This window comes from Yoonia vestfoldensis SKA53 (genome assembly GCF_000152785.1).
GTDB classification, from domain to species: Bacteria; Pseudomonadota; Alphaproteobacteria; order Rhodobacterales; family Rhodobacteraceae; genus Yoonia; species Yoonia vestfoldensis_A.
Window position 1 is genome coordinate 942,607 of sequence record NZ_CH672414.1, and the last position, 56,210, is coordinate 998,816.

Annotated in this window: 54 protein-coding genes (1 of these 54 running past the window's edge); 26 read left to right on the top strand and 28 right to left on the bottom strand. The window is 60.3% G+C overall.

Going from position 1 to position 56,210, the window contains the following annotated elements; genetic code table 11:
* A protein-coding gene (locus SKA53_RS04580) for a patatin-like phospholipase family protein (RefSeq protein ID WP_007204893.1) crosses the window boundary here: on the top strand, positions 1–697 show its 3' portion. Its footprint begins 335 nt before the window's first position; only the last 697 of its 1,032 coding nucleotides appear in the window; its start codon lies beyond the left edge, outside the window; its stop codon occupies positions 695–697.
* Here the strand turns inward: SKA53_RS04580 and SKA53_RS04585 are convergent.
* The 5 genes from SKA53_RS04585 to SKA53_RS04605 all read right to left on the bottom strand — a co-directional run bounded on the left by SKA53_RS04585 (position 690) and on the right by SKA53_RS04605 (position 4,742).
* Positions 690–1,292: a LysE/ArgO family amino acid transporter gene (locus SKA53_RS04585; protein ID WP_007204894.1), complete on the bottom strand. Its 603-nt coding sequence runs from the start codon at positions 1,290–1,292 to the stop codon at positions 690–692. The two genes, SKA53_RS04580 and SKA53_RS04585, sit on opposite strands and share 8 nt — an antisense overlap.
* Positions 1,293–1,296: 4 nt before the next feature.
* On the bottom strand, positions 1,297–2,025 hold the full coding sequence (locus tag SKA53_RS04590) for a DUF502 domain-containing protein (RefSeq protein ID WP_007204895.1): 729 nt from the start codon (positions 2,023–2,025) through the stop codon (positions 1,297–1,299).
* Positions 2,026–2,107: 82 nt separating this feature from the next.
* Positions 2,108–3,016 carry a pseudouridine-5'-phosphate glycosidase gene (locus SKA53_RS04595; protein WP_007204896.1) on the bottom strand — a complete coding sequence of 303 codons (909 nt, stop codon included), beginning with the start codon at positions 3,014–3,016 and terminating at the stop codon, positions 2,108–2,110.
* Entirely contained in the window at positions 3,013–3,903 is an 891-nt protein-coding gene (locus SKA53_RS04600; RefSeq protein WP_007204897.1) for a PfkB family carbohydrate kinase, read from the bottom strand. Before SKA53_RS04600 ends, SKA53_RS04595 begins: the two co-directional genes overlap by 4 nt.
* A gap of 38 nt (positions 3,904–3,941) precedes the next feature.
* Entirely contained in the window at positions 3,942–4,742 is an 801-nt protein-coding gene (locus tag SKA53_RS04605; RefSeq protein ID WP_040483127.1) for a DUF4198 domain-containing protein, read from the bottom strand.
* Here SKA53_RS04605 and SKA53_RS04610 point away from each other — a divergent pair.
* From SKA53_RS04610 to tsf, 3 genes are all read left to right on the top strand, one after another.
* A complete protein-coding gene (locus SKA53_RS04610) occupies positions 4,741–6,081 on the top strand; it encodes a HupE/UreJ family protein (protein ID WP_110549006.1) in 1,341 nt (446 codons plus the stop codon). The two genes, SKA53_RS04605 and SKA53_RS04610, sit on opposite strands and share 2 nt — an antisense overlap.
* Positions 6,082–6,276: 195 nt before the next feature.
* Positions 6,277–7,062 (top strand): 30S ribosomal protein S2, encoded by a 786-nt coding sequence (gene rpsB / locus SKA53_RS04615; RefSeq protein WP_040483128.1) that lies wholly within the window; start codon positions 6,277–6,279, stop codon positions 7,060–7,062.
* A 70-nt stretch (positions 7,063–7,132) separates the two neighbouring features.
* A complete protein-coding gene (gene tsf / locus SKA53_RS04620) occupies positions 7,133–8,005 on the top strand; it encodes a translation elongation factor Ts (protein WP_007204901.1) in 873 nt (290 codons plus the stop codon).
* Positions 8,006–8,098: 93 nt separating this feature from the next.
* Here tsf and aroQ read toward each other — a convergent pair whose 3' ends face one another.
* Positions 8,099–8,545 (bottom strand): type II 3-dehydroquinate dehydratase, encoded by a 447-nt coding sequence (gene aroQ / locus SKA53_RS04625; RefSeq protein WP_007204902.1) that lies wholly within the window; start codon positions 8,543–8,545, stop codon positions 8,099–8,101.
* A 181-nt stretch (positions 8,546–8,726) separates the two neighbouring features.
* Between aroQ and SKA53_RS04630 the strand changes: the two genes are divergently transcribed.
* From SKA53_RS04630 to SKA53_RS15005, 4 genes are all read left to right on the top strand, one after another.
* Complete coding sequence (locus SKA53_RS04630) at positions 8,727–9,785, top strand: glycosyltransferase family 2 protein (RefSeq protein ID WP_007204903.1); 1,059 nt, start codon at positions 8,727–8,729, stop codon at positions 9,783–9,785.
* Positions 9,766–10,614 carry a hypothetical protein gene (locus tag SKA53_RS04635; protein ID WP_007204904.1) on the top strand — a complete coding sequence of 283 codons (849 nt, stop codon included), beginning with the start codon at positions 9,766–9,768 and terminating at the stop codon, positions 10,612–10,614. Before SKA53_RS04630 ends, SKA53_RS04635 begins: the two co-directional genes overlap by 20 nt.
* A gap of 84 nt (positions 10,615–10,698) precedes the next feature.
* Complete coding sequence (locus tag SKA53_RS04640; protein ID WP_007204905.1) at positions 10,699–11,346, top strand: class I SAM-dependent methyltransferase; 648 nt, start codon at positions 10,699–10,701, stop codon at positions 11,344–11,346.
* 36 nt (positions 11,347–11,382) lie between these two features.
* The gene (locus SKA53_RS15005; RefSeq protein ID WP_007204906.1) at positions 11,383–13,269 is read left to right on the top strand and encodes a glycosyltransferase family 2 protein; all 1,887 of its coding nucleotides are present in this window, start codon (positions 11,383–11,385) and stop codon (positions 13,267–13,269) included.
* 62 nt (positions 13,270–13,331) lie between these two features.
* Here the strand turns inward: SKA53_RS15005 and phoU are convergent, their stop codons facing one another.
* Both phoU and SKA53_RS04655 read right to left on the bottom strand, forming a co-directional pair.
* Entirely contained in the window at positions 13,332–14,039 is a 708-nt protein-coding gene (gene phoU / locus SKA53_RS04650) for a phosphate signaling complex protein PhoU (protein WP_007204907.1), read from the bottom strand.
* 74 nt (positions 14,040–14,113) lie between these two features.
* On the bottom strand, positions 14,114–15,163 hold the full coding sequence (locus SKA53_RS04655) for an ATP-binding protein (protein ID WP_007204908.1): 1,050 nt from the start codon (positions 15,161–15,163) through the stop codon (positions 14,114–14,116).
* Positions 15,164–15,326: 163 nt separating this feature from the next.
* On the opposite strand from SKA53_RS04655, the gene SKA53_RS04660 reads away from it, so the two are divergent.
* Positions 15,327–15,698 carry a hypothetical protein gene (locus SKA53_RS04660; RefSeq protein WP_007204909.1) on the top strand — a complete coding sequence of 124 codons (372 nt, stop codon included), beginning with the start codon at positions 15,327–15,329 and terminating at the stop codon, positions 15,696–15,698.
* Here SKA53_RS04660 and SKA53_RS04665 read toward each other — a convergent pair.
* From SKA53_RS04665 to SKA53_RS15510, 3 genes are read right to left on the bottom strand one after another with little or no spacing between them, the layout of a single operon-like run.
* Positions 15,695–16,216, bottom strand: a complete 522-nt coding sequence (locus tag SKA53_RS04665) for a gamma carbonic anhydrase family protein (RefSeq protein WP_007204910.1) — start codon at positions 16,214–16,216, stop codon at positions 15,695–15,697. The genes SKA53_RS04660 and SKA53_RS04665 overlap by 4 nt on opposite strands.
* Positions 16,213–16,851 carry a guanylate kinase gene (gene gmk / locus SKA53_RS04670; protein ID WP_007204911.1) on the bottom strand — a complete coding sequence of 213 codons (639 nt, stop codon included), beginning with the start codon at positions 16,849–16,851 and terminating at the stop codon, positions 16,213–16,215. The genes SKA53_RS04665 and gmk overlap by 4 nt, the downstream gene beginning before the upstream one ends.
* Before the next feature lie 3 nt (positions 16,852–16,854).
* Positions 16,855–17,001 (bottom strand): hypothetical protein, encoded by a 147-nt coding sequence (locus SKA53_RS15510; RefSeq protein ID WP_007204912.1) that lies wholly within the window; start codon positions 16,999–17,001, stop codon positions 16,855–16,857.
* Between the two features lie 186 nt (positions 17,002–17,187).
* Between SKA53_RS15510 and SKA53_RS04675 the strand changes: the two genes are divergently transcribed.
* Positions 17,188–17,841: a PAS domain-containing protein gene (locus SKA53_RS04675; RefSeq protein WP_007204913.1), complete on the top strand. Its 654-nt coding sequence runs from the start codon at positions 17,188–17,190 to the stop codon at positions 17,839–17,841.
* Here the strand turns inward: SKA53_RS04675 and SKA53_RS04680 are convergent, their stop codons facing one another.
* Entirely contained in the window at positions 17,842–19,212 is a 1,371-nt protein-coding gene (locus SKA53_RS04680) for a class II 3-deoxy-7-phosphoheptulonate synthase (protein ID WP_007204914.1), read from the bottom strand.
* A 161-nt stretch (positions 19,213–19,373) separates the two neighbouring features.
* On the opposite strand from SKA53_RS04680, the gene SKA53_RS04685 reads away from it, so the two are divergent.
* From SKA53_RS04685 to SKA53_RS04720, 8 genes are all read left to right on the top strand, one after another.
* A complete protein-coding gene (locus SKA53_RS04685; RefSeq protein WP_007204915.1) occupies positions 19,374–20,375 on the top strand; it encodes a GlxA family transcriptional regulator in 1,002 nt (333 codons plus the stop codon).
* Positions 20,376–20,389: 14 nt separating this feature from the next.
* Positions 20,390–21,910 carry a DUF1963 domain-containing protein gene (locus tag SKA53_RS04690; RefSeq protein WP_007204916.1) on the top strand — a complete coding sequence of 507 codons (1,521 nt, stop codon included), beginning with the start codon at positions 20,390–20,392 and terminating at the stop codon, positions 21,908–21,910.
* 150 nt (positions 21,911–22,060) lie between these two features.
* The gene (locus SKA53_RS04695) at positions 22,061–23,245 is read left to right on the top strand and encodes an ABC transporter substrate-binding protein (protein ID WP_007204917.1); all 1,185 of its coding nucleotides are present in this window, start codon (positions 22,061–22,063) and stop codon (positions 23,243–23,245) included.
* Between the two features lie 95 nt (positions 23,246–23,340).
* A complete protein-coding gene (locus tag SKA53_RS04700; protein WP_007204918.1) occupies positions 23,341–24,126 on the top strand; it encodes an ABC transporter ATP-binding protein in 786 nt (261 codons plus the stop codon).
* A 37-nt stretch (positions 24,127–24,163) separates the two neighbouring features.
* Positions 24,164–24,877, top strand: a complete 714-nt coding sequence (locus SKA53_RS04705) for an ABC transporter ATP-binding protein (RefSeq protein WP_007204919.1) — start codon at positions 24,164–24,166, stop codon at positions 24,875–24,877.
* Between the two features lie 3 nt (positions 24,878–24,880).
* Positions 24,881–25,891, top strand: coding sequence for a branched-chain amino acid ABC transporter permease (locus tag SKA53_RS04710; protein ID WP_007204920.1), 1,011 nt, complete (start codon positions 24,881–24,883; stop codon positions 25,889–25,891).
* Positions 25,888–27,192, top strand: a complete 1,305-nt coding sequence (locus SKA53_RS04715) for a branched-chain amino acid ABC transporter permease (RefSeq protein WP_007204921.1) — start codon at positions 25,888–25,890, stop codon at positions 27,190–27,192. The genes SKA53_RS04710 and SKA53_RS04715 overlap by 4 nt, the downstream gene beginning before the upstream one ends.
* A gap of 55 nt (positions 27,193–27,247) precedes the next feature.
* The gene (locus SKA53_RS04720) at positions 27,248–29,719 is read left to right on the top strand and encodes a penicillin acylase family protein (protein WP_007204922.1); all 2,472 of its coding nucleotides are present in this window, start codon (positions 27,248–27,250) and stop codon (positions 29,717–29,719) included.
* 67 nt (positions 29,720–29,786) lie between these two features.
* Here SKA53_RS04720 and hflX read toward each other — a convergent pair whose 3' ends face one another.
* The 9 genes from hflX to dusB all read right to left on the bottom strand — a co-directional run bounded on the left by hflX (position 29,787) and on the right by dusB (position 41,527).
* Positions 29,787–31,058: a GTPase HflX gene (gene hflX / locus SKA53_RS04725; protein WP_040483132.1), complete on the bottom strand. Its 1,272-nt coding sequence runs from the start codon at positions 31,056–31,058 to the stop codon at positions 29,787–29,789.
* A 5-nt stretch (positions 31,059–31,063) separates the two neighbouring features.
* A complete protein-coding gene (hfq, locus tag SKA53_RS04730; protein ID WP_007204924.1) occupies positions 31,064–31,297 on the bottom strand; it encodes an RNA chaperone Hfq in 234 nt (77 codons plus the stop codon).
* Between the two features lie 126 nt (positions 31,298–31,423).
* Positions 31,424–32,944: a TrkH family potassium uptake protein gene (locus SKA53_RS04735; RefSeq protein ID WP_007204925.1), complete on the bottom strand. Its 1,521-nt coding sequence runs from the start codon at positions 32,942–32,944 to the stop codon at positions 31,424–31,426.
* Positions 32,944–34,320, bottom strand: coding sequence for a Trk system potassium transporter TrkA (trkA, locus tag SKA53_RS04740; RefSeq protein ID WP_007204926.1), 1,377 nt, complete (start codon positions 34,318–34,320; stop codon positions 32,944–32,946). Before trkA ends, SKA53_RS04735 begins: the two co-directional genes overlap by 1 nt.
* Complete coding sequence (locus SKA53_RS04745) at positions 34,317–35,720, bottom strand: sigma-54-dependent transcriptional regulator (protein WP_007204927.1); 1,404 nt, start codon at positions 35,718–35,720, stop codon at positions 34,317–34,319. Before SKA53_RS04745 ends, trkA begins: the two co-directional genes overlap by 4 nt.
* A 7-nt stretch (positions 35,721–35,727) precedes the next feature.
* On the bottom strand, positions 35,728–37,956 hold the full coding sequence (locus SKA53_RS04750) for a sensor histidine kinase NtrY-like (RefSeq protein ID WP_007204928.1): 2,229 nt from the start codon (positions 37,954–37,956) through the stop codon (positions 35,728–35,730).
* Positions 37,957–38,079: 123 nt separating this feature from the next.
* A complete protein-coding gene (locus tag SKA53_RS04755) occupies positions 38,080–39,453 on the bottom strand; it encodes a sigma-54-dependent Fis family transcriptional regulator (RefSeq protein ID WP_040482796.1) in 1,374 nt (457 codons plus the stop codon).
* A complete protein-coding gene (locus SKA53_RS04760; RefSeq protein WP_007204930.1) occupies positions 39,453–40,529 on the bottom strand; it encodes a two-component system sensor histidine kinase NtrB in 1,077 nt (358 codons plus the stop codon). The genes SKA53_RS04755 and SKA53_RS04760 overlap by 1 nt, the downstream gene beginning before the upstream one ends.
* A complete protein-coding gene (gene dusB / locus SKA53_RS04765; protein ID WP_007204931.1) occupies positions 40,526–41,527 on the bottom strand; it encodes a tRNA dihydrouridine synthase DusB in 1,002 nt (333 codons plus the stop codon). The genes SKA53_RS04760 and dusB overlap by 4 nt, the downstream gene beginning before the upstream one ends.
* Before the next feature lie 184 nt (positions 41,528–41,711).
* Here dusB and SKA53_RS04770 point away from each other — a divergent pair, with 184 nt between their 5' ends.
* Genes SKA53_RS04770 through SKA53_RS04780 form a run of 3 tightly spaced genes read left to right on the top strand, consistent with a single transcriptional unit; the run spans position 41,712 to position 43,794 of the window.
* Positions 41,712–42,845 carry a bifunctional 2-C-methyl-D-erythritol 4-phosphate cytidylyltransferase/2-C-methyl-D-erythritol 2,4-cyclodiphosphate synthase gene (locus tag SKA53_RS04770; RefSeq protein ID WP_007204932.1) on the top strand — a complete coding sequence of 378 codons (1,134 nt, stop codon included), beginning with the start codon at positions 41,712–41,714 and terminating at the stop codon, positions 42,843–42,845.
* Positions 42,842–43,330, top strand: coding sequence for a phosphatidylglycerophosphatase A family protein (locus tag SKA53_RS04775; RefSeq protein WP_007204933.1), 489 nt, complete (start codon positions 42,842–42,844; stop codon positions 43,328–43,330). Before SKA53_RS04770 ends, SKA53_RS04775 begins: the two co-directional genes overlap by 4 nt.
* Positions 43,327–43,794: a CinA family protein gene (locus SKA53_RS04780; RefSeq protein ID WP_007204934.1), complete on the top strand. Its 468-nt coding sequence runs from the start codon at positions 43,327–43,329 to the stop codon at positions 43,792–43,794. Before SKA53_RS04775 ends, SKA53_RS04780 begins: the two co-directional genes overlap by 4 nt.
* On the opposite strand, the gene SKA53_RS04785 is transcribed toward SKA53_RS04780, so the two are convergent.
* Complete coding sequence (locus SKA53_RS04785) at positions 43,755–44,228, bottom strand: type II toxin-antitoxin system RatA family toxin (RefSeq protein ID WP_040483134.1); 474 nt, start codon at positions 44,226–44,228, stop codon at positions 43,755–43,757. The genes SKA53_RS04780 and SKA53_RS04785 overlap by 40 nt on opposite strands.
* Before the next feature lie 135 nt (positions 44,229–44,363).
* On the opposite strand from SKA53_RS04785, the gene hpt reads away from it, so the two are divergent.
* A complete protein-coding gene (gene hpt, locus SKA53_RS04790) occupies positions 44,364–44,909 on the top strand; it encodes a hypoxanthine phosphoribosyltransferase (protein WP_007204937.1) in 546 nt (181 codons plus the stop codon).
* A 105-nt stretch (positions 44,910–45,014) separates the two neighbouring features.
* Here hpt and lipA read toward each other — a convergent pair whose 3' ends face one another.
* Together lipA and SKA53_RS04800 are read right to left on the bottom strand one after the other, a co-directional pair.
* Positions 45,015–45,974: a lipoyl synthase gene (gene lipA / locus SKA53_RS04795; protein WP_007204938.1), complete on the bottom strand. Its 960-nt coding sequence runs from the start codon at positions 45,972–45,974 to the stop codon at positions 45,015–45,017.
* 102 nt (positions 45,975–46,076) lie between these two features.
* The gene (locus SKA53_RS04800; RefSeq protein WP_007204939.1) at positions 46,077–47,213 is read right to left on the bottom strand and encodes a DUF6456 domain-containing protein; all 1,137 of its coding nucleotides are present in this window, start codon (positions 47,211–47,213) and stop codon (positions 46,077–46,079) included.
* A gap of 218 nt (positions 47,214–47,431) precedes the next feature.
* On the opposite strand from SKA53_RS04800, the gene SKA53_RS04805 reads away from it, so the two are divergent.
* The gene (locus SKA53_RS04805) at positions 47,432–47,770 is read left to right on the top strand and encodes a DUF6477 family protein (protein WP_007204940.1); all 339 of its coding nucleotides are present in this window, start codon (positions 47,432–47,434) and stop codon (positions 47,768–47,770) included.
* Here the strand turns inward: SKA53_RS04805 and SKA53_RS04810 are convergent.
* On the bottom strand, positions 47,725–49,275 hold the full coding sequence (locus tag SKA53_RS04810) for a trimethylamine methyltransferase family protein (RefSeq protein ID WP_007204941.1): 1,551 nt from the start codon (positions 49,273–49,275) through the stop codon (positions 47,725–47,727). The genes SKA53_RS04805 and SKA53_RS04810 overlap by 46 nt on opposite strands.
* Positions 49,276–49,425: 150 nt before the next feature.
* On the opposite strand from SKA53_RS04810, the gene guaA reads away from it, so the two are divergent.
* The 3 genes from guaA to SKA53_RS04830 all read left to right on the top strand — a co-directional run bounded on the left by guaA (position 49,426) and on the right by SKA53_RS04830 (position 53,471).
* The gene (gene guaA / locus SKA53_RS04815; RefSeq protein ID WP_007204942.1) at positions 49,426–50,985 is read left to right on the top strand and encodes a glutamine-hydrolyzing GMP synthase; all 1,560 of its coding nucleotides are present in this window, start codon (positions 49,426–49,428) and stop codon (positions 50,983–50,985) included.
* A 1,623-nt stretch (positions 50,986–52,608) separates the two neighbouring features.
* Positions 52,609–52,914 (top strand): hypothetical protein, encoded by a 306-nt coding sequence (locus tag SKA53_RS15650; RefSeq protein ID WP_007204944.1) that lies wholly within the window; start codon positions 52,609–52,611, stop codon positions 52,912–52,914.
* A 20-nt stretch (positions 52,915–52,934) separates the two neighbouring features.
* The gene (locus tag SKA53_RS04830) at positions 52,935–53,471 is read left to right on the top strand and encodes a hypothetical protein (protein ID WP_131494578.1); all 537 of its coding nucleotides are present in this window, start codon (positions 52,935–52,937) and stop codon (positions 53,469–53,471) included.
* Between the two features lie 533 nt (positions 53,472–54,004).
* Here the strand turns inward: SKA53_RS04830 and nusG are convergent.
* The 3 genes from nusG to SKA53_RS04845 form a co-directional block, all read right to left on the bottom strand.
* Positions 54,005–54,520, bottom strand: a complete 516-nt coding sequence (gene nusG / locus SKA53_RS04835; RefSeq protein ID WP_007204946.1) for a transcription termination/antitermination protein NusG — start codon at positions 54,518–54,520, stop codon at positions 54,005–54,007.
* A 233-nt stretch (positions 54,521–54,753) separates the two neighbouring features.
* Positions 54,754–55,293 carry a hypothetical protein gene (locus tag SKA53_RS04840; protein WP_040482797.1) on the bottom strand — a complete coding sequence of 180 codons (540 nt, stop codon included), beginning with the start codon at positions 55,291–55,293 and terminating at the stop codon, positions 54,754–54,756.
* A gap of 86 nt (positions 55,294–55,379) precedes the next feature.
* Positions 55,380–56,060 (bottom strand): hypothetical protein, encoded by a 681-nt coding sequence (locus SKA53_RS04845; protein ID WP_007204948.1) that lies wholly within the window; start codon positions 56,058–56,060, stop codon positions 55,380–55,382.
* Between the last annotated feature and the right edge of the window lie 150 nt (positions 56,061–56,210).

A 56,210-nucleotide genomic window follows, 5' to 3' on the forward strand; every position in this document is an offset into this window, starting at 1 on the left:
GATGATGTCGCCCTATGTCACCGGCCCTTTGATGCGCAATCCGCTGGAAAAGATCGTCAAACAATTCCGCTATGATGCGGTCTGCGGCCAGGTTGGTCCTGCGCTGCATATCTGCACGACCAATGTGCGCAGCGGCAAGATCCGCGTTTTCAGCGGCGACGAAATTTCAAGCGATGTCATCATGGCCTCGGCCTGTTTGCCGACGCTGTTTCAGGCGGTGGAATTTACTGATCCGCGCACCGGCAAGTCAGAGGCGTTCTGGGATGGCGGCTATAGCGGGAATCCTGCGCTATTTCCATTGTTTGCCAAGGACTTGCCAGACGATATTCTGGTGGTCAATATCAACCCGCTTTACCGTGCGGAACTGCCGACAGATGTGCAGGCGATCCAGAACCGGATCAACGAGATCAGTTTCAATTCGTCGCTGTTGCGTGAATTGCGCGCCATTGCCTTTGTCAAACGCCTGTTGGCCGATGGGTCGATGACGCATGGCACGATGAAGGATGTGATCGTGCATATGATCGCCGATGACGCGCTGATGAATGAATTGAACGTGGCAACCAAGACGATCCCGCAGCCTGTCATCCTTGCGCGGCTGAAAGAGGCGGGGCAGGCGGCGGCGGATGCGTTCTTGAAAAACCACAAATCCGATCTGAACGTCAAAAGCACCGTCGATGTGGACATGATGTTCAACTGACCAGCTTGACCGCCAGCGCCCACATGACCAGCCCGATCAGCAGATCAAGCCGCCGCCAGGCCCGGGCCGATTGCATGACAGGGGCCAACAGCCGCGCGCCATAGCCCAGAGTGAAAAAGAACGTATAGGACGCCAGCACAGCGCCTGCGCCAAAAGCAGCCTTCAACGCGGTCTCGGTGAATTGTGTCGATACCGCGCCCACCAGCCCCAGCGTGTCCAGATAGACATGCGGGTTCAGCCATGTGAAGGCCGCCCCCGTCGCCAAAACCCGCCACAGGCTGGCCGATACACCTGCAACCTGCATCGCGTAATCGCCCTGATAGGCCGCAAGCAACCGCAACGCGCCGTAAACGGCAAGAAAGGCCGCACCACCCCAGGCCATGATCTGCGGAAACGCCGGATAAAGCGTGACCAGATAGCCAAAGCCCATCACGCCCGCCGTGATCAGCACAGCATCCGACGTGGCGCATAGCAGGCACAGCCAGAACACATGCTGCCGCGCCAGACCCTGCCGCAGCACAAAGGCATTTTGCGCCCCGATCGCAAGGATCAGCGCGAAACCGGTCGCAAAGCCGGTGACGCCCGCAGCTAGCACGCTGTCATTCCGCAGCGTCGGGCAAATCGGCCACGGCTTTGTTGTTGGGATAGACAAGCCCTGCCGAAATCACCAGCTTGGCTGCATCTTCGACGCTCATCTCCAGTTCGATGATGTCGCGCCGTGGCAGGAACAACAAAAATCCCGATGTCGGGTTCGGCGTTGTCGGCAGGAAGACGGTGACGATCACCTCGCCATGCACCAGCTTGGCGTTGATTTCACCCTTTGCATCGGTCGAGATAAAGGCGATGGCCCAGATCCCCTTGCGCGGGTATTCGACCAGACAGGCCTTGTCGAAAGACGTCTCGCGCTGGGAAAACACGGTTTCGGCGATTTGTTTGGCGGCATTGTAGATCGACCGCACCACGGGCATCCGGTCCACGAACCGTTCGCCGATCCCGATGAATGACCGCCCGATCAGCCCCTTGCCCAGCCAGCCTACGATGATGGTGAAAATCAGGAAGATCACGACACCGACGCCGCGCACATTCACCATAATTTGGTTCTCTACCCCGCGCCCCAGCAGGCGGTTGATCATCGGTTCGGGGTGATAATAGTTTGGCACAAACGGCCAGACCCAACTGTCAACCCAGCCGACAACCGTCCAGATCAGCCAGAGCGTCAGCCCGATTGGAGCGATGATGATCAGCCCCGCCAAAAAGTTCCCACGCAACCGCGCGATCACCCCGCGCGAGGCGCGGCGTTTGGGGTCGAGGTTCAAAGGATCGGCCATGGCATTATCCGGCGCAAGTTATGGCGACATACCTAAGGACAGCAGCGCCAAGCGGCAAGCCACCGCACTGGCCTGCCACGTTTTATTTCAGCAGCGCCAGTGCGATTTCGGCGGCCAGTCGCGCATTATTGCGCACCAGCGCGATATTGGCGGACAGCGACCGGCCATCGGTCAGCGCAAAAATCTGGTCCAGCAGGAAAGGTGTCACTGCCTTGGCGCTGATCTTTTGCGCATCCGCCTGCGCCAATGCCTGCGCGATGATCGGGGCCAATGTGGCAGCGGGGATTTCATCGCCCGCAGGGATCGGGTTGGTCACCAATTGCCCGCCGGCAAGCCCCATCGCGGCGCGCATCTTGTGGCTGGCAGCAATCTGGGCGGCATCATCCATCCGCAATGGTGCGGCCATATCGGATGTGGCCGACCAGAAAGCGGGGATGCTGTCTTGGCCATAGACAATCACCGGCACGCCCAAAGTTTCCAGCACTTCGAATGTCTTGGGCAGATCAAGGATCGCCTTGGCCCCTGCGGCCACCACCGTCACCGGCGTCAGCGCCAGTTCCTGCAGATCGGCGGAAATGTCGAAACTGGTTTCCGCCCCGCGATGCACGCCGCCGATACCGCCCGTGGCGAACACCTGGATACCTGCCAGATGCGCCGCGATCATCGTGGCCGCCACTGTCGTCGCCCCCGTGCCGCCTGTGGCGATACAGGCCGCCAGATCAGCGCGCGACAGTTTGGCGACATGCTGCGCCTGACCGAGCGCGTCGAGCTCCGAAGCCTCCAGCCCGATATGGAGCCGCCCCTCCATCACCGCGATCGTCGCAGGCACGGCGCCTGCGTCGCGCACATCCTGTTCGACCAGCCGCGCTGTTTGCACGTTTTGCGGAAACGGCATGCCATGGGTGATAATCGTGCTTTCAAGGGCAACGATGGCACGGCCATCGGCCAATGCTGCGGCCACTTCGGCGCAATAGGTCATGGGGAAGGTCATGCAATCTCTCCTGAAACATAAGTAGCGGCGGCCTGGCAGGCGCGGTCAAGGGCTGCGTCGCGCGCCATGCCCTGTGCCTCTGACGCGATATGCGCGGCCATGAATGTGTCGCCCGCGCCGGTCACGCGCGTGACCATGACGGCAGGGGGCACGCGGGTGATGATGTCGTTGCCTGTCGCCTCTGACGCGGATTGGCCGCCATCGGTGACCAGCACCCGCCGCGCGCCACGCGCGATCAGCCCTGCCGCTGCATCAGCCGAGGATGCGAATGTGGTCTGGCACAACAACCCCGCCTCTTCGAGATTGACGTATAATGTGGCCGAAGGGTGGCCCAGCAGCGCCAGCAGCCGTTCCGCCTTGCCCGGAGATGCAGGCGCGACCCGCAGATCGGCGTTGCGAAACAGCGGCGAGGTGGCGATGTCGCGCAGCAGATCAACCGTCAGGTTGCCATCCAGCGCCACAGGCCCCGCCCAGGGTGCCGTCACCGACCCCAGCGCGCCATTGGCAAGCGGGCGCAAGATCTTGTCGCCAGCCGCCTCGAGCGAATGGGCATCGGCGATGGCGGCGATCAGCCCGTTCGCGCCTTCGATGGCCATATAGATATCGGTGGGCAGGTCATCAGAGCGGTAGACATGGTCGCAGATCAGCCCCATGCGCTGTGCGGCACCGATCAGGTCGTCGCCTTCGGTATCGCGGCCCACATTGCTCAGCAATGCAGGCACCATGGCGAACCGGCGCAGGGTCATGGCGATATTCATCGCCACACCGCCCGGCAGGCGGGTGATCCGCCCCGGCACGTCCGACCCCAGCCGCATCGGGTTGGGCGCGCGCCCGATCACGTCCCACAGGACCGATCCGATACAAAGAATATCAGGTTGCTGCATCATGCGCGGCTTGTGCCGCGACAGCGTGCAAAGGGCAAGCGTTACTGCGGCACCGCAAAGGTCAGATTGGCCCAAAGCGTTTGCCAAACGGCCCCTGTCGCGTCTTGCAATACAGCGCTTGGTTCGCGGATCAGCACGGCATCCAGCATATATTCATGCGCGGGCAGCACCGCGACACGGGCGATGCCGTCCGCATCGGTGCGGATATAGCTGGTCGTGACCTCGCCTTCGGGGGATCTGGCAAAAACCTCGATCTGGGCATCGGCGCGCGGGTCGTTGCGATAAAATAGCTGGACAGCAATGCCATCGGCCAGATTGGCGGTATAGGGGTTGGTCAGGGCAACAAGCTCGGTTTCCAGCCCGACGCGCCGGTCCGCACCCGCGCCAGACCCTACGCTGACCAAGGATTTGGAAAACCGCATGTAGGTTTCGGTAAATCCCGCATCTGGCAGGCCGCGCGCATCATGCATTGCACGCAGATTACCAAGATCCTTGTGATCGACAAATGCCTGAAACTTTTCCCAATTGGCATATTCAATGCTGGCGGGGGCCGATTGATAGCCCAATATTGCCAGACCATCGCCGATCGGGTCCATTTGCAGAGCGGGCGTATCACCCGGCCTGCCGGTGATTGCCGCTGTCTGGTCGCCCGAAAACTGCAGCGCATTCAAGATGCCACGCGGCAGGAAAGGGATGGTCACGCCAGCAAAGCCTTCGCCATTGACAAGGTTGGCCTGCAACTTACTGTCCGGCGACACCTGATAGTCCAGCGGTGCTATCCAGAATTCATGGGCGGTCGCAGGCACCGCCAATAGACAGAAAATGACAGAAAGTGCGCGCATGATTGGTTCCTTATTCGTTTCCTCTAGGGTGTCGCGCCTGCGCGCATTGTCAAGCGCGCTGCTGGTCACGTTGCTGAGCATGAGTGCCGCCAGCGCGCATGAGGTGATCCCGACCATCGCCGATATGCGGGTGGATGGCGACCGGATCGTGTTCGATCTGCGCGCCAATCTGGAAAGTTTCGTGGCCGGTGTGGACCTGTCGGAAACCACCGATACCGACCTGTCGGCCGAAGCTGCGAGCTATGACAGCCTGCGCGCGCTGGACCCTGACGCGCTGGCCGCGCAATTTGGCGCGTTCTGGCCGCAGATGGCCGCAGCGATCACATTGCGCGCGGGTGATGTGGTGCTGGTGCCGGAACTGGACAGCGTCACGGTACCGCCCATCGGCAACCCCGAACTTTTGCGCACATCCGACATCCGCTTTAGCGCCGCGCTGCCAGCGGGGGCGACATCAATCGAGTTTGGCTGGACGGGGGCGCTGGGGGCCATCGTGCTGCGCCAGATGGATGTGCCTGAACCTTTTGACGGCTATCTCGACAACGGGGCAACATCCGGCCCTGTCGCGCTGACCGGCGGTGACCGGGCGACCGGTTGGCAAACATTCGCCAATTATATTCCCGTGGGTTTCGACCATATCCTGCCCAAGGGGCTGGATCATATCCTGTTCGTGCTGGGGCTGTTCTTTCTGGCAGCACAGGTTGGCCCGCTGGTGTTGCAAATATCGCTGTTCACGCTGGCGCATACGATCACGCTGGCTTTGGCGGCACTTGGCTATGTCAGCATCCCGGGCGAAATCGTCGAGCCGCTGATCGCGGCATCAATCGTCTTTGTCGCGGTCGAGAATATCTATACACGGCAGGTCAGCCGCTGGCGGCCCTATGTGATCTTTGGCTTCGGGTTGCTGCACGGGTTGGGCTTTGCCTCGGTGCTGGGTGAATTCGGCCTGCCGCAGGAGACTTTCGTCGCCGCCCTGATCGGGTTCAACGTGGGCGTCGAGGTCGGCCAGCTTGCGGTGATCGCGGTCATGTTCCTATGTGTCTGGCAGGCCATCCGCATCGACCGTGGCGCCAATGAGGTCGCACAGGGTTTTGCGCTTTATGGCGTGCTGTTTGCGGCCGCCTTGGCGCTGATCGCGCTGAACCCGCCGATGCTGGTGGAATTGATGGAAAACCCTGTCTGGGTCTTTGCCGCACCCTTGGCCGCGATCTTTGCGCTGTCGGGGCTGTCGATTGCGCTGCGCGACCAGATTGATGCCTACCGGCGGATCGTGACGATCCCCGCCTCGGCGGCGATTGCGGCGGTGGGGGCTTTTTGGGTCGTGGAACGGGTGTTTTTGTGAAAAATACCTGCCTGCGGCCAAAAACGCGGGCGCCAAGGGTTGCAGGCTCTTGCACAGGGCAGGGGGTGCCGCTATAGCCGCGGCACTTAATCCCGCAAGCGGGGGCGGGTGTCTTGGGGAGAAATCCCAAGCCATCCACCGGTTGGGCAAATGCCTGATCCCCTGCTGAGGCTGAAACCGGAAAAGGAAACGACCATGGCTCTTCCAGAGTTCTCCATGCGTCAGCTGCTCGAAGCTGGCGTTCACTTTGGCCACCAGACCGCGCGCTGGAACCCCAAGATGGGTCAATACATCTACGGGTCGCGCAACGGCATCCATATCATGGACCTGACACAGACCGTTCCCATGCTGGACCGCGCGCTGCAGGTCATCCGTGACACTGTCGCCAAGGGCGGCCGCGTGCTGTTCGTCGGCACCAAGCGTCAGGCGCAGACACCTGTCATGGAAGCGGCGGAAAAATCCGCGCAATTCTTTATGAACCACCGCTGGCTGGGCGGCACGCTGACCAACTGGCAGACCGTGTCGCAGTCGATCAGCCGCCTCAAGGCGATTGACGAAGCCTCGGCCAACGGTTTCGCCGGCCTGACCAAGAAAGAGCGTCTTGGCATGGAACGCGAGCAGGGCAAATTGCAGGCGTCCTTGGGCGGTATCCGCGAAATGGGCGGCGTACCTGACCTGTTGTTCGTCATCGACGTCAACAAAGAAGCGCTGGCCATCGCCGAAGCCAACAAGCTGGGCATCCCCGTTGTGGCCGTTGTGGACACCAATTGTTCGCCCGCTGGCATTGATTATGTCATCCCAGGCAATGACGACGCGGCGCGTGCCATCGCGCTTTACACCGATCTGGCGGCCCGTGCGGCGCTGGACGGCATGACCGCCCAATTGGGTGCGGCCGGTGTCGATATGGGTGCGATGGAAAACTACGCCGAGGAAACGCTGGCACAAGAAGCGGCAGACGCCGCCGAAGCCGCCAACGCCTGATCGCGTCACAAAACTTTAGGGCAGGGGCGTTATGCCCCGCCCGACACATTCCCTTTCAAGGAGAAGTAACATGGCAATCACCGCTGCAATGGTGAAAGAGCTGCGCGACAGCACAGGCGCAGGCATGATGGACGCCAAGAAGGCGCTGACCGAAACCGATGGCAACATGGAAGCCGCCGTTGACTGGCTGCGCACCAAGGGCCTGGCCAAAGCTGCCAAAAAGGCTGGCCGTACCGCTGCCGAAGGTCTGGTGGCCGTCGCTGTCGAAGGTGGCAAGGGCATCGCCGTCGAAGTGAACTCTGAAACAGATTTCGTCGCCAAAAACAGCGATTTCCAGAAAATGGTCCAGGGCATCGCCGATGTCGCCTTGACCGTGGATGACGTGGACGCGCTGAAAGCGGCTGACATGGGTGGCAAAACAGTCGAACAGACTGTCACAGACACCGTCGCCGTGATTGGCGAAAACATGTCCGTGCGCCGTATGGCGGTGCTGACTGGTGGTCAGGTTGTGACCTATGTCCACAATGCGGCCGCCCCCGGCATGGGCAATATCGGCGTTCTGGTCGCAATGACCGGCGACAACGAAGCGTTTGGCCGTCAGGTCGCAATGCATATCGCCGCGGCCAATCCGTCTGCGCTGTCCGAGGCTGATCTTGACCCCGCGATGGTCGAGAAAGAAAAGCAGGTCCAGATCGACATCGCCCGCGAATCCGGCAAGCCCGATGCGGTGATCGAAAAGATGATCGTTGGCCGTATGCAGAAATACATGGCCGAAGTCACCTTGCTGAGCCAGCAATTCGTGGTGAACCCCGACCTGACCGTCGCTGCTGCCGCCACCGAGGCTGGTGTCACGATCACCGGTTACGTGCGTCTTGAAGTTGGCGATGGCATCGAAGTCGAAAAAGAAGATTTCGCCGCCGAAGTGGCCAAGCTGAACAGCTAAGCCGCTGGTTATAAACGACAAAGGCCCGCAGCGATGCGGGCCTTTTGCGTTTGGGGCAGGGGTCACGCGCTGCGTGGTCCTATTAATCGGACATTACCCATGCGTCCCAAGATAGCCGGTCAAAGCCTCCATCGCCAAAGGATAGCCCGCAGCGCCAAAGCCGCAGATCTGCCCGATGGCGACCGGCGCGATATAGGATTGATGGCGAAACGCCTCGCGGGCATGAATATTCGACAGGTGCAATTCGACCACCGGCAGCATGATCGACGAGACCGCATCCATCAGCGCGATTGACGTATGCGTATAGGCGCCAGCATTCAGGATGATCCCGTCAAACACCCCGCGCGCGGCATGCAGCCGGTCGATCAGCACGCCTTCGTGGTTGGACTGGACGAATTCAACCGTCACGCCCAGCGATATGGCCTTGGCGGCGCAGATCGCTTCGATGTCTTGCAGGGTCGTGGGGCCGTAAACCTCTGGCTGGCGGGTGCCGAGCAGGTTCAGGTTAGGGCCATTCAGGATCAGGATCGCATGTTGCATGACAGGTCTGTAGCATCATTGCGCGACGGGTCAAAAGAGAAATGCAGCCCCCGGCACGACCACCCAATCTAAAGCCGTTAACCAATCTTAAGCATTCGCGCCATACGGGTACTGGATCGCTGCCGCGTGATGGTTTAGACCGCGATGGGCGACCACTTGCTGACAGGAAAGACCCCCGATTGTGACGCATGCGAAAGTCATCATCACCACGATGAAGAACGAGGCGCCCTATATTCTTGAATGGGTCGCGCATCATCTGGTCATCGGCTTTGACCATATCGTGGTGCTGACCAATGATTGCACAGATACCACCAATGCCATTCTGACGCGGCTGGACGCACTGGGATATGTGACGTTCCAGCCCAACAAAAAAGGGCCGGGCGGGGTGCATCGCACGGCGATCCGGCGTGCGCAGCGGCTGGATGTGGTGCGCAAGGCGGAATGGCTCTATGTCACCGATGCCGATGAATTCCTCAATATCCATTGCGGCGACCATTCGGTTGATGCGCTGATCGCGGCCAGCGGCGGCGACGGTGTCGATGTGATTTCAGTGCCATGGCGGATCTTTTCGTACAACAAGCGTGTCATTCTGCGCGACAGCCCCGTAACTGTGCAATTCACCGATGCCGAGCCTGCCTATGCCGATGGCGGGGCGGGACGGCGTTTCGTGAAATCTTTGTTTCGCAACAAGGATGTGTATCACCGGATCGGCCTGCATAATCCGCATGTGCGCGCCGAACATGGCACAGATCTGACATGGGCGCTGCCCGGCGGGCTGCAAGCCTCGCGCCTGCAGGCAGGTAACCACGCCCAGCCCCCCTTTGGCGAAGAATTCGCGCAGATCAACCATTATGCCGTGCGCTCTGCACAGGCCTATCTGCTCAAACGCTATCGTGGGCGGGCCAATCACCAAAGCCATGTGCTCGATACCGGGTATTGGGACCGCTGGAACCGTGGCGGCTGCGAGGATACAACGATCCACCGCTATGCAGCACTGACGCAGGCCCTGCTGGATATGTTCAAGGCCGATCCCGTGCTGGCGCGGATGCATCGCAAGGGGTTTCGCTGGCACAAGGCGAAACTGGCCGAACTGCTGCAGGACGACGCCTATGCCGATCTCTACGCCAAGATTTCGGCGTCCGATCCGGTGTCTGTGGTCAAAAAGGATCGTGACATCCGCGAATCGCGCGACAGCGTTTCTGAACAACAGGATCATATCGATGATACGCCCTGCGCTTAAAGGTATCGGCACGTTGTGGATCGGTGGCCCGCTCAGTTTTCTTGAACAGATGTGCCTGTTGTCCTTTGTGGCCCAAGGCCACAAGGTCACGCTGTTCCATTACGGCGAGATTGCGCATGTCCCCCAGGATATCGAGGTGATCGACGCGCGCGAAATCCATGATCCCGCCATGATCATCTATAACAAACAATTCGGCACACCCGTGGTGCAATCGGATATTTTCCGGCTGCACATGCTGCGTCAGACCAATCTGATCTTGGCTGATTCCGATGTCTTGTGCCTCAGGCCCTTTGATCTGCCTACCGATCATGTGTTCGGCTATTTCCGGCGGCGCGAACTTTGCAATGCGATCATCGGCTTGCCGCAGGACAGTCCGGGGCTGAATGCCTATCTGGATTATGTGCAGGACGAATACCCGATCCCGCCGAACCTGCCCCCCGAAGACCACGACAGAATGCTCGCTCTCAAGGCTGCGGGGCAGATCAAACATGCGTCCGAACAGGCGCATAGTGTCTATGGGCCAGGGGTTTTCACGACTTTCATGGAACAAAGCGGCGAAATCAGCCATGCGACGCCGCCATCGGTGTTTTATCCGCTGCCGTTCCGACAGGCCGGACAGATCAGCGATATCCATGTGCGTGAATTTCGCGCGGCCTATATCAAGGATGACACGCTGGGCGTTCATCTATGGGGGCGGCGGATTCGCTGGTGGGTGCACGGGCGCGGCATCGCGCGCTATAGCTTGATGGACCGCACCCTGCGCCACCTAGGCATCGACCCCAAGGCAGCCCCGATCCAATTGCCATCACGCATCCCGACATCGGCATGATCGCGCAAGGCTGCTTCCCTCTGACCCCGAAAAGATGCTACCAACCCTGTGTAGTGTTGCACCAGTTTCGCAGGATAAGTTGTTATGACCAGTAAAGTGATCGGCGTTTTGCCCGGCATCTCCACCGAAGAACAGCCCAAAAAGGCGCGCCGGATGTCCAAGGATTCCGTCAGGCGCAAATTCCTCGAAAAGCTGCCCAAAGGTGGGATTGCCGTTGAAATCGGCGTCTGGCAGGGCGAATTTTCCCCCACGATCATCGAATTGATCGCCCCCGAAAAACTGGTACTGATCGACCCTTGGGCGCATATCGAGGATGACAGCCATGCCGAGGCTTTCGTCGGCCGCACCGGCAAGACCAAGATGGACCGGATCTTTGACGGCGTGGTCAAGAAATTCGAGACCGAAATCGCGGCGGGGCAGGTGGCGCTGATACGTGATTTTTCGGTGCCAGCGCTGGCGCAATTCACCGATCAGTCAATTTCCTTTGCCTATGTCGATGGCGATCATTCCTATGAAGGCGTCAGCGCCGATCTGGCGTCTTTGTTCCCCAAGATGAAGCGCGGCGGCATCATGGCCTTTGACGACTATCATCGGCGCGGCTGGTGGGGCGACGGCGTGATCCGTGCAATCAACGAATTTCTGGGCGCGCATCCACGCGATCTGCGCATCCGCGCGGTTGTCGGCGCACAGATCGCGATCGAAGTTCTTGATCCGTCCGACCAGACAGCGTGATCTTGCCATCATGAAACCATCCATGACGGGTGCCGCATGCGTCTGATCGTGTCCACCATGAAGGACGAAGGCCCGTTCATCCTTGAATGGATCGCGCATTACCTTGCGCTGGGGTTCGACCATTTCATCATCAACAGCAATGATTGTTCCGATGGCACCGATCTGATCCTGCAACGCCTGCAGGATATGGGGATCGTGACGCATATCGCCAACCAGGGGCCATGGGAGGGCGGGCCACAGCGCGCCGCCTACGACAATGCGATGGCCCATCCCAAATACGCCGAAGCCGAATGGGTGCTTGTCTGCGATGCCGATGAATTTCTCGACATCAAGGTCGGCGACGGGACGCTGGATGCCTTGTTTGCCGCCGCACCTAAGGCGACAGCCTTTACCTTTATCTGGCAATTGTTCGGCCACAACAATATCGTCACATTCCACGACCGCCTGATCACCACACAATTCACCCGTTGTGCTGCACCACAACAGATCCATCCGATGCAATCGCGTGCAATCAAGACATTGTTTTGCAACAACGGCCAGTATCGCCTGATTTCAACCCATCGGCCCAAAGGCATCCTGCCAAGACGCGTGAAACATGCCTATTGGGTCGATGGGAATGGTGACCGGCTGACAGGTTTCGAACATCAGGGCTGGGCCTTTCTGGGCACCGGCCACGGCTATGGTGACCGGCTGGCGCGGATGAACCATTACGCTGTGCGCAGCTTGGAATCCTATATGATGAAACGGCTGCGCGGTGACGTGAACACCACGTCCTTTCACGGCAAAATGGAAGAAAGCGGCGAAACATACTGGCGCTTGCACTGCTGGAATACGGTTGAAAATCAAAGCCTTGCACAGCGAAGCGCCGCTATTTCGGCGGGCATGGACCGGTTGAAATCAGATGCTTTGCTGCACAAGTTGCACCAACAATCTGTCAATTATCACCAAAATCGTATCGCCAGCCTGCGATCAACGCCGCAATTCACCGCTTTTGTTGAAAAATACAGCGATTTTATGGGCGATCGCCCGCATCTGTTAAAAGACAACGTGCTGACCGACCTGAACAAAGCCTATGATACGCAGACATTTGATGTGACCACGCTTTTGTCGGATTTCCAGATCACGCGGTACAAGGAAATGCGCACGCGGCGTGTTGTGCGCAAATGGCCGTGGTTCGCGGGTATGGATGCGCTGGAAACATCAACAGACCCCGAAATATTCAACCGGATTGGCACTAGCGGACCAATGCCGCGCATGACCGCCGGCGCGCTACCCGCCTTGCCAGAGGCCCTGACGCAGGGCATCACCGCCGCCGTTTCTGCCCACCACGCCAAAGCACCGCACCAGCCGGTCACCGCGCGGTTTCTGGCGCAGGCAAGCGCGCTCAAATGCAAAAGCTGGCTTTTGATCGGGGGCAGGGATCGGGCATTGATCGACGATATCCTGACCCGCAATGAGGTTGAATCGTTGATCGTCATCGACCCTTGGGGCCTGCGCGACTCGCATCTGGCACCCGGCAGTGTCGTACCAGATGCCGACCGGCTTGCGCTTGATCATGCATTTTTCCAGACAATCGTGATCTATGCCGATGCGATCAAATCCGGTCGCTTGCGTTTCGTGCGGTCGACACCGGCTTCGGCCTTGAAACTGATCGAGGACCGATCGCTTGATGTCGTGATGATCGCCGGCACAAAACCTGCAGACCGCGCCTTACGCTTGATGGAACGCGCCGCGCATAAGTTGCGCAAGAACGGCCGGTTGTTGTTCAACGGCTACCGTGTACGCACCAAGAAAGGCCGCGAAATGATTGGTGCTATTCACAAATTCGTCGCAGCATCACCCGGACGGCGGCGTTTTTTGGCGGCGCACGGCCATCATGTGGCGGTGGAATTGCTGCCGGTACTGCGCAAGCGTGATTACTGATTTAACATAATACTGATTATGCGCCTTAAAGATCATCCAAACAGGCCGCGCAATCCGCGGCCCTATCGCGCGTCTGACACATAGGATGTGCGGTCACCCTTGGGCCGCGCTTCTTCGGGCATGACGCCGGTGACCAGATAGATCACCTGCTCGGCCATATTGGTGGTCAGATCGCCCATCCGTTCGATATTCTTGGCCATGAAATGCAAATGCATGCAGGCCGTGATGTTGCGCGGGTCTTCCATCATGAAGGTCAGGAATTCGCGGAACAGCGCGTTGTACATCTGGTCCACTTCCTGATCGCGCTGGCGGACTTCCTCGGCCAGTTGCGCATCGCCGCGGACATAGGCATCAAGCGTGTCTTTCAACATACTTTCAACCTCGCGGGCCATGCGGCGCAAAGCGGCGTCAGACCCGCTGACCGGCGCCATTTCAACCAGCACGCTGGTGCGTTTGGCGATATTCTTGGCGTAATCCCCGATCCGTTCCAGCGATGCAGCCAGCCGCAGCACGGTTAGGATGGCGCGCAGATCCTTGGACACAGGCGCGCGCAGCGCGATGGTGCGCGCGGCCTCTTCGTTGATCTGTTCTTCCAGCGCGTCGATCACCTTGTCAGCCTTGCGCACGACTTCGGCCAGTTCGACATCGCGGTCGCCCAGCGACCGCGCCGCATTCGTGATCGCATCCTCGACCAGCCCGCCCATCTTGACGATCAGCGTTGTGATCACTTCAAGATCTCGGTCATAGGCGGACGAGATATGGTCGTTCATTTCAGGCTCCTGTCGACAAGGCTTCGTGGTTAACACGGCGGATTGATCGCTTTTGTGTCAATTGTGTAAATGTTTTATGACAAAGACTCCACCGGCAAAAAGATCGACACCCGCGTGCCCTGTCCCAGCTCGCTTTCGATCAGCAGATGGCCACGGTGGCGGTTGACGATATGCTTGACAATGGCAAGGCCCAGCCCGGTGCCGCCAACCTCGCGCGACCGATGCGTATCAACACGGTAGAACCGTTCGGTCAGCCGCGCGATATGATGCGAAGCGATCCCGTCGCCCTTGTCGGTAACGCTGATCTGCACCCCCTGCCCGCGCAGCCGCAGATGATTGGTTGGCTCATGCAGCGTGACGACCAGTTCCTTGCCGGACCCGCCATATTTGATGCCATTCTCGATCAGGTTGGCAAAGACCTGCGTCAATTGCCCCGCATCGCTTGGCACGCGCATCACATCGCGCGCAAGGTCCAGCCGGACTGTGACATCGGCGGCGGCGGCCTGTGGTTCCAGCCCCTTGATCACCGAGGCCAGCAATCCGCACAGATCGACCAATTCGCGCGGGCGGACACGTTCGTCTTCTTCCACGCGGCTGAGCGACAACAAATCATCAACCAGCCGCGTCATCCGTTCAGCCTCATGCGCCATGATCCCCAGAAACCGCGCCCGCGCGGTGGCGTCATCACGCGCCGCCCCGCCCAGCGTTTCGATGAACCCCAGCAAGGCCGTCAGCGGCGTGCGCAATTCATGGCTGACATTGGCCACGAAATCGCGCCGCATCTTGCCGACATCCTCGGCTGCGCTCTGATCCTCGAAACACAGCACGATATCTTGGCCGGCAGCAGTGATATGCACCAGATAGGGCGTGTCCTTGTCGCGGTCACGGAACACGAACCGCACAGAGGCCGCCCTGCCAGAGCCGCGCACCCGCGCGATCGCGTCGATCACGCCGGGTTGGCGCAGCGCGGTGATATGGTGCTTGCCGGTCAGGTCACGGCCCAGGATCAGGTCGAGCGCGGGGTTGGTGGCACGAATGCGCTCATCCTGGCCAATCACCAGCACAGGCATCGGGATGGCGGCGATCAGCGACAGGGTGGTTTCGGTCAAGACAGGCCCTTTCATGTGTTTGACGGCTGTAGTGCGATCTTGATACCACACAGGCAAGAACAAATCTTGCCGGTGCAGTCTGCGCTACATGCTGCGGGGGAATATGCTAGTTTTGAAACAATGTTGTTAGATGGTTCAGAAAGCGCGGTGGTTTTCACGCGTTTTCTAGGTGGTGGTGATGATGATGATGAAAGTCGCGGATGCGGCCTGCGTTCAAGGCATAACGATACTGGTGATTGGTGATCTGGACCAGTGGCAGGCAAGCGGGCGGTTACGCGGGGTTCCGGCGGGATGTGTCTATCTGGGTATCGACCAGTTAAACCCTTTCACGCTGCGCCGCCACGCGCCCGACCTGATCCTGTCGCCGCTGTTATCGGATGGTTTTGATGCCGTCGATGTGGCCGAAAAGCTCAATGCCACGCAGTTCCGCGGCATGTACCGTGTGGTTGCCGACAACCTGCCCGATCCAGAGATCATCCGCGGGGATATCCGCGCCGCCGCACCCGATCTTGATTTCGACCTGCTGGTGCTGCCGCGCGAGACCCCCTAGATCGCGCGCAAATCCTGGCGGAACCGCGCCGCGTTTTTCTGGTACTGCAGCGCCGAGGCTTGCAGCCGTGCAATCGCCGCCGCATCCAGCGCGCGCACGACCTTGCCGGGCGCGCCCATGACCAGTGACCCATCTGGGATCACCTTGCCTTCGGTCACCAGCGCCCCTGCCCCGATCAGGCAATTGTCCCCGATCACCGCCCCGTTCAGCACGGTCGCGCCCATGCCAATCAGGCTGTTGGCGCCGATGGTGCAGCCATGCAGCATTGCCTTGTGGCCCACGGTGCAGCCCGCGCCGATCACCAAAGGATGGCCCATATCAGTGTGCAAAACACAGTTTTCCTGAATATTGGTGCCTGCGCCGATATGGATCGTCTCATTATCGCCGCGCAGGGTGCTACCAAACCAGACAGAGGATCCCGCGGCCAGTTCCACCCGCCCGATCACGAAACACCCCGGCGCGACCCAGGCATCATCCGCGACCACCGGTGCCAGATCGCCAAGCGCGTAAAGGCTCATGTCAATTCTCCAAATTGGGTTTGCAGGCTGCGGACATGGTCAACCAGTTGCGGTTGCTGGCTGCGGCGCAACCGTTCGGCGCTGATGATGGTTTTCAGCGCCTGTTCTGTCGCGTCGATATCGTCGTTCACCAGCACATAATCATAGCCATCCCAATGGCTGATTTCATCCCAGCTTTTCTGCATCCGCTTTTCGATCACCTCTGGGCTATCCTGCCCGCGTGTCACCAGACGCCGGTGCAATTCGGGGATCGAGGGTGGCAGGATGAAGATCGACAGCACATGCGGGCTGAGGCTGGAATTGCTGATCTGCTGCGCGCCCTGCCAGTCGATGTCGAACAACACATCGCGCCCGTCCTCGATGGCGGTCTGCACAGGGGCCTTGGGCGAGCCATAGTAATTGCCGAACACCAACGCATGTTCCAGCATGTCACCCGCCGCGACCTGCGCCTGAAACGCATCCTTGGTGACAAAAAAATATTCGCGCCCGTCCAATTCGCCCGCGCGCGCGGGCCGCGTGGTGGCCGATACCGAAAACCGCAGGCTGCCGTCCCACTGGCGCAGACGCCCTGCAAGCGTGGATTTCCCAGCGCCAGAGGGCGAGGAAAGTATAATCAAAAGGCCGCGCCGTTGCATCGTCTACTCCATCGTCTGGATCTGTTGGCGCATCTGGTCGATCACGTGCACCAGAGCAACAAGCTTGCGCCCCGTGGGCCTGTCGCAGACCCAGCTGCCCGCAACCAGATCGTCCGGCTGGCTGGCAAAAATAGTCATCGAACGGATCATTGCGGCACCTCTTGTTGGCCCCGTTCACTTACGGGAAAACAACGGCTTGGGGCAAGCCTGCTGTCGCGGTGCATTAACCCGTTAACACTTTGTTAAGTGAATCCATTGGTAACTTGTTTTAGGGTGGCCGTAAGTCACGAGTATTCGCCCCATCAACCGGGCGGCGTTAACAAGGTCGAGGTATTCATGTCCATCCATCACAACAATCCGGGACCTGGCCACCACGGCCTGCCCGGCGCAAATAGCCCCATCCTGCGCAATCTTGAAATCTATTGGCAATCTTTGCGGCATGCGCGCCATATTCCGGCGCGCAACGATATCGCCCCGCAGGGGATCGACGCGGCGTTGCCCTATGCGTTCATCTTGCAAAGGGTCGGTCCCGGCGTGGCGCGGATGCGGGTTGCAGGCCAGAAGATCCACGAGCTTTTGCGCATGGATGCGCGCGGTATGCCGGTCAGCGTGTTGTTCGCCCCCGATAGCCGCGAACAGCTGCGCGCGCTGGTCGAAACTGCCTTTACCCAACCCGCCATCGTCGCGGCAAGCCTGATCGCACCGGCGCAAAGGTTTCGCACAGCCCTTTCCGGCACGATCCTGATGCTGCCGCTGCGTGATGAAAACGACCAGACCAGCCGCGTGCTGGGCGCGCTTGTCAGCGACGGGGCAACCGATGACCGGCCCCGCCGGTTCGATCTGGCCCCGGGGCGCGCTGTGCGCATCGACACGCTGGCGATCACTTTGGCCAGTAGCCAGCCTGTCCCTCCACCCGCCGATGTCGCGCCACAAACGCAAAGGCCGGACGTCGTGCGCCCGGCCCTGCGATTGGTCATCGATAACGGCTGATCAGCTGGCCTTGGCCTGTGCCAGGTTGTTGCGGCGCGCCGACAATTCCTCGGCCACCAGAAACGCCAGTTCCAGCGATTGTGACGCGTTCAGGCGCGGATCGCAGGCCGTGTGATAGCGGTCTGACAGATCCTCGTCCGTGACCGCGCGCACGCCGCCGGTGCATTCGGTCACGTCTGCGCCGGTCATTTCGAAATGCACACCGCCGGGGATCGTGCCTTCGGCGTTGTGGATGCCAAAGAATTCCTTGACCTCGCGCAGCACCGATTCAAAGGGCCGCGTTTTATAACCGCTCGAGGATTTGATCGTATTGCCGTGCATCGCGTCGCAGGTCCAGACCACATTGGCGCCTTCTTCTTGCACCGCGCGCACCAGCCGTGGCAGGTGATCGCCCACCTGCCCCGCGCCAAACCGCGCGATCAGTGTCAGACGGCCCGCTTCATTCTGTGGGTTCAGCGAGGCCATCAGCGCCTTAAGATGCCCTGATGTCATCGAAGGACCACATTTCAGACCAATCGGGTTCATCACGCCTTTACAAAATTCAACATGCGCCCCGTCTGGCTGACGGGTGCGATCCCCGATCCAGATCATATGGCCAGAGCCTGCCAGCATCTTGCCCGATGTGGAATCCAGGCGGCACAAAGCCTCTTCATATTCCAGCAGCAGGGCTTCGTGGCTGGTGTAAAAATCAACCGTCTGCAATTCGTGGTTGGTTTCGGTCGACAACCCCGCCGCCTGCATGAAATCCAGCGTATCGCTGATCCGGCTGGCCATGTCGGAATATTTCTTGACCTCGTTGGCATCGGTAAAACCAAGGGTCCATTTATGAACCTCGTGGACATTGGCAAAACCGCCTGTGGAAAAGGCGCGCAACAGGTTCAGCGTCGCCGCGGCCTGCAGATAGGCCTGCAACATGCGGTCAGGGTCGGGATTGCGCGCCTCTGGCGTGAAATCGAACCCGTTGATGATATCGCCACGATAGCTTGGCAGTTCGACACCGCCCACAACCTCGGTCGGGGCCGAACGTGGCTTGGCCATCTGGCCTGCCATGCGGCCCACCTTGACCACCGGCACCTTGGCGCCATAGGTCAGCACCATGGCCATCTGTAACAGCACTTTGAACGTGTCACGGATGCCATTGGCGGAAAATTCAGCAAAGCTTTCGGCGCAATCGCCGCCTTGAAGCAAAAACGCCTCGCCACGGCTGACGGCGGCGAGCTGCTTTTTCAGCTTGCGCGCTTCACCGGCAAAAACCAGCGGTGGATAGCTGGCAAGACGCGCCTCGACCGCCGCCAAGGCAGCGGCGTCGGTATAATCAGGCATCTGGACCCGTGGCTTTTTGCGCCAATCCGTTTTCTGCCAGTCGGTCATGGTCTTGCTCCATCATCTGCGGTAACGTTGCGCGGTATAGCCTGCACGGCAGGCAAGGCCAATCCGAAACTGTGCCCAGCTTTCGGAATTGACATTTGCCCCTTGTCGCGGATGGCGAAAACTGGTGATGTCCGCCGGTAATAACCCAGAGTATCCCAACAATGAGCCAAGCGCCGCAAATCATCGACGTCGGACCAATCAGCAAGCCGCGCCGCTTTGTTTTTGTGTTGATGGATCAATTCACGATGCTTTGCTTTGCTTGTGCCGTCGAAAGCTTGCGCATCGCAAACCGGACGGCCGGCAAGCAAATCTACGACTGGACCATCATCGGGGACGGCGGTGATATCGCCAGCTGTTCGAATGGTTGCGCTTTCAAACTGGAATCCGACCTGATCGAGCTGGAGCGCGACGACACGATCATGCTGTGTGGCGGGATCGACGTGCAAAAGGCCACGACCAAGCGCGTGCTGAATTGGCTGCGCCGCGAGGCACGGCGCGGTGTCACCGTCGCGGGGCTGTGTACGGCGGGTTATGCGATGGCCAAGGCCGGGCTGCTGGACGGCAAACGTGCCACGATCCATTGGGAAAATCAGGACAGTTTCATCGAGGAATTCGAAGAGGTCGAGCTGACCAAATCGGTTTTCGTGGTGGATGGCAACCGGATCACCACGGCGGGCGGCACCGCATCCATCGACCTGATGCTGAAACTGATTGCCGATCATCATGGCGAGGAATTGGCCAATGCCGTCGCCGATATCCTGATCTATTCCGCGATCCGCACCGATCAGGACACGCAGCGCCTGTCGATCCCGACGCGCATCGGCGTGCGCCATCCCAAACTGTCGCGCGTGATCCAGCTGATGGAAGGCAATATCGAAGAACCGATCAGCCCCGCCGTGCTGGCCCGCGATGTCGGCATGTCCACACGCCAGCTGGAACGGCTGTTCCGCCGGTATCTGTCGCGCAGCCCGAAACGGTATTACATGGAATTGCGCCTGCAAAAGGCACGCAACCTGCTGATGCAGACCGATATGACCGTGATCAACGTGGCGCTGGCGTGTGGTTTTGCGTCACCGTCGCATTTTTCCAAATGCTACCGGTCGCATTATGACACGACCCCCTACCGCGAACGCGGCAGCCATGCGGCGCGTTTGTCGGTCTGACCGGATCGCGGCGGATGGCACGACGCCTTGTGCAGATGTCGCTGACCCCGGCACGGATGAGCGGGATCGGTGCTGCGATTTATGGCGGGGCCGTTGGCCAATTGGGGTTTCTGCTGGGCGGGGTCGGATTTGCTGGCATCGCGGTGTGGCTCTTGCGCCGCGTCCCTGCCCCGCCGCCGCCGCCGCGCGAACCGGTGCTGCCGCCTGCGCCAGACCAGGTCTATCTGGATATCGCTGCAGCGCATGATCTTGGCACGGGCGCGGCCTTTGCTGCGCGGATCAACGCCATCGCCCCCAAGGCCAAGCTGCCCATGCTGGGCCTTGCCGATCTGGCGCGGCTGGGGGATGTGATCGACGCGCGCCAGCGCAAGCAGGACCAGTTTCGCCTGTCGCCCGCCATCGCCGTGATCCGGCAGGCGCGGCGCGGCATTGATATCACCCGCGATGGCAGCAGCTGGCTGGGTGGTCTGCCGCATTTGGGCGATACGCCTTGGCCACGCTCGGCCCAAGATGTGCCGCTGCATCATCTGGCGCAGATCGCGCTGGAAGACCTGCCCGACCACGCGCTGCCGCCGGAATTGCCGCGCGCGGGAAACTTGTGTTTCTTTGTCGACAGCGCCACGGGCCATAAAGTTCTGCATATCGCGCCACACAGCATGGGCCCAACCGCCCTGCCCGCCGATCTGCCCCCGATTGCCGCAGGCCCAGAGCATGACGATCAGACCACCATGCCGCCGGTCTTTGCGCGCTGGCCGGTCGGGTTTCATCCGCTGCCAGCACAGGACAGCGCCACCGCGATGGCGCTGTCCTTTGGTGATGACAAGGGCGGCACGCCGGATGCAGACAGCTATGCCGTGACAGCCCCTGCGCTCGCGCGCCCGTGGCTATGGGATACGGCGCATCGCGTGATCCATGCGCTGATGCAGGCTGAACACGACATCCCCCGCACGATTGCCGCAGCCCGCGCCCGTGTCGCTGATCACGGCGACAGATATGCCGCCGAACTGGCCTTTCTGATCGAGAATGAAACCGCGTTTCGCCGCTATGTGCAGGCCGCGGCAAAATGGGTGGCGGGGCGCGACCGGTTTACGCCGATGGACCCCGAGGATATCGCGCTGCTGGAAACGCTGTTTGGCCAGATCAGCACACGGCCCAACCGCCAGCCCGGTTTCGCGCTGTTCTACCGCTATGCGCGCGGCCAGATCACGCGGCTGCGCGATGCGCGCAATGCCACGCTGATGGTGCTGGCCCGGGGGGAACCGGCGGTCTATGCCCTGCTGCCCGAACCGGTCAAAGCTGATCTGGACGCGCATCACCGCCTGCCGTCACAAGGCCGCTGGCACCAGATGTTCGGCGCGGCCAGCGACGGGCAGGCCCAAACGGGCATGCATGCGCATGACCACATGCTGTTGCAACTGCATGCCGATGCGCTGGTGGGCTGGGGCGACATGGGGGTGATCCGGTTCTGGATCAGCACCGATGATCTGGCTGCACGGCGCTGGGACGCGGTCGCCGTGACCCGGCAAAGCACATGATGTGGGCCTTGTGCCTGCTTTTGCGGCACGGGCCGATTTCCCCCGATGATCCGCGTGTTAAGGCCAATCGCCTTTGTGTTCCGGCTTTCCTTTTGGCAACGGCCTGCTAATCTGCGCGTCAGGATAAAAAATCCGTTAAGGGAGACGACAATGAAAAAACTGATGATGGCGACCACCGCCATGACATTGATCGCTGGCGGCGCGTTTGCGCAGGACGTCAAGATCGGTGTTGTTCTGGGCTTCACCGGCCCGCTGGAATCGATCACGCCTGCCATGGCTGCCGGTGCCGAACTCGCAATGGCCGAAGTGACCGAATCCGGTCTGCTGCTGGACGGCGCAACCGTGACCTCGGTGCGCGCAGACAGCACCTGCATCGACGCCAGCGCCGCGACGGCCGCTGCTGAACGCGTCGTGACCTCTGATGGCGTGACCGCGATCATGGGTGCGGATTGTTCCGGCGTGACCGGCGCGATCCTGCAGAACGTGGCCCGCCCCAACGGCATCGTGATGATTTCGCCCTCCGCGACTTCGCCGGGCCTGTCCACTGCCGAGGATGACGGTCTGTTCTTCCGCACAGCACCATCCGACGCGCGTCAGGGTGTGATCATCACCAACATCCTGCAGGACCGTGGGTTCAACAATGTGGCCGTGACCTATACCAACAACGATTACGGCAAGGGTCTGGCCGATGCGTTTCAGGCTGAATTCGAGGCCGCTGGCGGCACCGTGACGATCTCTGCCGCACATGAAGACGGCAAGGCTGATTATTCCGCCGAAGTCGGCGCATTGGCCTCTGCTGGTGGTGACGTGCTGGTTGTCGCCGGTTACGTCGACCAAGGCGGGTCCGGTGTGATCCGTGCTGCACTTGATACCGGTGCGTTCGATACGTTCTACCTGCCCGACGGCATGGTCGGTTCGGTGCTGAACGACCGTTTCGGCGCAGAACTGAACGGCACATTCGGCGCCTATCCCGGCACCGACAGCCCGGGTGCTGCCCTGTTCGTCACAATGGCGGAAGGTGCGGGTTTTGACGGCACCAGCGCGTTTGCGCCGGAATCCTATGATGCGGCAGCCTTGATCATGCTGGCGATGGCCAAGGCCGGGTCCAGCAATTCCGCCGATTTCAAGGACCATGTCTTTGACGTCGCCAATGAACCGGGCGAAGTGATCTATCCGGGTGAACTGGCCAAGGCACTGGAACTGATCGCCGCCGGTCAGGACGTCAACTATGAAGGCGCTTCCGCCGTCGAACTGATCGGACCCGGCGAATCCGCTGGTAACTATCAGGAAATCGAATTCAAGGATGGCGTTTATTCCACCATCGGGTTCCGTTGATCTGACCGGATCATGACCTAGACGGCGCGGGGCCAGTCCCCGCGCCGTTTTTTCAAAGCAAGACGGGCGATAACGCCCGCGCGCGGGGAGCAAAAATGATCGTCGTTGAAAATCTGGTGAAGACCTTTGGTGGTTTTCGCGCTGTCGATGGGGCATCCTTGCGCATCGAACAAGGGTCCATCACCGGGCTGATCGGGCCAAATGGTGCTGGAAAAACAACGCTTTTCAATGTGATCGCGGGCGTTCTTCAACCAACATCGGGCCGCGTGACGATGATGGGCGAAGACATCACCGGCCTGCCCCCGCATGCGTTGTTTCACAAAGGCTTGCTGCGCACCTTTCAGATTGCGCATGAATTTTCATCCATGACGGTGCGCGAAAACCTGATGATGGTCCCCGCGGGCCAATCGGGTGAAACGCTGTGGAACGCATGGTTCGGCCGCAAGCGGATCGCGGATGAAGAACGCGCGCTGTGCGCCAAGGCCGACGAGGTCATCGAATTCCTGACCATCGAACATCTGAAAGAAGAACGCGCTGGCAACCTGTCGGGCGGGCAGAAAAAACTGCTCGAACTGGGGCGCACCATGATGGTGGACGCCAAGATCGTTTTTCTGGACGAGGTCGGCGCAGGTGTGAACCGCACCCTGCTCAACACCATTGGCGATGCGATTATCCGGCTGAACAAGGAACGCAATTACACCTTTGTCGTGATCGAACATGACATGGATTTCATCGGCCGGCTGTGCGATCCGGTCATTTGCATGGCCGAAGGCCGCGTCTTGGCCCAAGGCACGCTGGCAGAGATCAAAGCCAATGAACAGGTGATCGAGGCCTATCTCGGCACCGGACTAAAGAACAAGGACAAGGTGGCTGTGGTATGAAATTCTTGCTGAGCATTCTGGCGGAGTATGTAATCCCGTGACCGAACCTTTCCTGATTGGCGACACCATGACCGGCGGTTATGGCAAAGGCCCCGATATTTTGCATGGCTGCACCATTGCCGTGGAAAGGGGCGAAATCGCCGTGATCGTCGGCCCCAACGGCGCAGGCAAATCCACCGCGATGAAGGCGGTGTTCGGCATGCTGAACGTGAACAGCGGTGCGGTGCGGCTGGATGGCGAAGACATCACCCACCTGACCCCGCAGGAACGCGTGGTCAAGGGGATGGGGTTCGTGCCGCAGACCTCCAATATTTTCACCTCGATGACGGTTGAAGAAAACCTTGAAATGGGCGCCTTTATCCGCCGCGACGATTTCAGCGATACGATGGCGCAGGTCTATGACCTGTTCCCGATCCTGAAAGAAAAGCGCCATCAGGCCGCAGGCGAATTGTCCGGCGGGCAGCGCCAACAGGTCGCTGTGGGCCGCGCGCTGATGACCAAGCCCAAGGTCCTGATGCTGGACGAACCCACCGCAGGCGTCAGCCCCATTGTGATGGACGAATTGTTCGACCGCATCATCGAGGTCGCGCGGACCGGTATCCCGATCCTGATGGTCGAACAGAACGCGCGCCAAGCGCTTGAAATCGCAGACAAAGCCTATGTGCTGGTGCAGGGGCGCAATGCCCATACCGGCACGGGCAAGCAATTGCTGGCCGATCCCGAAGTCCGCCGCAGCTTTTTGGGGGGATAGGGTATGGATGTCATCAACGCTTTGGTCGTACTGGCCAATTTTGTCATCGTGCCGGGGTTGGCCTATGGCGCGCAGCTGGCGCTGGGTGCGCTGGGTGTCACGCTGATCTACGGCATCCTGCGGTTTTCCAACTTCGCCCATGGCGACACGATGGCCTTTGGCACGGCGATCACGATCATCGGCACCAATGCGCTGATCGCCGCTGGCATCACCTTTGGCCCGCTGCCCACCGCATTGATCGCCCTGCCCTTGGGCATTGCAGCCACCTGTCTGCTGGTGCTTGGCACGGATTGGACAGTCTATAAATTCTACCGCACCAAGAAAGCCGCCCCTGTGATCCTTGTGATCGTGTCGATGGGGGTGATGTTCATCATGAACGGGATCGTGCGGTTCATCATCGGCGTGGGAGACATCAATTTCGCTGATGGCGAACGCTTTGTCGTCACCGCGCGCGGGTTCCGCGAAGCAACAGGTCTGGCCGAGGGGCTGGCGATCCGCACCACACAGGTCATCACTGTTATCGTGGCCCTGATTGCCATGGCGCTGCTGTTTTGGTTCCTGAACAAGACCCGCACCGGCAAATCCATGCGCGCCTTTTCCGATAACGAGGATCTGGCGCTTTTGTCGGGCATCAACCCCGATTGGGTGGTCAAGGTGACATGGATGATCGTTGCTGCCTTGGCTACAACGGCAGGTGTGCTGTACGGGCTGGATAAATCCTTCAAGGCATTCACCTATTTCCAGCTGCTGCTGCCGATCTTTGCCGCGGCTATCGTCGGCGGGCTTGGCAGCCCCTTGGGCGCTATTGCAGGCGGTTTCGTCATCGCCTTTAGCGAAGTCACCGTGACCTATGCGTGGAAACGCGTGCTGGGCTATATTTTACCCGAAAACCTTGCGCCCGAAGCCTTGGTTCAGCTTATGTCCACCGATTATAAATTCGCCGTCAGCTTTGCGATCCTGATTGTCGTGCTGCTGTTCAAGCCGACCGGCCTGTTCAAAGGGAAATCCGTATGAACCCCGCTATCCGCGCACCGCTGCTGTTCGGTTTCGTCGCTGTCCTGATGATCGGGACGGGTATCGTGCAGGGCTGGAATTCTGCCCTGCTGATCCTGAACATGGGGCTGATTTCGGCAATCATGGCGCTGGGCGTCAACCTGCAATGGGGCTTTGCCGGCCTGTTCAATATCGGGGTGATGGGGTTTGTCGCACTTGGCGGGCTGGCCGCCGTGCTGATCTCGACCCCGCCGACCGAAGGTGCTTGGGCCGCAGGTGGCTGGAATATCGTGATCGGTCTGTTGCTGGGGGGCATGACAGTGATCGGGGCGATCCTTGCGCAACACCGGATGGCACTGGGGCGCATCCGCACGCTGACGACGCTGGCAATTCTGATCGCAGGCTTTTTCATCTATCGCGCGGTGTTCGATCCGGGTGTTACTGCAATCGAGGCGATCAACCCTTCGGTCAGCGGCAATATCGGCGGGCTGAACCTGCCGGTGCTGTTGTCATGGCCCGTGGGTGGCCTGCTGGCCGCCGGTGCCGCATGGATCATCGGCAAGACGGCTTTGGGCCTGCGGTCGGATTATCTGGCCATTGCCACGCTGGGCATTGCGGAAATCATCATCGCGGTGCTGAAAAACGAAGACTGGCTGTCACGCGGCGTCAAGAACGTGATTGGCCTTGACCGGCCCGTCCCCTTCGAAATCGAATTACAGCAAGACCCGACATTCGTGGCGCGCGCCGTGGGCCTTGGGCTTGATCCGGTGACGGCATCGGGGATCTATACGAAACTGGCCTATTCAGCTTTGTTCGCCGTCGTGCTGCTGATCCTGCTGTGGATGGCGCAGATGGCCCTGAAAAGCCCCTGGGGCCGCATGATGCGCGCGATCCGCGACAATGAAACCGCCGCGCGTGCAATGGGCAAGGATGTCACCGCACGGCATTTACAGATCTTTATCCTTGGCTCTGCCATCTGCGGGGTTGCGGGGGCGATGATGACCACGCTGGACGGGCAATTGACGCCCGGCAGCTATCAGCCTTTGCGCTTTACCTTTCTGGTCTGGGTCATGGTGATCGTCGGAGGATCGGGCAATAATTTTGGCGCGGTGCTGGGCGGTATCCTGATCTGGTGGCTCTGGGTGCAGGTGGAACCGATGGGGCTGGCGCTGATGCAGATCTTGTCGAGCGGTCTGGAAGACGGCAGCGCGTTGCAGACACGGATGATCGACGCCGCCGCCCATATGCGCCTGCTGACCATGGGGCTGTTGATGCTGATCGTGCTGCGGTTCAGCCCGCGCGGGCTGATCCCCGAACGCTGACTTGTTCTTGGCCCCCGCCTTGATAGAAAGGCGGGGGAATTGAATAGGGTATTACATGTTCACGTTGTTTCGCTGGGCTGTCCGACTGACCACCACGCTGATCGTGCTGATGGTCGCAGGCGTTGTGCTGGCGTGGTACTTTGCCACGCGGTCCCTGCCCGATTACGACGCGACGGCACAGGTCGCAGGCATCTCTGCACCGGTAGAGATCGTGCGCGACAATGCCAATGTGCCGCATATCTTTGGCGCGACTGACGAAGACGTGTTTTTCGGTCTGGGCTATGCCCATGCGCAGGACCGGCTGTGGCAGATGACGATGCTGCGCCGCACGGTGCAGGGCCGGCTGTCCGAACTTTACGGCGCACGCACGTTCGACATTGATCAGGTCTTGCGACGCTATGATCTGTACAATGCTGCAACCGCATCTGTCGTGGCACAGGACGCGTCCACGCTGGCGGCGCTGACAGCCTACGCAGACGGCGTGAACACCTGGCTGGACGAGGTGAACAAAGGTGCCTTGGGCCGTGGCGCACCGGAAATGTGGTTGTTCAATCATCCGATCGCCCGCTGGCAGCCCGCCGATTCCATCGCGATCCTGAAACTGATGGCGCTGCAACTGACATCGAGCCTGGAAAACGAGGTTTTGCGCGCGCGTGTATCGCTGATCGTCAGCCCCGCCAGGCTGAGCGACGTGCTGCCCGATGATCCGGGCAGCGGTGTTGCCGCCCTGCCATCCTATGCCGCATTGGTGCCGGATGTCGTGCCAAACCAGCCCAGCACACGCATGGCCTATGATCCGCTGATGCCCGTGCCGCCGCGCGCCTTGGCCGGCGCATCAAATGCCTGGGCGGCAAATGCGACGCGGTCCGCGACGGGATCGACCCTGCTGGCCAATGACCCGCATCTGGGGCTGACCGCGCCCAGCATCTGGTTTCTGGCGCGGCTCGAACTGGAGGGTGGCGGCGTGATCGGTGGTACGATCCCCGGTGTGCCACTAATCCTGACGGGCCGCAGCGCCAATCTCGGCTGGGGGCTGACAACTGCGAATGTCGATGATCAGGACGTGTTCTTGGAAGAGGTGAACCCGAACAATTCTGAAGAATATCGTGGCCTTGACGGTTGGCAGTCATTTGTCAGCCGCGACAGTATCATCACGATCAAGGATGCCCCGTCCGTCACAATCCGCCTGCGCTGGACCGAAAACGGGCCGGTGATACCGGACGATCTGTTCGATCTGGGTACGATCACGCCCCCTGGTCATGTCACCGCCATTGGGTGGACTGCGCTATCACAAACGGATACGTCGATGTCGGCTGCAATGGCGCTGATGCGCGCGCGCAATGTGGATCAGGCGATTGCGGCGGGTGAATTGCATGTCGCCCCCGCCCAGAACCTGACGCTGGCCGACCGCAACCGCGTGGCGATGCAGACCATCGGGGCGATACCGATGCGTGACGCGAACCACCAAAGTCAGGGCCGTTACCCCAGTTTCGGCTATTTGCCTGAAAACCGCTGGCAAGGCGTGTCTGCCTATGTCGACAACCCCCGTTTCGTGGACCCCGACGGCGGGATCGTCGGCAATACCAACAACAAGATGATCGACCGCCCCTTTCCGCGCCATGTATCGTTCGACTGGGGCGACACGCAGCGCGTGATCCGCTGGCGGCGGTTGATGCAGGCGCGCGAGGTCCATACCCGCGACAGTTTTATCGAAGCGCAGCTGGATAGTGTCAGTTTCACCGCGCGCACGCTGCTGACCTTTATGGGCGCTGACCTATGGTTCACCGGCGACGCCGCCCCCGATGGCACGCCCGAACGGCGCCGCCAGATTGCGCTGGAACTGCTGGCCGCATGGAACGGCGAGATGAACGAACATCTGCCCGAACCGTTGATCTATGCCGCCTGGGCGCGGGCGTTTCAGGCGCGCGTGATCCGTGACGAGCTGGGGCCGCTGGCCGCCGAATTCACCCATCTGGACCCCGTGTTTCTGGAACGCATTTTCCGCGATGTGGATGGCGCATCAATCTGGTGCGACGTGATCCAATCTGCCCCCGTCGAGACCTGCGCCGATATCGCACGTCAGGCGCTGGACGAGGCGCTGATCTGGATCGCCGAAAACCACGGCACCGCCATCGAGGCGGTGCGTTGGGGCGACGCGCATGAGGCGACGCATGATCATCCTGTCTTGGGCGCGACCCCGATCCTCGGCTGGATAGTCAATATCCGCCAATCGACCAGCGGCGGCGATAACACGCTGATGCGCGGGCGCACCCGCGGCACCGGCCCGGCCCCATTCCAGAATGTGCATGCCGCCGGCTATCGCGCGGTCTATGATTTCGCCGATCCTGACAGTTCGGTGTTCATTTCATCCACCGGACAATCGGGCCATCCGTTTTCGCGTTATTACGACAATCTGGGCGAGATGTGGCGGCGCGGCGAATATATCCCGATGTCGCTGGACCCTGATCTGGCCCGTGCGGCGGCGGTGGGTGTCACGACCTTGGTGCCGGTGGAAAGTTCGGAATAGAACTTTTATGCCTCCGGCGGGGATTGCGGTGAAGTGTGAAACAATTCACCGCGCTCGGAAGATGCGGTTACAGGCGGCTAAAACGCTCTTGCTGCAGGGCTGTCCACACAACGGTCATGCAATAGCCCTCGTCCGTCTGCTGGTCGTCCGTAACGATACCCGCCTCGAACAACCACGCGCGTTTGCGCCCTTCGGCGAAGCTCAGCGTCAGAAGCGCTTCTGAGCGCGGGTCTTTGAGTTTTTCGGGGATCGCGGCCAGAAGGGCGGCCATGCCTTCGCCGGTCAGCGCCGAGACCGCGAAAAGATCTTCGGTGCGCGCGGCCTGATTGACGCGGCCTTCAAAGGCTTCGCCTTGCAGCAGATCGACCTTGTTCCAGACTTCGATCAGCGGGGCGTTTTCGGCAACGCCCAGTTTGTGCAGGATCGCCATCACATCGCACGCTTGTTCTTCGGTCTGGTCATGGCTGATGTCACGGATATGCAGGATCAGATCCGCGTCCAGCACTTCCTCCAATGTCGCGCGGAAAGCGGCGACCAGTTCGGTCGGCAAGTCCGAAATGAAACCCACCGTGTCGGACATGATCACCTCGTCGCCTGTGGGCAGCGTGATCTTGCGCATCGTCGGGTCAAGGGTGGCGAACAGCATGTCCTTGGCCAGCACATCGGCACCGGTCAGCATATTGAACAACGTCGATTTGCCCGCGTTGGTATAGCCCACCAGCGCCACGATCGGGAACGGCACCTTGGCGCGGGACGCGCGGTGCAGCGCGCGGGTTTTGCCTACCTTTTCCAGCTGGCGGCGCAGACGCACCAACTGGTCGTCGATAGCGCGCCTGTCCGCCTCGATCTGGGTTTCGCCCGGACCACCGACGAAACCAAGCCCGCCACGCTGGCGTTCAAGGTGGGTCCATGCCCGCACCAGCCGGGTGCGCTGATAGGACAGGGCCGCCATTTCGACCTGCAACACACCTTCGGAGGTGCGGGCGCGGTCGCTGAAGATTTCAAGGATCAGACCGGTCCGGTCCAGCAATTTGACCCCCCAGGCTTTTTCCAGATTGCGTTGCTGCACGGGTGTCACAGACCCATCGACCAGCACCAGTTCAACCTCTGCCTCGGCAAAGATGATGCGCAATTCTTCGATCTTGCCTTTGCCGAACAATTTGCCCGCATGCAATTTGGGCAGCCGCACGATATCGGCCCCGAGCACGTCAAGGTCGGGCAAGGCTGCGGCCAGCGCCACGGCCTCGGCCAGCGCAGGCACGGGGGCACGGCGGCTGTGGTCGGATTTCAATTCAGGGTGCAGCACCCAGGCCCGCGTGACGGGCTTGTCGTGTTCCAGCAAAGCTATTCTTCGCCTTCATAAAGGCTGATCGGCTGCGCCGGCATGATCGTGGAAATCGCGCTTTTATAAACAAGCTGCGATTGCCCGTCGCGGCGCAGTAACACGCAAAAGCTGTCGAACCATGTGATGACCCCCTGCAATTTGACACCATTCACCAGAAAGATCGTGACCGGCACCTTGGTCTTGCGGACATGGTTCAGAAATGCATCTTGCAGATTTGCTTTATCGGCGGCCATGACGACATCCTTTTCTTTATTCTTTTTTTTGGTCTTTTGGCCGTGATCCGGCCTTCCGGTCTGGGGTCCAGTATGTCGTGCCAATCGCCGAGTTTCCAGCCCCAAAAATGCAAAGCCCCCCCACGGCTAGCGTTGCCAGATTTCGGGGTTGAACAGCGCGATGATCGCCAAAGTTTCCAACCGGCCCAGCACCATCGCCCCGGCGAGGATTATTTTGGCAGCCTCGGGCAGGTCGGCATAGAAAATCGGGGTTTCGGCGGCGACCACGGCCAGCGGGCCGGTCGTGGACAAGGCGGCGACGGTCAGAACCATCGCCGTTTCAAACGGCACGCCGGTCAGCGACAACAACACCATGACCGCCGCGATGCTGATCGCAAAAAGCATGAAGAAGACCCAGGAAATATAGGCCCCCTGCCGGCGGATGCGCCGTGCGTCACGCCCGCCGCCGCCCACCGATGACGGTAACAACAGCCGTTCCTGTTCGCGTTCCAGATGCCGGAACAGCGCATAGATCCGCAACAATTTTACCCCGCCCGCCGTCGTCGCCACCCCGCCGCCGATCAGCGCCAGCCCGATCAGAACCAGCCCCGGCGTGGACAGGCGCGACCAATCTGTCGCAGCACCCCAGAATTGCGATTCAAATCCTGTGGTGGTCAAAAACGACGTGACCGTGAACAGCGTCCCCCAAAGGGCGGTCACCACGTCGCGCGGGCTGAAGGGGGCCTGTGCTTCGGTGGTCCCGACAAAATGCCGCAGAAACAGCGCCACTGTCGCAAGTCCGATCAGCACCAGCGCCGTGGTGAATTCGGGATCGCGCCAAAGCCACTGGTTGCGTTCGCCGGACAGGCCGCGCGAAAAGGTCAGCCGCGACAGAGCAAAGACGAAAAAGGCAAAGATCAGCACTTCGCCGAGAAACCCCGAGGCTGCGAAATAAAGCCCGCCAACCGGCGTGATCCCCGATGTGGACAGCACCGCCATCGCATGGGCCAGCGCGATATAGGGGCGTTCGCCCAGCATGACCAACCCGATCCACAAAACGGCGGTCAGCCCCGCATAGACCGGCGTCAGCGCCATCGTATAGCGCACCAGCCGTTCGGACGGGTCAGCCACCCCGCCGATCTGGGTAAAACTGCCCGTGGCACCGCGTCCGACAGCGGCTGTGGCGCGGACCTCGAACCCGCCAAGGTTCATCGGCGCAAAGATCGACACTGCCGTGATCCAAACCAAAAGCCCCCCGAGCCAGCCCACGGTGGAGCGCCACAGATGCTGCGACGGCGTCAGATCAGCGCCACCCGCATAAACCGTCGCCCCCGTGGTGGTGAAACTTGACACCATTTCGAACCAGGCATCCAGAAAACTGGTGTTGCCCACCGCCTCGTAGAACGGGACCGCAAACATCAGCGGCAACACCGAAAAGGCGGCCAGCAAACCGATCAACTGGCTGCGGGCGATATTGGCAGGTACATAGCCCGACATCGTCAGCGCGATCAGCAGGGTCAGCACCGAGAACAGCACGAACCCGTAGAAAAACACCCGCATCGTGGCGAAATCCTCGACCACGGCGCCATGCGCGGCGGGCAGCAGCATCGCGATGGCGCCCAAACCCATCAGCACCACAAAGAACGGAAGGCGCGTGATCCACTGCATCAGAAAAAGTCGATACTGACCTGCAACAGCCGTTCCACTTCGGGGACATCGGCGGTCATGGCAAAGATGGCGATCACATCGCCTTCTTCGATGCGGGTGTCGGCGGTCGGGCGGATCACTTTGCCTTCTTTCATCATGCCGCCGATCAGCGTGCCTTCGGGGAAATCAATATCCTTGATCTTTTGGCCCGCGATGGGCGAAGTGCTCAGAACCTGCGCCTCGATCACCTCGGCCTCGGCGTCGCCGATGGAATAGACGTTGCGCACCCGGCCATGGCGGATATGGCGCAGGATCGAACTGACCGTGGTGGCGCGCGGGTTGATATAGGCGTCGATATCCAGCGGCCCCATCAGCGGCACCAGCGTGGGGTCATTGACCAGACAGATCGCCATGGCACAGCCCATTTCCTTGGCCCGAACAGCGGCCAGCAGGTTGGTCTTGTCGTCATCGGTGACCACGAGCACGGCATCGGCATTCATGATCCCCGCCTCATCCAGCAGCGCAGTGTCCAGCCCGTCGCCATGCAGCACGATGGTGCGGTCCAGCGCATCGGCGGCGCGTTCGGCGGCGGCGCGGTCTTTCTCGATCACCTTGACGCGGATTCTTTCGGTGCGCGCCTCCAGCGCCAGTGCCACCCCAAGGCCGACATTGCCGCCGCCAATAATGACGATGCGCTCTTGTTTCGACTGCGTCTTGCCAAAGATTTCCAGCGTGCGGTTCAAATCCTCGGTATGGGTGAACAGATAACAATCGTCGCCCGCGAAAATCTGGTCCTCGGCGGATGGCACGAACAGCGTACCTTCGCGCCGGATGCCGACGACGATGGCGCGCAGCGTCGAAAACAGATCGGTCAATTGCCGCAGCGGCGTGTTGATGACGGGGCAATCATCGGCAATGGTGATCCCCAGCAATTGCGCGCGCCCGTCAAGGAAACTTTCGGTATCGAATGCGGCGGGGGCAGCCAGACGCTGCAACGCGGCTTCGGCCACTTCGCGTTCGGGCGAGATCACGACATCAATGGGCAGATGGTCCTTGCGGTACAGATCACCATAAGCAGGGTCGAGATAGGTTTGCGCCCGCAGGCGCGCGATTTTGCGTTGCACAGCGAAAACCGAATGGGCGACCTGACAGGTGACCATGTTCACCTCGTCCGAATAGGTGGCGGCGATCACCATATCGGCATCGCGCGCGCCTGCCCGTTCCAGCACGTCAGGATGGCTGGCAAAGCCGGTCACGCCTTGGACATCCAGCGTGTCGGTGGCGCGGCGCACCAGTTCGGGGTTATTATCGACAACGGTAACGTCGTTTTTCTCGCCCGACAGATGGCGCGCAATTTGCCAACCAACCTGCCCCGCGCCGCAAATGATAACTTTCATCCCACGTCACCGTCGATATAGGCGACACGCCCGCCCGATTTCGATGTCGTCACCACGCCCAGCGATTTCAGCTTGCGGTGCAGCGCCGAGCGTTCCATCCCGACAAAAGACGCCGTGCGGCTGATATTGCCGCCAAACCGGTTGATCTGGGTCAGCAGATATTCGCGTTCGAACAATTCGCGCGCCTCGCGCAATGGCAACGTGGCAAGCCCGCCCGCCAGCACGATCCGGCCTGAATCGTCGGTGTTATCTTCGGTAGCGGGCAGTTCACGGGCGGATATGTCACCGCGACTTTCACCAAGGATCAAAGCACGTTCTATCACGTTCTTTAACTGTCGTACGTTGCCCGGCCAATGCATCGTCTGCAACAAGGCGCGCGCATCATCGGCCAATCTGCGTAACGGCAGGCCCTGAACGGTGTTGAACAATGTAATGAAATGGTCGGCCAGCACCGGAATATCCTCGCGCCGTTCTTCGAGTGAGGGAACAGCAATTGGCACGACATTCAGCCGGTGGAACAATTCCTCTCGGAACACACCCGCCAAAATCGCCGCAGAAAGATCGCGGTTGGTGCTGGAAATCACACGCAGATCGACCTGCACCTTGTCATTGCCTCCGACCCGCTGGAACCGCTGATCCACCAGCACCCGCAGGATTTTCGATTGCGTCCCAAGCGGCATATCGGCCACTTCGTCAAAATAGATCACGCCGCCGTTGGCTTCTTCGAGCAGACCAGGTTCCACACCGCGGCCTGCACCTTCGCGGCCGAATAGCACCTCTTCCATGCGGTCGGGCGCGATGGTGGCGGAACTGACAGTCACGAAAGGCGCATTGGCGCGTGCAGAATTGGCATGGATATAGCGTGCGGCGATTTCCTTGCCCGCACCCGCAGGGCCGGTCAGCATCACGCGCCCGTTCGATTTTGTCACCTTGTCGAGCTGCGATTTCAGCATCCGGAACGCGGCACTTTCGCCAATCATTTCCGCCTGTGCAATCTCGCCGCGTTTGAGTTCGCTGTTTTCACGGCGCAGGCGGGATGTTTCCATCGCCCGGCGGATCACGACCAGCAACTGGTCGATATTGAAGGGTTTTTCGATGAAATCATAAGCGCCCTGTTTGATCGCTGCGACCGCGATTTCGATATTGCCATGGCCTGAAATGATGACAATCGGCACTTCGGGGTGATCGCGTTTCACCGTCTTGAGGATGTCGATCCCGTCCATATTGCTGTCTTTGAGCCAGATATCGAGGATCATCAGCGCCGGCACCTCTGCCGCGATCTGCGCCATGCATTCGTCCGATGTGCCCGCCAGCCGCGTGCTGAACCCTTCGTCGCGCAGGATGTCGGAAATCAGCTCCCGGATATCGCGTTCGTCATCTGTGATCAGGATATCGCCCATATCGTCCTCATGCTGGTATTCTTGCGTTTTCGTGTTGTGCCTGCACCGCAGGCAGATGGATCACCGCCGCCGCCCCCGCGTGCGTATTGCCCGCAAAGATATCGGCATCGGTCAGGGTAAGTGTGCCACCGTGTTCTTCGATGATCTTTTTGACAATAGAAAGGCCAAGGCCGGTCCCTTTGTCGCGCGTCGTGACATAGGGTTCGAACAGGCGCGCGCGGTCTTCGGGCAGGCCGATACCATTGTCTGCAATCGTGATGCTGACGCGGTTGCCGTCTTGCTGCATCGCGATCCTGATTTGTGGCGCGTAACCTTCGGACCCGTGTTTTTCGATATAGGTTTCCGTGGCTTCGCCAGCGTTCTTGATCAGGTTCAGCAAGGCCTGCGAAATCATTGTCGCATCCATATCGGCCAGAATGGCAACATCCGGCAGATCGCCGGTGATCTTGACCTGTGGCTGGCCTGCGCGTTGCAACATGATGGCATCAGCCACCACCTTGGTCAGATCATTCAGCACCAGCACGGGTTCAGGCATCCGCGCGAATTTGGAAAACTCATCAACAATACGGCGCAAGTCATTGGTTTGGCGCACGATCACATCCGTCATCTGATCCAGCGCCTCTGCATCGTCACCAACCTGCGCGCGGAATTTACGCTTGATCCGTTCCGCCGACAGCTGGATCGGGGTGAGCGGGTTCTTGATCTCATGCGCGATGCGGCGCGCGACATCACCCCAGGCGGCCATGCGCTGCGCACTGACCAGATCGGTCACATCGTCAAAGGCCACAACGTAGCCTTCCAATGCACCACCATCGGTGCGACGCGGCGACATGCGCACCAGCAGGCTTTCTTGCTGGCCTTTGCGGATCAGGTTGATCTGGTCCTGCACAGACTCGTGGCCCGATTGGCGGACTTGTTCGAACAGGGCCGCAAATTCCGGCACGGCGACCGACAGCGAATGATCGGCGCTATCGTCATTCACCGACAAAAGCCTGCGCGCCGACGGGTTTACAAAGGCAACACGCCCATCCGCATCCAACCCCACAACCCCCGATGTCACCGAACTCAGCACGGAATCAAACAGCCGCCTGCGCCGTTCGGAGATGCGGTTACTGTTCAACAACGCCTCGCGCTGGCCTTTCAACTGGCCGGTCATCTGGTTGAAATAATGGCCCAATTGCGAAATCTCGTCGTCGCCTTCATCTTCGATCACGCGCACGTCCAGATCGCCGGACCCGACGCGCTGCGACGCCGATACCAGCCGCCCCACTGGGCGCGACAGCCGTTCGGCAAACCACAGCCCGCCCCAGATCGCGCCAAGGATCAGGATCAGTGCAAAACCAAGATACAATAGCCCGAACTGAAACAGCATCCGGCCCTGATCAGACGCAAGCTGTTCATATTGCTGCACCGTTTCGGTGGTTTCATCCAGCAAGGCCAGCACGTTGCCATCCACATCGCGGGTGACATACAAAAACCGGTCGGGAAAGGTTTCCAGCGGGATCAATGCGCGGAATTCGTTGTTTTCGGGGTCTTCGAAGATCACCAGCTGTTCATCGCGCGCGCGGGTGAAATCATCGGCAGCGGGCCGTTCATAATCAAATTCATAAGACCCGACCGCCCGCGCCGCGATCACGCCTGCACTGTCAATGACAAACGCCTCGCTCAGCCCGCGGTCGATCTGGCCCTGCACCTCGCCCAAGGCTAGCCGCAGATCGCCGTCATCCATGAACAGATCGCGCTGGCGTTCGCGGTTCAGATAGGCGGCCAGCCCCTGCGCATCGCGGGTCAGATCCTGGATATGTTCTTCCTCATAGGCCTGCGCGGTGGTCAGCGAGGTGCGCAGCACATTGCCCACAGGTTCCGAAAACAACCCGTCGAGAGCGACCGACAGCAACAACACCGAAAATACCGCGACCAGCACCGTGGGGATCAGCGCGAAAACGGCAAACACGCTGGTCAGCCGCAGATGCAGCCGCGATCCGGCGGATTTCGCGCGCCGGGCCGCGATCATCCGCGCCACCAGCCGCATCACCAGCGCCATGACAATCAGGATAAAAACCAGGTCGATCAGCAGCATGACCTGCAAAGTGCGCGATGACGTGCCCTGCCCCAGCGGCCCGACCACCCAATAGGTCAGGCCCGCGAGCACCGGCGCGCAAAACAGCAGCGTCAGTGTCAGGGCATTTTGCACATGACGCTGCCGGAACCAGCGGACCAGTCGGGTGAAATCCATTCGCAGAAGGGTACGCTGCACGCGTGCCGCCTTGTGATTAAGGCGGGGCTACCCCCGCATGACCGCATTTGCCGTGGTAATCCCGCCCTGCTGACGCAGTAAGGCCACGGTTCTGTTGCGGTTTTACATCAATTTGCGGCGGCGTGTCACGCGGATATCCAGATCGGTGATCTTCTTGCGCAAAGTATTGCGGTTGATCCCCAAAAGGTCGGCGCATTTCGCCTGATTACCGCCGGTGGCATCGAGCGCGATTTCGATCAGCGGGCCTTCGACCTCTTTCAAAATACGGTTGTGCAGGCCGGGCGGCGGCAGCACCCCGCCATGCAGGTCGAAATATCGGCGCAGATGCTTGCCCACGCTGGCAGAGAGTTTTTCCCCCTCGCCACCAGAGCGCAAAGGCTCGATCGCGGGCTGGTTGCCCAGCACCATTTCCACCTCGGCGCGCGAAATCTCATCCTCGGCGGCGGTGAACACCAGCCGGCGCACGGCGTTTTCAAGCTGGCGCACATTGCCGGGCCAGCTATAGGCGCGGACCATGTCGATCGCGGCAGCCCCGAACCGGCGTGCGGGCGCGCCTTCGCGTTCGGCACGCGCCAGAAAATGATCGGCCAACAACGGAATGTCATCGACCCTTTCGCGCAAGGATGGCACGGCGACGGTGACACCGCCCAGCCGATAGAACAGGTCTTCGCGAAAAGAGCCGTCTTCCATCCGGATCATCAGGTCGTTTTGCGATGTGGCCATGATCCGCGGCGCGTTTTCGCCCAAAGTATCCAGCATCCGCACGATGCGCGCCTGATCGGCATCGGTCAGGTCGCTGACCTCGTCAAACAGGATCGTGCCACCGCGCGCGCGCGACAGGATCGTGGACGGCCCATCCATCCCGTCCAGATCGGCGGGGGCCACGACGATGAAAGGCAGGCTGCGACGGTCAGAAAAATCATGTACCGCGCGTGCGATCAGCGACTTGCCAGTCCCGCTTTCGCCGGTGATCAGCACCGGCAGCTGGGTGTTCATCACCCGCGCAACCAGCCGGTACAGCGCCTGCATCACCCCCGTGCGCCCCACCAGAGGCAGATCGCCGCCCTGTTCGGTCGCATTCAAGTCCGGGGCGCGCGAAATTCCGGCACGGCGTTTGGTTTCCAGCGCACGCGCTGCACGTTTCATCAGATCGGGCAGATCAAAAGGTTTGGGCAGATAATCATAGGCGTCAGCCTCGGCTGCCTGAATGGCGGTCATGATCGTGTTTTGTGCCGAAATCACGATCACCGGCAGACCGGGGCGCAGGGCGGCGATTTTGGGCAATTGTTCCAAGCCGTTGCCATCAGGCATGATGACATCGGAAATCACCAGATCGCCCTTGCCTTCTTCGACCCAGCGCATCAGCGTCACCAGCGATGACGTCGCATGGACCTTGCAGCCCGCCCGCGTCAGGGCCTGGGTCAAGACGGTGCGGATCGTGCGGTCGTCATCGGCAACCAGAATTGTCCCGTCCATCAATCTTCTCCTGTTTCAGTCTCTTTGGGCGCCAGCGGCAGCGAGATGCGAAAACAGGTGCGCCCCGGCACCGAATCCACCGTGATCCAGCCGCCACCGTCGCCGATCAGTTTCGACACCAGCGCCAGCCCCAAGCCGGTGCCGTTTTCCTTGCCCGATATAAAAGGTTCGAACACATCCGCCGCGATGGCAGGCGGCAGGCCGGGGCCATCGTCGATAATCTCGATCTGCAGGGGCAGCCGGGATTGGGTGCCGTCATTGCGCCGCACCCGCAGGGATGTGTCGTAAAACGTATGTAGCCGGATCGCGCCGCCGTCCCTGTTGGCCTCGGCTGCGTTTTTCAAAAGGTTCAGAAACACCTGCAACAGCTGATCCGCATCGGCCATGGTGCGCGGCAGGGATGGATCGTAATCCTCGATATACAGCATATGCGCGCCAAAACCCACGGATGCAGACTGGCGCGCGCGGTCCAGCACATCGTGGATGTTCACAGGCTTGAGCAGCGGCGGGCGCAGATTGCCGAATTGTTCCACCTGTTCGAGCAGTTTGACGATCCGGCGGCTTTCCTCGACGATCAGGTCGGTCAATTCGCGGTCTTCGGTTGTCAGCCCCATCGACAAAAGCTGTGCCGCGCCGGTGATCCCCGCCAGCGGGTTCTTGATCTCATGCGCCAGCATTTCGGCCATGCCGATCGCCGATTTCGCAGCCTTGGCAGAGGAATGGTTCTGCGTCACACGGCTGGCAATCTCGCGCGGGCTGATCATCACGATCATCAGGTCGTCAGAGCCTTGCAGCGGCGCGAATTGCAGGTTGCACATCATCGGCGGGTTTTCACCGCTGCCGACATCGACATCATTCACGAACAGCGACGTGCGATTGGCCCGCGCGCGGGCAAAAGGTGCCTCTAGCGGGGCGTCGATCATCACCTTTTCCCAGATCCGCTGGCCGATCAGCGACCGTGTGGACAGGTTCAGGAAACTTTCCGCCGCAGGATTGCTCAGGATGATGATGTCATCGCCGTCCAGCAGCAAGGCAGGCACCGGCAGCGACGACCAAAGGGCTGTGTCCTGAATCATGCCGCCACCCGCATCGCCAAGGCATCGGCCAGATCGCGCAGTACCGCATCGGGGGTGTCATGCGTCAGGATCGCCTTGCGCAGACCGGCGGGTGTGCCAGCTTCATCCATATACCAGCCCAGATGTTTGCGCGCGACACGCCGCCCCAGATCCAGCCCGTAGAACGACAGCATCGCGCTGTAATGCGCGCCAACCATGTCGATAAAGTCCGCCCCTTGCGGGATCACGGGCATCTTGGTGCCATGCAGCCGTGCTGCGACCTGTGCCAGCACCCAAGGCCGCCCCTGCGCGCCCCGCCCGATCATCACGCCGTCTGCGCCGGACAATGCCAGCGCCTGTTTCGCAGCCTCCGGCCCAGTGATATCACCATTGGCGATGACGGGGATGCTGACAGCCTGCTTGATTTCGCGGATGGCGCGCCAATCGGCGGCCCCTTTGTAAAACTGGCAACGCGTGCGCCCGTGGATCGTGACCAGCCTGATGCCCGCATCCTGCGCGCGCCGTGCCACATCAGCAGCGTTCAGGCAATCATGGTCCCAGCCCAGCCGCGTTTTCAGCGTCACAGGCAGCTTGACCGCGTTCACCACAGCCTCGATCAACCGCAGCGCGTGGTCAGGGTCGCGCAGCAGCGCAGACCCGGAATAGCCGTTGGTGACCTTTTTCGCCGGACAGCCCATGTTGATGTCGATCATCGCGGCGCCATTGGCCTCGATCATGCGGGCGGCCTCTGCCAGCCAATACGCCTCGCGTCCGGCGATCTGGACGGCGGTGCCTTGCTGGTCATAACCAAGCTCTGCCCTTTCGCGCACGCCGGGTTTGGCCTGCACCATTTCCTGACTGGCGACCATTTCACTGACAACCCAGCCCGCACCGAAAGACGCCACCAATTGCCGGAACGGCAGATCGGTGATCCCCGCCAGTGGCGCAAGAGCGACGGGCGGTTGCAGCCTGACATTGTCAAGAATGATGGCGGTTGTTTCAGTCAAAAGATACGACATCTGCCTAAAGGGTGAGCGTTGCTGCTGAAGTAAGCCGAATAGCACCACATCACAACGTCAGAAGCATACGATTATCCCTGAATAAAAGCATATGCCTAAAAATTAGTCAAAGCGCCTGTCAAAGAGACGAATTGCGCCGCAGCGCGCAGCGCCTTACACCAAGTCAAACAATCGCAGGATCGTCATGACCACCACCGCCATCATCGTCGCCGCAGGCCGCGGCACCCGCGCCGGCGGGGATATTCCCAAGCAATGGCAAGACCTTGGCGGGCGCAGTATCGCGGCACTGGCGATGCAGCCCTTTGCAGACCACCCGCGCGTGGCGCATTTGGTGCTGGTATTGCATCCCGATGATCTGGCGACCGATCTGTGGCGTGACACGCCCACGGCAAGTGTCGTGGCAGGCGGGGCCACGCGCAAGGCCAGCGTCATGGCGGGCCTCGCGGCCGTGCCGGACACAACGACCCGCGTGCTGATTCACGATGCCGCGCGCCCGCTGGTGTCAGCGCAGATCATTGACCGCGTGCTGACAGCGCTCGACAGCCACCAAGGGGCCGCCCCTGCCGTGGCGGTGACCGACACGCTGTGGCACGGGGCGGATGGGGTGGTGACAGGGGTGCAACCACGCGACGGGCTTTACCGCGCGCAGACGCCACAGGGGTTTCACCTTGCGCCCCTGCTGGCCGCGCATCTGGCGCAAGAGGATGACGCCACCGATGATGTGGGCGTCGCCCGCGCGGCGGGGCTGGACGTGGCCATCGTCGCGGGCGATGAGACCAATATCAAGATCACGACGCCGGGCGATTTTGCCCGCGCGGCACGGCTAATGGGGCAGGATATGGATATCAGATGTGGCAATGGCTATGACGTGCATCGCTTTGGGCCGGGCGATCATGTCTGGCTTTGCGGGGTCAAGGTGCCGCATGGGCGGTCCTTGCAGGGCCATTCGGACGCCGATGTGGGCATGCATGCCGTGACCGATGCGATCTATGGCGCGCTGGGCATGGGCGATATCGGCCAGCATTTCCCGCCATCCGACCCGCAATGGAAAGGGGCCGACAGCCAGATTTTCCTGCGCCATGCCGTAGGTCTCGCGCGCGACCACGGCTATCGGGTCAGCAATGTCGATTGCACGCTTGTCTGCGAATATCCCAAGATCGGCCCGCATCAAGGGGCGATGAAAGCTGCATTGGCCGCGATCATGGGGCTGGCGGCGGACCGGATCAGCGTCAAGGCCACGACATCCGAACGCCTCGGGTTCACAGGCCGCGAAGAAGGTATCGCATCGCTGGCAACCGTGACATTGGTGAAACCATGACCCGTTTGATCGCCACGTTCTTTTATGTGGGCCACCTGCGCCCGGCCCCCGGCACTTGGGGCTCGCTCGCCGCGCTACCCGTGGCTTGGGCCTTGGTGATGCTTGCAGGCCCTTGGGCGCTGGTCGCAGGAATCGTGCTGGCTTATGGGCTTGGCCATTGGGCGACGGGCGTACAAACCGCAGGCAAGGCCGATCACGACCCCTCCGAGATCGTGATCGACGAGGTTGCAGGCCAGTGGATCGCCCTGCTGCCCGTGGTCTTTGGTGCGGCGGCGCGCGATGCCGACTTGCTCGCGCTTTGGCCCGGCTGGGTCGCGGCGTTTGTGCTGTTCCGGCTGTTCGACATCACCAAATGGGGCCCCATCGGCTGGGCCGACCGGATGCATGGCCCCACCGGCGTCATGCTGGACGATGTGATCGCGGGTGCTTTTGCCGCAATCGGTGTCGTGGCGCTTGCCGCCTTGTTTCATCTGGTGCTGCTATGAGCGCTGCGGCGATCCTGCAAGCCGCGCGCGTGCGCGGTATCCTGATCGCCACCGCCGAAAGCTGCACAGGCGGGATGGTCAGTGCCGCGCTGACCGATGTGGCAGGCAGTTCTGCTGTGTTCGAGCGGGGATTCGTGACCTATACCAATGCCGCCAAGATGCAGATGCTGGGCGTGCGTGCCGCAACGCTGGAGGCGCATGGCGCCGTGTCCGAACAGGTGGCGGCAGAAATGGCGCAAGGGGCGCTGACACATTCGGCAGCAACGCTTGCGGTGTCAATCACCGGCATCGCAGGCCCCGGCGGGTCAGAGCATAAACCCGAAGGGCGCGTCTGTTTCGCAATCGCCGCGCCGGATCGCTGCACCACGCAGACAATAGAATTTGGTGCCTTGGGCCGCGCGCAGGTGCGCCAAGCCGCCCGCGATCACGCGCTGGGGGCGTTGTTGGCAGCACTCACGCCATAAAGCTCCTGCGCGCGGCGTTCAAAGGCACGCACGATCCGCTGCATCGCCTCGTTGAAAAACATACCCGCAGCCCCCTGCAACAGCCGGTTGCGGAACTCGAAATCGACAAAGAACGACACTTCGCAGCCGCCCTCTACATCGCGGAAATTCCACTGGCTTTCCATGTGCTTGAACGGGCCGTCCAGATAGGCGGTGTCGATCCGCTTGGTGGCCGGCCACAGCGTGACCTTGGAGCCGAATGTTTCGCGAAACACTTTGAACGAAATCACCAGATCGGCCAGCATCACCAGATGGTCGCCGTGATCCTTGGTGTCGCGGATGCGCGCGGCGGCCGTCCACGGCAGAAACTTTGGATAATGCGCAACATCGCCCACAAGAGCGTACATCTGGTCGGCGGAAAACGGCAAAACGCGCGTTTCGGAATGTTGTGGCATGGTCTGGCCCCTCTCGTGCGCGATGTCGGCCAAAACGCCGCCGGTTTCAAGGGCTTTGGACCATAAAGCCACCGTATGGATTGTCGCAGCCTGCATTTTACGGCACAAGGCGCAGGTCACAAACCGGAGACAAAGATGCCCGCCGACCATCCCCCCTATGTCATCGACCAGATGATCAGCGCCAAATCCATTGCCGCAAGGATCGAAAGCCTTGCCCGCGAGATCGGGACCGAATTTGCCGGCACCGACAAGCTGGTCGTGGTGGGATTGTTGCGGGGGTCTTTTGTGTTCATCGCCGATCTGGTGCGCGAACTGGACCTGCCGGTCGAGGTCGATTTTCTGGAAGCCTCGTCTTATGGCGACGGCATGGACAGCAGCCGCGAGGTCCGCATTCTCAAGGACCTGCGCGGACAGATCGAAGGGCGCGATGTGCTGGTGGTCGAGGATATCGTCGATACCGGCCATACGCTGGCGCATGTCACCAAGTTTCTTGTGTCGCGCAATCCCGCGCGGCTGCGCACGATCGCCTTGCTGGACAAACCGGCGCGCCGCGAGGTCGATTTCAAGGCCGATTGGATCGGCTTCGAAATTCCCGACGAATTCGTCGTGGGCTATGGCATCGATTACGGCCAGCGCAACCGCAACCTGCCCTATATCGGCAAGGTCCGGTTCACGCAGTAAGCCGCCCCACTCTGCACCGGCCCCGGACCTGATCTGGGGCCTGCCCCGGACTTGATCCGGGGCCTCGCGCTATTGAGTATTTTTGGAAATAAGAAGTTGCAGGCGTCAACCGCGCCCGAGCTTTTTATTGCGCGCATCACGCAGGCGGGCGAAATCGTCACCTGCGTGATAGGATGATCGCGTCAGCGGTGTGGCCGAGACCATCAGGAATCCCTTGCCATAAGCGGCTTTTTCATAGCCTGCAAATTCCTCGGGCGTGACGAAACGGTCAACGCGGTGGTGTTTTGGTGTGGGTTGCAGATACTGGCCGATGGTCAGAAAATCGATATCGGCGGCGCGCATGTCATCCATCACCTGCATGACGGATTGTTTATCCTCGCCCAAGCCGACCATGATGCCCGATTTGGTGAACATCGACGGGTCCAGTTCCTTGACCCGCTGCAGCAGGCGCAGGGAATGGAAATAGCGCGCGCCGGGTCGCACCTCGGGGTAGAGGCCGGGGATTGTTTCAAGGTTGTGGTTGAACACATCGGGGCGTGCGGCGACCACGGTTTCCAGCACGGATGGATCGCAGCGGATGAAATCGGGGGTCAGGATTTCAATCGTCGTGCCGGGCGATTGGCGGCGGATCGCGCGGATCGTCTGGGCGAAATGTTCGGCCCCGCCATCGGCGATATCATCACGGTCCACCGAGGTGATGACCACATGGTTCAGCCCCAGTTTCTTGACCGCATCGGCCACGCGGCCCGGTTCAAAGACATCCAGCGCCTCGGGCGGTTTGCCGGTGGCAATGTTGCAAAAGGTACAGGCGCGGGTGCAAACTTCGCCCATGATCATCATGGTGGCATGGCCTTGGGACCAGCATTCGCCGACATTCGGGCAACCTGCCTCTTCGCAAACGGTCACCAGTTTATGTTCACGCATAATGTCGCGGGTGGTTTTATAGCCTTCGGAGGTCGGGGCCTTGACCCTGATCCAATCGGGTTTCTTGGGTTGCGGCGCATCCGCGCGGCGCTGTTTTTCCGGATGACGCTGGGCCGGAATCTTCAGATCGCGTGGGGACATGTTTTCGCTCCGGTAAGATATGTCTTACAGCTAGCCCTGCGCGCGTGATTTGTCCAATGCCAACGATGGCCCGCATGGCGGACCTGTGCGCGGCGCATGGGATCAGCCGATCAACGGGCCATAGCGTCCCTGGGTCTGCGCATAATGCCGCGCCAGCCGGTCCAATGCGATGCGCAGCACGATCTTGCCCGACCGCGCCGACCAGCCCATGGTCTTTTCGGTCTGTTCCAGACCTTCGAGCAGGCAGCAGCAGCGCAGCACCACATCGCCCAGACCGGGGCCAAGATCGGCCAGCGCGGCGCGCACCCTGTCATAGGCCGCCTTGGCTGCAGGTGCTGCATCTGCGCGCAATGCCGGGACCTGCCCGATTGCGGCCTGATCCCAGCCTGTTGCATCGCCGGTGGCCAGCTGTGCAAGTTCAAAATCCTCGCGCAGCCGTTCGCCGGTGGTGACCAGATCGCGCGACAAGAACAGCGCGCCATCGCGGTCGCGCCGCCGGGCCAGCCCGATCAATGGGCTTTCGGTGACGTGATAGCGGATCGGGCCACGGTGATCGTGATCCAGAGTGACGATGTCCCAGCCCGTATCATCCGCCGCTGAGCTGGGTTTGTCGCCAAACCCACCGGCGCGGTTTTCGTCCTGCGCCGTGAACCGTCGCAGCGCCGCACGGCCGGTCGCGGTGATGAAATAGCGCGCAACCCGCGCATCGGGGTCAGTGCAGGCGATCCAGTCTTTCAACGCCATGGCTTGGGCGATTTCGCGGTCCACACTGGTGGTGCGCAGCTGGTCGCCGGCCTGACCCTGCCGCACCACCACAGCTGTCGGCATGTCGCGCGCCGCCGCCAGCACCGCCCCCGGTTCGCACAACCGGCGCAGAATGCGCCGCGCCTCTTGGTCGATGCGGGCTTGTGTCAGGGGTGCGGTCTGGTCGGGCGCCGTCTGGTCGGGCGCGGGCAGATAGGCATCGCGGGTCATTGGTCCGGTTCCTTTCGACGGGTGGCGGGGTACGGCGCTGGCTTGCGCCGACAGTGATTTCAACGCACCATCAATCAGCAGGTCATCACGGCGGATTTCCAGCTTGCGGACCTGGCGCAGCACCGTGGAAGGGTGACAATCCTGCGCCCGCGCAAGGGCGCGGATCGACATGCCGTCCTCTGTATGCACCAGATAATTGCGGACCGCCTCTGGCACCCAAGCGGGGTAAGTATCGGACCGTTCTGGCCCCGGCCGTACCGTCATTTTCCTGTTCCTTTCCTGTCCGCATCCGTTCAGGCCAAGCCCGCGACTCAACCTAAAGAGTATAAAGACCAATGTGCCAACGCAGCTTTGCGTCCGTCAATCATTGTTACGAAAGGATAAATAAATCTGAGGGCAGCGTTCTTAACTTTTGATGAATAGGCAACGCCCGTGCAGGTTGTGCCATGCTGTCCCCAGACGTTTTATTGAAAGGCCTGCCCATGCTTGATGTCATGACCCTGATCCGCAATCTGCGCCGCCCAACCCTGCTTGCGAGGGCTGCGCGTTTCGGCGCGGATGACTATCGCCGCGACGCGGTGCTGCCGCGTTTATTGAAAACCGAAAAGGTGCCACGGCCTGCGGCAGCGGTGATCGCATTGCTGGACCTCGAAGCCGCGACCGAGGCCAAAAGACGCGCAAAAGCGGGCGATTATTCGCCCGCCCGCCATGTCGAATTGCTGATCGCCATCACCGGCGAGGCGCGGATGCTGACAGCGACCGCACCCCGTGCGGTTCAGGCAAAAGCGTCAGGCATGGACGCCTTTTTTTCCGCCACATAGGCGCGCAGGCGCGCCTCGATCTCGGGATCAAGGGGGGGCTGCTGATAGGTGTCGATCAGTTTCTTGACCCGCGCACTGGCCAGGGCGACCGTGTCACGCGCGCCTTCTTCGTCCCAGGTCTCGAAGGGTTTGTAATCGAACAGGTCCGACCGCCAGAACGCCGCCTTGAAATTCGATTGCGTATGTTCGCAGCCCAGAAAATGCCCGCCGGGGCCAACCTCGGCCAAGGCATCCATGGCCTGCCCGTTTTCAGACATATCCACGCCGCGCGCGAAATGGTGCAAGGTGCCCAATTGGTCGGCGTCCATCACGAATTTTTCAAAACTGGCGACCAGCCCGCCTTCGAGCCAGCCGCAGGCATGCAGCATGAAATTCACACCCGACAGCAGCCCCATGTTCAGGCTATGCGCGGTTTCATAGGCGGCCTGCGCATCGGGCAGTTTCGATCCGCAGAACGACCCTGCCGATCGGTAAGGCAGCCCCATCCGCCGCGCCAATTGCCCCGCGCCATAAGTGATCTGGCTGGCCTCTGGCGTGCCAAAGGTCGGCGCGCCGGAGTTCATGTCGATGGAGGCGACGAACGTGCCAAACACCACCGGCGCACCGGGGCGCACCAATTGGGAATAAGCGACACCCGCCATCACCTCGGCCAGCACCTGCGTCAGCGTGCCAGCGACAGATACAGGCGCCATCGCGCCGCCGACGATGAAGGGGCTGATGATGCTGGCTTGATTATGGCGCGCGAAAACTTCCAGCGCGCCCATCATCACGGAATCAAAGGTCAGCGGCGAATTGATATTGATCAGCGATGTCATCACCGTGTTGTCACGCACAAAATCGGCACCAAACAGGATTTCGCACATCTCGATACTGTCTTGCGCGCGGCTGGGTTCGGTCACGGACCCCATGAAGGGTTTGTCGCTCAGCACCATATGCGCCAGCAGCATGTCCAGATGCCGCTTGTTCACCGGAATATCGGTCGGTTCGCACACGGTGCCGCCCGAATGATGCAGCCATTTCGACATATAGCCCAGTTTCACGAATTTTTCGAAATCGGCCATTGTCGCATAACGCCGCCCACCTTCGGCGTCGCGCACAAAGGGGGGGCCGTAAACCGGCGCCAGCACCAGGTTCTTGCCGCCGACCACGACATTGCGGTCAGGGTTGCGCGCGTGCTGGACATATTCGGAGGGCGCGGTGGCACACAGCTTGCGCGCCAGCCCGCGCGGGATGCGCACACGTTCGCCATCGATTTCGGCCCCTGCGGCCCGCCACAAGTCGAGCGCGGCAGGGTTATCGACGAAATTCACACCGATTTCGGCCAGCACGGTTTCGGCATTCGCCTCGATCACCTGCAGGGCCTCTTCGGTCAGGACCTCGTAATTGGGGATATTGCGTTCGATGTATTTTGCGGTCTCGACGCTGACCGCCGTGCGTTCGGCCCGCCGCGCGGCCCCGCCGCCACCGCGCGCGCGACGTGGTGAAATGACTGATGCATCCGACATGGCGATTCCTCTTTGGGCAAAGTTCGGGTCTTTCTAGCGCCACCGCTGCCCGCGCCCTGCCGTATTTACGCCCCTTCAGACGCGAAAACGACATCTGCGCTGCGCGTCTTGCTCTTGCACAGGGGCGCGACTGGCTTTACCGACTGCGGCATGGAAAACAGCACATATGAACGCTTGCTGATCATTGATTTCGGCAGCCAGGTGACACAATTGATCGCGCGACGTCTGCGCGAGCTGAATGTCTATTGCGAAATTCACCCGTTCAACAAGGTGACGGATGCATTTCTGACCGAATTCGCGCCCAAGGCGGTGATTTTTTCGGGCGGGCCCGCGTCGGTTTTTGCGGATGGCGCACCGATGCCGCCGCAATCGGTGTTCGATCTCGGCGTGCCGATTTTGGGCATCTGCTATGGCCAGCAGGTGATGATGCATGTGCTGGGCGGCAAGGTCGAGCGTGGCCACGGCACCGCCGAATTCGGCCGCGCCTTTGTGACGCCAGTGGAAAAGCTAGACCTGCTGGACGGCTGGTTCTTGACCGAGCGTGAACAGGTCTGGATGAGCCATGGCGACCATGTCTCTGCCATCGCCCCCGGTTTTGCCGTTTACGGCACATCGCCCAATGCACCATTCGCGATCACGGCCGATGTGAAGCGGCATTTCTATGCCGTGCAATTCCACCCCGAGGTGCATCACACCCCGAACGGCGCGCGGCTTTATGAAAATTTCGTGCGCATTGCGGGTTTTTCCGGCGATTGGACGATGAGCGCTTACCGCGAACAGGCCATCGCCGCGATCCGCGAACAGGTGGGCGACAAGCAGGTGATCTGCGGGTTGTCGGGGGGCGTTGATTCCTCTGTCGCCGCCGTGCTGATCCACGAGGCGATCGGCGACCAGCTGACCTGCGTTTTCGTCGATCACGGGCTTTTGCGGCAAGGCGAGGCCGAAGAGGTCGTCACCATGTTCCGCGACCATTACCAGATGCCGCTGATCCACGCCGATGAAAAGGAACTGTTCCTTGGCAAGCTGGATGGTGTCAGCGACCCCGAAACCAAGCGCAAGATCATCGGCGGGTTGTTCATCGACGTATTCCAGAAATACGCCAATGGCATCGAAGGGGCGGAATTTCTTGCTCAAGGCACGCTTTATCCCGATGTGATCGAATCGGTGTCGTTTTCAGGTGGCCCGTCTGTGACGATCAAAAGCCACCACAACGTCGGCGGCCTGCCTGAAAAGATGGGGTTGAAACTGGTCGAACCCCTGCGCGAATTGTTCAAGGACGAAGTGCGCGCGCTTGGCGCCGAACTTGGCCTGCCGCCCAGCTTCATCGGGCGCCACCCCTTCCCTGGCCCCGGCCTTGCCATCCGCTGCCCGGGCGAGATTACCCGCGAAAAGCTGGACATCCTGCGCAAGGCCGATGCGGTGTTCATCGACCAGATCCGCAAACACGGGCTGTATGATGATATCTGGCAGGCCTTCGTCGCGATCCTGCCGGTGCGCACGGTGGGCGTGATGGGCGACGGGCGCACCTATGATTTTGCCTGTGCGCTGCGCGCGGTCACATCGGTGGACGGGATGACGGCGGATTATTACCCTTTCACCCATGATTTTCTGGGCGAAACCGCCACACGGATCATCAACGAGGTGCAGGGCATCAACCGCGTGACCTATGACATCACATCCAAACCCCCCGGCACGATCGAGTGGGAGTAAACACAAAACGCCGCCCCTGATCCGGGCGGCGTTTTTGTTTCGTTGCAGCTTGCGAAGATGTGGCACCCGATGGGATTGAAACCAGTGCCTTCGGCCTTGCAGGGCGAGTACATCACCCCCTGAAAGCCGCGCGCATGCACCGCGATGCATCATTTCGGTTTATGGATGTCTTTACTTTCTTCGCTCATCCTTGGGCCGAACGTTTCAATCGCAGATCTGTTCTTTGTTGAACCGGCGCCCTAGGCGACTGGTATGTCCAAGTTTCCAAAAAGCACGATCAATGCCCTCAGACACCACAAGATATAGCTTTGGCATGGTACCACGCCGGGACGGGCGGGCAAACTGGCCATGAATGTCAGTGAACAAAGATTAGACCCGTAACTGTCCAGTGACCGCTGAAAGACGCAAGCGCGACGAACGCAGGCCGTTGATCGCGGGGCGAATCGCGCGTCACCTTGACTTTCGACTGGGCAGGATCATAGTCGTAGCCCCCCGCCATCACGCGTTGGGGAGATCGGATGGATCTCTCGAATCCTTGGCGGATCATCCGCGATGCCGCTGGCCTGCTTTCGGATATCGGGCTGCACGTGCTGCGACACTCAGATTGCGATGAACACCGCCGAGGCGGCTGCGCTCCTGTCTGCCCTTGTGGACGGTCATCGGATCATGAAGATGGGTCAGCATGATAACCAAAACGTTGTAAGATGGACTGTTAAGGACCTGCCGAGACCAAAGCCGGACGAAGTCGAAGACGATGCGCATTAGTGATGATCGCCCAGACGACGCTGTTCTGATATTTTTGCCCGTAGGTGCAAGGTTCAAGGGCCAGCCAAAACAGTTGCCCCAATATTTAAGGGAATTGATGCTTACCAAACTTTAGAACCTATGAAACTGCTCCTCATTTACATGAAAATTAGTAGAGGTGTTGTTTGCGTTTGGAGTGCAATTAGATCGCGTATTATCTGCACTCCAAACACACGCTCCCAAGGGCGTCTCGCGGTGGTTCTAAGAGCTAAATCATCTATACGTTGATTAGGACGGAAGCTGCCAGAATCTCAGAAATCGACTTTTTCGTAGATCTGAACTGTGCTTGCTGATCGTTTAAACGGCCAAAGAAAAAGTTCTCCATTTCAACAATAGCTTAGGCGGCTGTTTGTCAATATGGCGCTCATGCGTACAAACATTGGTATCGATTTCATCTTTCCCAGCAAACAAGGAACTGGGCCAATCTCGTAGGTAGCCGTGGCGAAGGCCCCGCGCGTAATAGAAGCCTCTGGAACGCCACGCGGCTTGCACATCTCATTTGCAGATTAGTTCAAGAGATAGGGTCTTATGGCTATGTATTTGCGAAGATTTTCTGTGGTCACAAGCTTGGCGGATGAGTTGAAAACAACCAAGCCGAGCCTGATCTCCGAGATTAAAGACAGTCAATAGCGGCCAAATGACGCATTTTACGCGTTCTGATTGATATTACACTACATCTTTTGCGGCGGACGAGCGGCGATTGATGAAAATTTATTGGCAGTGTTGACACAAATTTCTATCGATATAAAACTATCAAACTGAAACTTATACCGCTTGTCTACATCTTCACTAAGAGATCACCAACACTGTTTCCACTGAATGGAGCAAAACGCAGTGAACAACAAAATAGCGGGTCTGCGTAACATGCTTTGGCAGATGGAAGTCGAGTTTGGGCTTGAAAAGCTCTCTCAGCCTCAAAAAGACGTGTTCTATGCTGCCTGTCTAGCCGCAGATGATGACCAGTTGGTCCACAGCGACACTATAAAACGGCACCCAATACTCTCACTCATGTCACGACCAACTTTCTACCGGGCATTAAAGGAGCTCGTCGACAAAGACCTCATGAAAAGAGAGGGGCCGCGCAAAGATGGCCGCTACCTCGTAAACGCTAGATTGCCCCTGTGAAATACTCATTGATTAAGAACTTGCTGATTGAGCTTATGCTTGTGTCCCTTTTGTATATCGCAGCGTTCGCGCTGACATTTGGGTTGCTGATGCCAGCGCAGCGCATGGTGCTGCCGGAGTTTGCCAACTACGCGAGCATCCTTTTCCTTCCGCACGGCGTCCGCGTTCTGACGGCATGGCTATTCGGCTTGCGGGCGGTACTGCTTCTGGCGCCCGGCGGCCTGCTGACGCATGGGTTTCTGCATGGCACAGCCGGTTTTTCAATCGATTATTTCTTCGCCGCACTCTTTGGAATTATATGCGCGACATCTACGTTCTGGCTGTTTGCCACGATGCGGATGGATTTCCATCGGGAGCGGGCAAAGACGATATCTTGGCGCGAAATTTTGCTCGCCGGGAGCTTTGCGTCCGTTATCAATGTGGCTGGGACATCTTACTTCTACGGCTCCGACATTCAGTCATCGTCAGCGTATTTTATCGGTGACCTTGGAGGGCTGCTGGCTTGTATGGTAATATTGATGTTCGGATTTCGATGGATCCGGCGGGCAAGGCCATAACAAGATTTTCGATAAGTCCAGCCCAGCGTGCGCCTCTCGCACGATGATGGGCAGGGCCAGCTGACGCGCTGCAGTTACTCCGCCTCATGTCATCCTGTCGCCACGCTCATTTTTCCTCATGGGTTGAGGAAATCAGCAGCGTTAAGCAATCTCGACGTTTTCAACAACGCTCACATGCAACTGCGCGTTTGTTCATCGTCTTGATACTCAAGGACGAAAACCTCTAGGAGGCGTAAATCAGTTTTCCCTGTCGATCATCGAACTTTTGCGCAGGTCAGGGTTAGATGCGCCGGCCAAGTAACTCAGGAAAGCGGTGCGTCAACGCTGTCGAACCGGAAAGCTTCAAAGCTGATATCAACAGCTTGTGCAAGGATGTCGTCTCCCTGTGCGGCTTGTGCTCTTGTGACAGCCGAACGCCCTTTCCAGATTAAGTCTTATCGGGAATTTGACGGCAGCAAGACGAAAAAAAGCCCCGCGGGGGGCGTTTTTTTGGCGGGCGATTTTTTCTCAAGCCGCAGGCCAACGCGTGGCACTTAACTGACTTCGCGCTTGAGGCTTCTTGCGTCCACCGCAACGCGCGTTGCGCGGCCCATCAGATCAATCAGCAAATACACCCGCTCGGCTGCCGGCGTCGCCTCGACCTGGGCCACAAACTCGGCGAATGGGCCGTCGAGGATCCTGACCCAGTCGCCCTGATCAAATTGCGGCGCGGGCGTGATGTCGGGGGGCGCGAACCGGATCCGCAGTGCCGCGATCAGCCCTGCGGGGACGATCGCGGGCCCCTGCCCCAGCGTGACAAGCTTAGTGATGCCGCGCGTGCTGTTGACGGCCCTGACGCCGCCTGATGCAGCACTTGGCTGCACGAACACATACCCTGGGAAAGCCGGCACATCGCGGGTCACGAATTTGGCGCCGCGGCGTTCCGTGCGCAGCTCTGTCGGCGCGAAATGCGCCACCGACTGGCGCTCCAGATTGCGCAGTGCCATCAGCAGGCCATTCGGCCGCAATTGCGCAATGTGCCACGCGGCAGTGTCGTCTGGATGTGTCACGGATTTGCCTTCATTGCCCTGCAGGCGGTCTGCGCCGCACGTTAGTACTATTTTAGCACTTACACGCTCGGCAAGTTCCTTACCATGGCAGATTACCGCTGTGCGGCAAACGGGCGCGCGATGGCAAAAAAACAGGCGGCACGTGGGGCGTTCTGCCCCGCCCCTTCGCGACATCATGCAGTCCTGAGTACCAGCTTTGCGCAAATCGTCGTCAGTGCCTCCCGCTTATCAACCTAACGTTGTATTTGGCTTCGTTTCGGTAAATTGCGCTTCTGACCCGTGCCGACCCGTGGCGCTGGCTCGGATTCTGTGGCCAGCCACGCCGTGAGCGCGCGACCGCGGGCCGCTTTGGCCTCGCTGACGTAGCGCATCAGCAGCCGTTGCGTGCGGGCGGGGTTCGGCACGCGCTGCTTTTTTTGCTGCCGGATGCAGCCCTCAAGCACGGCGATACGGCGCAGCGCGTCGCGTCTGCGGCTTTTCTCCGACGACCCGATATCGTTGAGCCAGAAGGTTGCGGCTTCCTCTATCGCGTCCGCGCCCCCGAAGCCTTGGGGGTTGGTGCCGCTGGCCTGCGCCTCAAACGCGGCCAACGCGTTCTGCGCCGCCACAAGGCGGGCCTCGGCCTGCGCAAGGGCGATGGCCTTCTGCGTGGCCTCATCGGGCGCCACGAGATCGCCCAGAGAGATTTGTGGCTGATCGAGTATCACCGACAAATATCTGGCAGCTAGGGCTTGGTCCGGCTTGCCCGTCGCGCCGTGACGGCGCGCATTCATGGCACTCACCGCCCTGCCCTCCGCAGTCTTGGGGCCGGTGCTTGAGGCGGCATTAGCGCGATTGCGCGCGGTGACACCCTTGCGCGTCACGGGCTTATGACCTCCGCGTCGGGAATATCGTGATCCGCGCGCAGGTGCTCCAGCGGTCGCGCGGATTGCAGCGCGTCGTAGTCTCGCCGCACCTCGCGCCTGCGGCGCTCGAGTTCAGGAATTTTTGCGTCGTGCTTGGCCAAAGTTCCGCTCGTGCTGGCGTAGGCGGCACTCATCAGGGTAACGGTGAAAATGCCCATGGCCGCAAGATCGGCTTCCAGCTCAGTCAATGCGACAGGGTCGTTCGTCATACAGCGATCGTCGAGGGTTCTCTTGAATGCGTCTGCAACGTCCTTGTTCGGGAGGTGGGGTTCCTGCCAATCGTTCTTGTAGCCGCCGGCATCAATGAATGCACGCCAATCGGCGTCCAGCGCCGCATCGTGGATGACCTTGTAGTGCGCCTCGACAGCACGCTTGATCCGGAAGCGGAGGTCTTCGCGCATCTCTGCATTGTACATCCTGCGCCTCTGGACCAATTCCCACTCGATCGCGATGAGGTTCTCTGCGACAACGCATTCGTAGGGAGTGACGGGGATCAGGGACGCGATCAAGCCCTCCCTAAAAGGGTCAAAGCTGCCCGCCACTTCGCCAAGAACGGCGGGGCGTGTTGACAGCAGCTCGGCAAAGCTCTGGATGCCAAAGCGGGCGGGGTCGGGAAGTTTTGGTTGTTTTGGCATGGTACAGCGCCGCTCTCATTCATTTGCGCCCGCATCCGCCGCGCATCGCGTGGTTATGGTGAGCAGTGGAAGACCTCTCCTTCCCGCCATAATATTTAAGATGAGTGCAATCTCCAAACGAAAGAAAACCCCAAAAGGGGGTTTTGCGCG

What these genes read in the sequence shown, in the direction of transcription:
- SKA53_RS04590 (WP_007204895.1), bottom strand. Translation starts at nt 2,025, where the DNA reads ATGGCCGATCCTTTGAACCTCGACCCCAAACGCCGCGCCTCGCGCGGG.
- SKA53_RS04595 (WP_007204896.1), bottom strand. Translation starts at nt 3,016, where the DNA reads ATGACCTTCCCCATGACCTATTGCGCCGAAGTGGCCGCAGCATTGGCC.
- SKA53_RS04600 (WP_007204897.1), bottom strand. Translation starts at nt 3,903, where the DNA reads ATGATGCAGCAACCTGATATTCTTTGTATCGGATCGGTCCTGTGGGAC.
- SKA53_RS04610 (WP_110549006.1), top strand. Translation starts at nt 4,741, where the DNA reads ATGATTGGTTCCTTATTCGTTTCCTCTAGGGTGTCGCGCCTGCGCGCA.
- SKA53_RS04605 (WP_040483127.1), bottom strand. Translation starts at nt 4,742, where the DNA reads ATGCGCGCACTTTCTGTCATTTTCTGTCTATTGGCGGTGCCTGCGACC.
- rpsB (WP_040483128.1), top strand. Translation starts at nt 6,277, where the DNA reads ATGGCTCTTCCAGAGTTCTCCATGCGTCAGCTGCTCGAAGCTGGCGTT.
- tsf (WP_007204901.1), top strand. Translation starts at nt 7,133, where the DNA reads ATGGCAATCACCGCTGCAATGGTGAAAGAGCTGCGCGACAGCACAGGC.
- aroQ (WP_007204902.1), bottom strand. Translation starts at nt 8,545, where the DNA reads ATGCAACATGCGATCCTGATCCTGAATGGCCCTAACCTGAACCTGCTC.
- SKA53_RS04635 (WP_007204904.1), top strand. Translation starts at nt 9,766, where the DNA reads ATGATACGCCCTGCGCTTAAAGGTATCGGCACGTTGTGGATCGGTGGC.
- SKA53_RS04640 (WP_007204905.1), top strand. Translation starts at nt 10,699, where the DNA reads ATGACCAGTAAAGTGATCGGCGTTTTGCCCGGCATCTCCACCGAAGAA.
- SKA53_RS15005 (WP_007204906.1), top strand. Translation starts at nt 11,383, where the DNA reads ATGCGTCTGATCGTGTCCACCATGAAGGACGAAGGCCCGTTCATCCTT.
- phoU (WP_007204907.1), bottom strand. Translation starts at nt 14,039, where the DNA reads ATGAACGACCATATCTCGTCCGCCTATGACCGAGATCTTGAAGTGATC.
- SKA53_RS04655 (WP_007204908.1), bottom strand. Translation starts at nt 15,163, where the DNA reads ATGAAAGGGCCTGTCTTGACCGAAACCACCCTGTCGCTGATCGCCGCC.
- SKA53_RS04660 (WP_007204909.1), top strand. Translation starts at nt 15,327, where the DNA reads ATGATGATGATGAAAGTCGCGGATGCGGCCTGCGTTCAAGGCATAACG.
- SKA53_RS04665 (WP_007204910.1), bottom strand. Translation starts at nt 16,216, where the DNA reads ATGAGCCTTTACGCGCTTGGCGATCTGGCACCGGTGGTCGCGGATGAT.
- gmk (WP_007204911.1), bottom strand. Translation starts at nt 16,851, where the DNA reads ATGCAACGGCGCGGCCTTTTGATTATACTTTCCTCGCCCTCTGGCGCT.
- SKA53_RS15510 (WP_007204912.1), bottom strand. Translation starts at nt 17,001, where the DNA reads ATGATCCGTTCGATGACTATTTTTGCCAGCCAGCCGGACGATCTGGTT.
- SKA53_RS04675 (WP_007204913.1), top strand. Translation starts at nt 17,188, where the DNA reads ATGTCCATCCATCACAACAATCCGGGACCTGGCCACCACGGCCTGCCC.
- SKA53_RS04680 (WP_007204914.1), bottom strand. Translation starts at nt 19,212, where the DNA reads ATGACCGACTGGCAGAAAACGGATTGGCGCAAAAAGCCACGGGTCCAG.
- SKA53_RS04685 (WP_007204915.1), top strand. Translation starts at nt 19,374, where the DNA reads ATGAGCCAAGCGCCGCAAATCATCGACGTCGGACCAATCAGCAAGCCG.
- SKA53_RS04690 (WP_007204916.1), top strand. Translation starts at nt 20,390, where the DNA reads ATGGCACGACGCCTTGTGCAGATGTCGCTGACCCCGGCACGGATGAGC.
- SKA53_RS04695 (WP_007204917.1), top strand. Translation starts at nt 22,061, where the DNA reads ATGAAAAAACTGATGATGGCGACCACCGCCATGACATTGATCGCTGGC.
- SKA53_RS04700 (WP_007204918.1), top strand. Translation starts at nt 23,341, where the DNA reads ATGATCGTCGTTGAAAATCTGGTGAAGACCTTTGGTGGTTTTCGCGCT.
- SKA53_RS04710 (WP_007204920.1), top strand. Translation starts at nt 24,881, where the DNA reads ATGGATGTCATCAACGCTTTGGTCGTACTGGCCAATTTTGTCATCGTG.
- SKA53_RS04715 (WP_007204921.1), top strand. Translation starts at nt 25,888, where the DNA reads ATGAACCCCGCTATCCGCGCACCGCTGCTGTTCGGTTTCGTCGCTGTC.
- SKA53_RS04720 (WP_007204922.1), top strand. Translation starts at nt 27,248, where the DNA reads ATGTTCACGTTGTTTCGCTGGGCTGTCCGACTGACCACCACGCTGATC.
- hfq (WP_007204924.1), bottom strand. Translation starts at nt 31,297, where the DNA reads ATGGCCGCCGATAAAGCAAATCTGCAAGATGCATTTCTGAACCATGTC.
- SKA53_RS04735 (WP_007204925.1), bottom strand. Translation starts at nt 32,944, where the DNA reads ATGCAGTGGATCACGCGCCTTCCGTTCTTTGTGGTGCTGATGGGTTTG.
- trkA (WP_007204926.1), bottom strand. Translation starts at nt 34,320, where the DNA reads ATGAAAGTTATCATTTGCGGCGCGGGGCAGGTTGGTTGGCAAATTGCG.
- SKA53_RS04745 (WP_007204927.1), bottom strand. Translation starts at nt 35,720, where the DNA reads ATGGGCGATATCCTGATCACAGATGACGAACGCGATATCCGGGAGCTG.
- SKA53_RS04750 (WP_007204928.1), bottom strand. Translation starts at nt 37,956, where the DNA reads ATGGATTTCACCCGACTGGTCCGCTGGTTCCGGCAGCGTCATGTGCAA.
- SKA53_RS04755 (WP_040482796.1), bottom strand. Translation starts at nt 39,453, where the DNA reads ATGGACGGGACAATTCTGGTTGCCGATGACGACCGCACGATCCGCACC.
- SKA53_RS04760 (WP_007204930.1), bottom strand. Translation starts at nt 40,529, where the DNA reads ATGATTCAGGACACAGCCCTTTGGTCGTCGCTGCCGGTGCCTGCCTTG.
- dusB (WP_007204931.1), bottom strand. Translation starts at nt 41,527, where the DNA reads ATGTCGTATCTTTTGACTGAAACAACCGCCATCATTCTTGACAATGTC.
- SKA53_RS04770 (WP_007204932.1), top strand. Translation starts at nt 41,712, where the DNA reads ATGACCACCACCGCCATCATCGTCGCCGCAGGCCGCGGCACCCGCGCC.
- SKA53_RS04775 (WP_007204933.1), top strand. Translation starts at nt 42,842, where the DNA reads ATGACCCGTTTGATCGCCACGTTCTTTTATGTGGGCCACCTGCGCCCG.
- SKA53_RS04780 (WP_007204934.1), top strand. Translation starts at nt 43,327, where the DNA reads ATGAGCGCTGCGGCGATCCTGCAAGCCGCGCGCGTGCGCGGTATCCTG.
- SKA53_RS04785 (WP_040483134.1), bottom strand. Translation starts at nt 44,228, where the DNA reads ATGCCACAACATTCCGAAACGCGCGTTTTGCCGTTTTCCGCCGACCAG.
- hpt (WP_007204937.1), top strand. Translation starts at nt 44,364, where the DNA reads ATGCCCGCCGACCATCCCCCCTATGTCATCGACCAGATGATCAGCGCC.
- lipA (WP_007204938.1), bottom strand. Translation starts at nt 45,974, where the DNA reads ATGTCCCCACGCGATCTGAAGATTCCGGCCCAGCGTCATCCGGAAAAA.
- SKA53_RS04800 (WP_007204939.1), bottom strand. Translation starts at nt 47,213, where the DNA reads ATGACGGTACGGCCGGGGCCAGAACGGTCCGATACTTACCCCGCTTGG.
- SKA53_RS04805 (WP_007204940.1), top strand. Translation starts at nt 47,432, where the DNA reads ATGCTTGATGTCATGACCCTGATCCGCAATCTGCGCCGCCCAACCCTG.
- SKA53_RS04810 (WP_007204941.1), bottom strand. Translation starts at nt 49,275, where the DNA reads ATGTCGGATGCATCAGTCATTTCACCACGTCGCGCGCGCGGTGGCGGC.
- guaA (WP_007204942.1), top strand. Translation starts at nt 49,426, where the DNA reads ATGGAAAACAGCACATATGAACGCTTGCTGATCATTGATTTCGGCAGC.
- SKA53_RS15650 (WP_007204944.1), top strand. Translation starts at nt 52,609, where the DNA reads ATGGAGCAAAACGCAGTGAACAACAAAATAGCGGGTCTGCGTAACATG.
- SKA53_RS04840 (WP_040482797.1), bottom strand. Translation starts at nt 55,293, where the DNA reads ATGAATGCGCGCCGTCACGGCGCGACGGGCAAGCCGGACCAAGCCCTA.
- SKA53_RS04845 (WP_007204948.1), bottom strand. Translation starts at nt 56,060, where the DNA reads ATGCCAAAACAACCAAAACTTCCCGACCCCGCCCGCTTTGGCATCCAG.